General features: G+C 47.8%; 50 protein-coding genes and 1 pseudogene (1 of these 51 running past the window's edge). 19 read left to right on the top strand and 32 right to left on the bottom strand.

Translation table 11 applies throughout. The annotated features are described in order from the left end of the window. A protein-coding gene (locus tag NG796_RS18535; protein ID WP_261208367.1) for a WD40 repeat domain-containing protein crosses the window boundary here: on the bottom strand, positions 1-868 show its 5' portion. 176 nt of this gene lie to the left of the window's left edge; 868 of the gene's 1,044 nt are visible here — the first part of the coding sequence; the start codon lies at positions 866-868; its stop codon lies beyond the left edge, outside the window. Between the two features lie 103 nt (positions 869-971). Here NG796_RS18535 and NG796_RS18530 point away from each other — a divergent pair, with 103 nt between their 5' ends. Further along, the gene (locus NG796_RS18530) at positions 972-1,856 is read left to right on the top strand and encodes a DUF5895 domain-containing protein (RefSeq protein WP_261208366.1); all 885 of its coding nucleotides are present in this window, start codon (positions 972-974) and stop codon (positions 1,854-1,856) included. A 5-nt stretch (positions 1,857-1,861) separates the two neighbouring features. Here the strand turns inward: NG796_RS18530 and NG796_RS18525 are convergent, their stop codons facing one another. The 5 genes from NG796_RS18525 to NG796_RS18505 all read right to left on the bottom strand — a co-directional run bounded on the left by NG796_RS18525 (position 1,862) and on the right by NG796_RS18505 (position 4,775). After that, positions 1,862-1,984 (bottom strand): hypothetical protein, encoded by a 123-nt coding sequence (locus NG796_RS18525; protein ID WP_261208365.1) that lies wholly within the window; start codon positions 1,982-1,984, stop codon positions 1,862-1,864. After that, positions 1,971-2,450 (bottom strand): pentapeptide repeat-containing protein, encoded by a 480-nt coding sequence (locus NG796_RS18520; protein ID WP_261208364.1) that lies wholly within the window; start codon positions 2,448-2,450, stop codon positions 1,971-1,973. Before NG796_RS18520 ends, NG796_RS18525 begins: the two co-directional genes overlap by 14 nt. A gap of 162 nt (positions 2,451-2,612) precedes the next feature. Further along, on the bottom strand, positions 2,613-3,095 hold the full coding sequence (locus NG796_RS18515) for a CYTH domain-containing protein (RefSeq protein ID WP_261208363.1): 483 nt from the start codon (positions 3,093-3,095) through the stop codon (positions 2,613-2,615). Positions 3,096-3,192: 97 nt separating this feature from the next. After that, positions 3,193-4,164: a carbohydrate kinase family protein gene (locus NG796_RS18510; RefSeq protein ID WP_261208362.1), complete on the bottom strand. Its 972-nt coding sequence runs from the start codon at positions 4,162-4,164 to the stop codon at positions 3,193-3,195. A 143-nt stretch (positions 4,165-4,307) separates the two neighbouring features. Then, entirely contained in the window at positions 4,308-4,775 is a 468-nt protein-coding gene (locus tag NG796_RS18505) for a DUF4168 domain-containing protein (RefSeq protein WP_261208361.1), read from the bottom strand. A gap of 311 nt (positions 4,776-5,086) precedes the next feature. On the opposite strand from NG796_RS18505, the gene NG796_RS18500 reads away from it, so the two are divergent. The 3 genes from NG796_RS18500 (at position 5,087) to hisS (ending at position 7,068) form a co-directional block, all read left to right on the top strand. After that, positions 5,087-5,416, top strand: a complete 330-nt coding sequence (locus NG796_RS18500) for a helix-turn-helix domain-containing protein (protein ID WP_261208360.1) — start codon at positions 5,087-5,089, stop codon at positions 5,414-5,416. Between the two features lie 13 nt (positions 5,417-5,429). After that, positions 5,430-5,708 (top strand): acyltransferase, encoded by a 279-nt coding sequence (locus NG796_RS18495; protein ID WP_261208359.1) that lies wholly within the window; start codon positions 5,430-5,432, stop codon positions 5,706-5,708. A gap of 73 nt (positions 5,709-5,781) precedes the next feature. After that, on the top strand, positions 5,782-7,068 hold the full coding sequence (hisS, locus tag NG796_RS18490; protein WP_261208358.1) for a histidine--tRNA ligase: 1,287 nt from the start codon (positions 5,782-5,784) through the stop codon (positions 7,066-7,068). Positions 7,069-7,198: 130 nt separating this feature from the next. Here the strand turns inward: hisS and NG796_RS18485 are convergent, their stop codons facing one another. From NG796_RS18485 to fabI, 4 genes are all read right to left on the bottom strand, one after another. Next, positions 7,199-9,505 (bottom strand): nitric-oxide reductase large subunit, encoded by a 2,307-nt coding sequence (locus NG796_RS18485; RefSeq protein WP_261208357.1) that lies wholly within the window; start codon positions 9,503-9,505, stop codon positions 7,199-7,201. A 314-nt stretch (positions 9,506-9,819) separates the two neighbouring features. Next, a complete protein-coding gene (locus NG796_RS18480) occupies positions 9,820-10,308 on the bottom strand; it encodes a bL12 family ribosomal protein (RefSeq protein ID WP_261208356.1) in 489 nt (162 codons plus the stop codon). 226 nt (positions 10,309-10,534) lie between these two features. Further along, on the bottom strand, positions 10,535-11,116 hold the full coding sequence (hisB, locus tag NG796_RS18475; RefSeq protein WP_411268819.1) for an imidazoleglycerol-phosphate dehydratase HisB: 582 nt from the start codon (positions 11,114-11,116) through the stop codon (positions 10,535-10,537). Between the two features lie 390 nt (positions 11,117-11,506). Continuing rightward, positions 11,507-12,283 (bottom strand): enoyl-ACP reductase FabI, encoded by a 777-nt coding sequence (fabI, locus tag NG796_RS18470; RefSeq protein ID WP_261208354.1) that lies wholly within the window; start codon positions 12,281-12,283, stop codon positions 11,507-11,509. Between the two features lie 484 nt (positions 12,284-12,767). Between fabI and ntcA the strand changes: the two genes are divergently transcribed. The 3 genes from ntcA (at position 12,768) to NG796_RS18455 (ending at position 16,155) form a co-directional block, all read left to right on the top strand. Continuing rightward, positions 12,768-13,439, top strand: coding sequence for a global nitrogen regulator NtcA (ntcA, locus tag NG796_RS18465; RefSeq protein WP_261201896.1), 672 nt, complete (start codon positions 12,768-12,770; stop codon positions 13,437-13,439). Between the two features lie 410 nt (positions 13,440-13,849). Further along, positions 13,850-15,607, top strand: a complete 1,758-nt coding sequence (locus tag NG796_RS18460; RefSeq protein WP_261208353.1) for a DUF3084 domain-containing protein — start codon at positions 13,850-13,852, stop codon at positions 15,605-15,607. A gap of 125 nt (positions 15,608-15,732) precedes the next feature. Next, the gene (locus NG796_RS18455; RefSeq protein ID WP_261208352.1) at positions 15,733-16,155 is read left to right on the top strand and encodes a pre-16S rRNA-processing nuclease YqgF; all 423 of its coding nucleotides are present in this window, start codon (positions 15,733-15,735) and stop codon (positions 16,153-16,155) included. Between the two features lie 536 nt (positions 16,156-16,691). Here the strand turns inward: NG796_RS18455 and NG796_RS18450 are convergent. Both NG796_RS18450 and NG796_RS18445 read right to left on the bottom strand, forming a co-directional pair. After that, complete coding sequence (locus NG796_RS18450; protein ID WP_261208351.1) at positions 16,692-16,937, bottom strand: hypothetical protein; 246 nt, start codon at positions 16,935-16,937, stop codon at positions 16,692-16,694. Positions 16,938-17,319: 382 nt separating this feature from the next. Continuing rightward, a complete protein-coding gene (locus tag NG796_RS18445) occupies positions 17,320-17,637 on the bottom strand; it encodes a P-II family nitrogen regulator (RefSeq protein ID WP_261208349.1) in 318 nt (105 codons plus the stop codon). Positions 17,638-18,364: 727 nt separating this feature from the next. On the opposite strand from NG796_RS18445, the gene NG796_RS18440 reads away from it, so the two are divergent. Both NG796_RS18440 and NG796_RS18435 read left to right on the top strand, forming a co-directional pair. Next, a complete protein-coding gene (locus tag NG796_RS18440) occupies positions 18,365-18,559 on the top strand; it encodes a hypothetical protein (RefSeq protein WP_261208348.1) in 195 nt (64 codons plus the stop codon). A gap of 101 nt (positions 18,560-18,660) precedes the next feature. Then, positions 18,661-19,833, top strand: coding sequence for a sodium-dependent bicarbonate transport family permease (locus NG796_RS18435; protein WP_261208347.1), 1,173 nt, complete (start codon positions 18,661-18,663; stop codon positions 19,831-19,833). A 293-nt stretch (positions 19,834-20,126) separates the two neighbouring features. On the opposite strand, the gene NG796_RS18430 is transcribed toward NG796_RS18435, so the two are convergent. The 4 genes from NG796_RS18430 to psbH all read right to left on the bottom strand — a co-directional run bounded on the left by NG796_RS18430 (position 20,127) and on the right by psbH (position 21,899). Next, complete coding sequence (locus NG796_RS18430; RefSeq protein WP_015150867.1) at positions 20,127-20,390, bottom strand: DUF3146 family protein; 264 nt, start codon at positions 20,388-20,390, stop codon at positions 20,127-20,129. Next, the gene (pth, locus tag NG796_RS18425) at positions 20,387-21,022 is read right to left on the bottom strand and encodes an aminoacyl-tRNA hydrolase (RefSeq protein WP_261208346.1); all 636 of its coding nucleotides are present in this window, start codon (positions 21,020-21,022) and stop codon (positions 20,387-20,389) included. Before pth ends, NG796_RS18430 begins: the two co-directional genes overlap by 4 nt. A 296-nt stretch (positions 21,023-21,318) precedes the next feature. Further along, positions 21,319-21,588 (bottom strand): TatA/E family twin arginine-targeting protein translocase, encoded by a 270-nt coding sequence (locus NG796_RS18420; protein ID WP_254565304.1) that lies wholly within the window; start codon positions 21,586-21,588, stop codon positions 21,319-21,321. 107 nt (positions 21,589-21,695) lie between these two features. Further along, positions 21,696-21,899, bottom strand: coding sequence for a photosystem II reaction center phosphoprotein PsbH (psbH, locus tag NG796_RS18415; RefSeq protein WP_015150870.1), 204 nt, complete (start codon positions 21,897-21,899; stop codon positions 21,696-21,698). Between the two features lie 82 nt (positions 21,900-21,981). Here psbH and psbN point away from each other — a divergent pair, with 82 nt between their 5' ends. Continuing rightward, positions 21,982-22,122 (top strand): photosystem II reaction center protein PsbN, encoded by a 141-nt coding sequence (psbN, locus tag NG796_RS18410; protein ID WP_261208345.1) that lies wholly within the window; start codon positions 21,982-21,984, stop codon positions 22,120-22,122. A gap of 298 nt (positions 22,123-22,420) precedes the next feature. Here the strand turns inward: psbN and NG796_RS18405 are convergent, their stop codons facing one another. From NG796_RS18405 to NG796_RS18380, 6 genes are all read right to left on the bottom strand, one after another. Continuing rightward, complete coding sequence (locus NG796_RS18405) at positions 22,421-25,216, bottom strand: beta strand repeat-containing protein (protein ID WP_261208344.1); 2,796 nt, start codon at positions 25,214-25,216, stop codon at positions 22,421-22,423. A 48-nt stretch (positions 25,217-25,264) separates the two neighbouring features. Further along, positions 25,265-27,997, bottom strand: coding sequence for a CHAT domain-containing protein (locus NG796_RS18400; RefSeq protein WP_261208343.1), 2,733 nt, complete (start codon positions 27,995-27,997; stop codon positions 25,265-25,267). 62 nt (positions 27,998-28,059) lie between these two features. After that, positions 28,060-30,852 (bottom strand): S-layer family protein, encoded by a 2,793-nt coding sequence (locus NG796_RS18395; protein WP_261208342.1) that lies wholly within the window; start codon positions 30,850-30,852, stop codon positions 28,060-28,062. 129 nt (positions 30,853-30,981) lie between these two features. Beyond that, entirely contained in the window at positions 30,982-31,827 is an 846-nt protein-coding gene (locus NG796_RS18390; protein WP_261208341.1) for a DUF928 domain-containing protein, read from the bottom strand. 109 nt (positions 31,828-31,936) lie between these two features. Beyond that, entirely contained in the window at positions 31,937-33,889 is a 1,953-nt protein-coding gene (locus NG796_RS18385) for an adenylate/guanylate cyclase domain-containing protein (RefSeq protein ID WP_261208340.1), read from the bottom strand. A 161-nt stretch (positions 33,890-34,050) separates the two neighbouring features. Further along, positions 34,051-34,866 (bottom strand): glycosyltransferase family 2 protein, encoded by an 816-nt coding sequence (locus tag NG796_RS18380; protein WP_261208338.1) that lies wholly within the window; start codon positions 34,864-34,866, stop codon positions 34,051-34,053. 32 nt (positions 34,867-34,898) lie between these two features. On the opposite strand from NG796_RS18380, the gene NG796_RS18375 reads away from it, so the two are divergent. From NG796_RS18375 to NG796_RS18360, 4 genes are all read left to right on the top strand, one after another. Next, on the top strand, positions 34,899-35,765 hold the full coding sequence (locus NG796_RS18375; RefSeq protein ID WP_261208337.1) for an SDR family NAD(P)-dependent oxidoreductase: 867 nt from the start codon (positions 34,899-34,901) through the stop codon (positions 35,763-35,765). Then, positions 35,762-38,032 carry a tetratricopeptide repeat protein gene (locus tag NG796_RS18370; RefSeq protein ID WP_261208336.1) on the top strand — a complete coding sequence of 757 codons (2,271 nt, stop codon included), beginning with the start codon at positions 35,762-35,764 and terminating at the stop codon, positions 38,030-38,032. The genes NG796_RS18375 and NG796_RS18370 overlap by 4 nt, the downstream gene beginning before the upstream one ends. A 217-nt stretch (positions 38,033-38,249) precedes the next feature. Next, a complete protein-coding gene (locus NG796_RS18365; protein WP_261208335.1) occupies positions 38,250-39,143 on the top strand; it encodes a HEAT repeat domain-containing protein in 894 nt (297 codons plus the stop codon). Positions 39,144-39,583: 440 nt separating this feature from the next. Beyond that, the gene (locus tag NG796_RS18360) at positions 39,584-40,186 is read left to right on the top strand and encodes a hypothetical protein (RefSeq protein WP_261208334.1); all 603 of its coding nucleotides are present in this window, start codon (positions 39,584-39,586) and stop codon (positions 40,184-40,186) included. A gap of 76 nt (positions 40,187-40,262) precedes the next feature. On the opposite strand, the gene argH is transcribed toward NG796_RS18360, so the two are convergent. The 9 genes from argH to NG796_RS26490 form a co-directional block, all read right to left on the bottom strand. Then, positions 40,263-41,651 (bottom strand): argininosuccinate lyase, encoded by a 1,389-nt coding sequence (gene argH, locus NG796_RS18355; RefSeq protein ID WP_261208333.1) that lies wholly within the window; start codon positions 41,649-41,651, stop codon positions 40,263-40,265. A gap of 107 nt (positions 41,652-41,758) precedes the next feature. Further along, positions 41,759-42,013, bottom strand: coding sequence for a hypothetical protein (locus NG796_RS18350; protein WP_261208332.1), 255 nt, complete (start codon positions 42,011-42,013; stop codon positions 41,759-41,761). Positions 42,014-42,431: 418 nt separating this feature from the next. Further along, on the bottom strand, positions 42,432-43,889 hold the full coding sequence (locus NG796_RS18345; protein ID WP_261208331.1) for a PP2C family protein-serine/threonine phosphatase: 1,458 nt from the start codon (positions 43,887-43,889) through the stop codon (positions 42,432-42,434). 659 nt (positions 43,890-44,548) lie between these two features. Further along, positions 44,549-46,204 carry a signal recognition particle-docking protein FtsY gene (ftsY, locus tag NG796_RS18340; protein ID WP_261208330.1) on the bottom strand — a complete coding sequence of 552 codons (1,656 nt, stop codon included), beginning with the start codon at positions 46,202-46,204 and terminating at the stop codon, positions 44,549-44,551. Positions 46,205-46,336: 132 nt separating this feature from the next. Then, complete coding sequence (gene nusB / locus NG796_RS18335) at positions 46,337-46,966, bottom strand: transcription antitermination factor NusB (protein WP_261208329.1); 630 nt, start codon at positions 46,964-46,966, stop codon at positions 46,337-46,339. Between the two features lie 26 nt (positions 46,967-46,992). Then, a complete protein-coding gene (locus tag NG796_RS18330) occupies positions 46,993-47,727 on the bottom strand; it encodes a DUF502 domain-containing protein (protein WP_261208328.1) in 735 nt (244 codons plus the stop codon). Between the two features lie 784 nt (positions 47,728-48,511). Beyond that, positions 48,512-49,384 (bottom strand): glycosyltransferase family 2 protein, encoded by an 873-nt coding sequence (locus NG796_RS18325; RefSeq protein WP_261208387.1) that lies wholly within the window; start codon positions 49,382-49,384, stop codon positions 48,512-48,514. Positions 49,385-49,694: 310 nt separating this feature from the next. Then, on the bottom strand, positions 49,695-50,513 hold the full coding sequence (locus NG796_RS18320; RefSeq protein WP_261208327.1) for an HpsJ family protein: 819 nt from the start codon (positions 50,511-50,513) through the stop codon (positions 49,695-49,697). Positions 50,514-51,022: 509 nt separating this feature from the next. Then, a complete protein-coding gene (locus NG796_RS26490) occupies positions 51,023-52,354 on the bottom strand; it encodes a TIGR04283 family arsenosugar biosynthesis glycosyltransferase (RefSeq protein ID WP_317619325.1) in 1,332 nt (443 codons plus the stop codon). 320 nt (positions 52,355-52,674) lie between these two features. On the opposite strand from NG796_RS26490, the gene pgl reads away from it, so the two are divergent. The 4 genes from pgl to NG796_RS18290 all read left to right on the top strand — a co-directional run bounded on the left by pgl (position 52,675) and on the right by NG796_RS18290 (position 56,529). Continuing rightward, positions 52,675-53,397 (top strand): 6-phosphogluconolactonase, encoded by a 723-nt coding sequence (gene pgl / locus NG796_RS18305; protein WP_261208325.1) that lies wholly within the window; start codon positions 52,675-52,677, stop codon positions 53,395-53,397. A gap of 166 nt (positions 53,398-53,563) precedes the next feature. Then, the gene (locus NG796_RS18300) at positions 53,564-54,367 is read left to right on the top strand and encodes an FHA domain-containing protein (RefSeq protein ID WP_261208324.1); all 804 of its coding nucleotides are present in this window, start codon (positions 53,564-53,566) and stop codon (positions 54,365-54,367) included. Positions 54,368-54,870: 503 nt separating this feature from the next. Then, positions 54,871-55,332, top strand: coding sequence for an FHA domain-containing protein (locus tag NG796_RS18295; protein ID WP_261208323.1), 462 nt, complete (start codon positions 54,871-54,873; stop codon positions 55,330-55,332). A gap of 291 nt (positions 55,333-55,623) precedes the next feature. Beyond that, a complete protein-coding gene (locus NG796_RS18290) occupies positions 55,624-56,529 on the top strand; it encodes a PRC-barrel domain-containing protein (protein WP_261208322.1) in 906 nt (301 codons plus the stop codon). A gap of 134 nt (positions 56,530-56,663) precedes the next feature. Here NG796_RS18290 and NG796_RS18285 read toward each other — a convergent pair whose 3' ends face one another. After that, positions 56,664-56,843: a restriction endonuclease gene (locus tag NG796_RS18285; RefSeq protein ID WP_261208321.1), complete on the bottom strand. Its 180-nt coding sequence runs from the start codon at positions 56,841-56,843 to the stop codon at positions 56,664-56,666. Between the two features lie 17 nt (positions 56,844-56,860). Between NG796_RS18285 and NG796_RS18280 the strand changes: the two are divergent. Beyond that, positions 56,861-57,595 (top strand): annotated as a pseudogene (locus tag NG796_RS18280) (transposase); the annotation flags it as partial. Positions 57,596-57,671 lie beyond the last annotated feature (76 nt).

The raw sequence follows: 57,671 nt of genomic DNA, 5'->3' as shown, positions 1-57,671 counted from the left end.
CGCTGCTGGCACTGCCTAAATAGCGACCATCGGGACTAAAAGCCAACGCGCGAATTCCATCGGTATGCCCGGTTAAAGTATGGATTAATTCCCCAGTTTGGGTATGCCAAAGTTTCACGGTTGAATCAAGACTGCTGCTGGCTAATAGTTCTCCATCGGGGCTGAATTTGACACATTCAATGGGATTAGAATGAGCCTGAATGGTGCGATAACTTTCTCCGATCGCCACATTCCAGAGTTTAATCGTGCGGTCCCAACTGCCACTGACTAAAGCCCTGCCATCGGGACTAAATGCCACTGTAACCGTGGGTTTTTCATGACCCCTCAGCGTTTGCAAAGCTTGACCCGTGTTCGCATCCCAGAGCTTAATTGTGCGGTCCCAACTGCCACTGGCTATGGTTTCACCATCGGGGGAAATGGCGACGGATTCGATGGGTTTGCGATGACCTTCTAGGACCCGGGTGACCTCCCCAGTCCGAAGCGACCAAATTCGTAGGGTTTGGTCGAGGGACCCACTGACGAGGACTTTGCCATCACTGCGGAAAGCGATCGCGTTCACAAAGTCCGTATGACCGAGGAGGGTTTGACCTTCCTCGCCGGTATGGGGATTCCAGAGGACAATTGTGGTATCGAGAGAGGCACTAGCGAGGGTATGTCCATCGGGACTAAATGCCAGGTCAAGAATGGCGGCAGAATGAGCAGTGAGGGTGTGGCTACAGGTCCAGGTAGGAGAGGGGTTGATCATGAACGTTGGCGATCGCGAAAATCTTAAATTTTTCAGAGTATCGAGTTCAAGGGTGTAATCGATGAATGCTAGAACTGCTCCACAGATCCGTGCGATCTGGATTAAGAACCCCAATTCACTCATCCCGTATTCTACTATAACGAGTTGACTCGGAGATAGACCCTTACCTTTTGATGATGACGAGACCCGGTAAACTGAATGAGAAGCCATTAATATGATAAAAACCATGAAGACTTCTGCGACTTTTGATTTCGAGGATGAAAAATTTAAGGCACCCCCATCTAAATTGTTGCCTTGGTGTCAGATGATTAACCCCAGCTTGCATCTGGATGGACTCAAACCTTATGGGTTAGGCATTAAGCTAGATCAAGCCAGAGCATCGGGGTTTACACCGGATGAAAATTGGCAGCCGGTGGAACATGAATTTAGTACGGGAGCGATCGAAACCCTGCTGATGACGACAACACCCAGAATGTTGATTGTTCGACGGGGTCCGCTTTGTGTTAAAGACCGGATGAGTGGGGATATTTTAGGACGATTTTCAGATTTTTCTGAAGAATTTAAAGCCGATCGCCCCAAATATAAAACCTTCACCCGCTATCTGATTTTTTTGGTGGGACAAGACCAAAAATTACTCCATCAAACACCCTTACGCTTGACCTTAAGTGGTTCCGTTGGAGCCGGATTTGGGATTGCTTATCGCTCCTCGAAAATGGGACAGCTTGCTGGATTTACTGCCGAATTGGAACAAGCCTACGCCGATTTTCGTAGACAAGCCTTTGCACCCAAAGGCCCTCTGTTTCACGCTCACGGGATTTTCTGCCCGATGTTTGAGGCAGTGGAAAAAGGCTCGGGTAGCAATACAGCATGGGTGGCGGATACGGTTGATTATGAACATCCTACAGCCAGCAATTTAGCCGATTATATGATTCCCTCCAATTCAGAGGAGTCTAATTTGGTTTGTGAAACCTTTGAGGACTATAAAGACTTTGGTCAGGAAATTGTGAAAGTAGAAGGGCCAAAAGGGGGCCTATCCACCCCCACGAGTCCTGGAGATAATCAAGCTTATGTCTATGAGGATGAGTTTGAGTATCCGGAACCGCCTTATTAAGCTAATTAAGAAGGGTTGGGTCCCGGAAAATCCCCGGGACAGCCGTGAAAATTGCCCGTCTTTAGGGTGAAATTGCGGCGATCGCCAGGGGGGAGGAGTGGAGAAGCGATCGCCCTATTTTGACTCATCAATCGGGGGATTCGCCGCTTGCAGACCGATCGCATATTTAACCTTAGTTCCGGTTAAATATGCACCCCATAACTTCGCCCCATCCAAGTTGGCAAAACTGAGGTCTGCTTCGGTTAAATCAGCCATTTTTAAATCGGCACCTCGTAAGTCAGCACGAGTAAAATTAGCCCCATAAAGATTAGCACCATCCAAGAGAGCTTGTTTCAAATTCGCCCCTTCTAAATTCGCCCCATTGAGAGAAGCTTCCAACAGATGCGCACCTTCTAAATTGGCCCAACTCAAATTCGCTTCAGCTAACGAGGTTTGCCGGAGATTTGCACCCCGCAGATCGCATCCACTTAAGTTAGCACCATTCAAGTTACACTGACTCAGGTCAACTTGTTGTAAGTCAGCTTTGCTGAGGTCAATTTCAGAAAACGTTCGGTCTCCTGCGGCATAGCGATCAATGAGTTCTTTAACGTCCATGTTATGTCCCTGGGAAAGCCCTCTGAATTAACTCTTTAGTGTACAAGGAAGTGTCTCATTTTAAAGCTGTTTTTAATACAGTTTAGGCCGATCGCCCGAACGAGACTGATGGATCGGTGGGTTCCCTTGCCTCCTGGCGATCGCCCTCCTGTCCTCTTCCCTTCACACCGAGTTCCCTTCGGACCACTGAGAATAGGGATAAGTAGATAAATTAACATTAAAGTAGCGCGGGTCATCCGAGACTTCTTGACCAATCCAGTCGGGAAATTCTATCACTTGATGTTCATCAGTCAGTTCAACTTCCGCAACAATTAATCCTTGATTTTCCCCAAAAAATTCGTCTACTTCCCAGACTAATTCTCCCCACTTGATTTTATAGCGGTGTTTTTCAATTAAAGGAGGAGTACAGAGATTTTCTAACATAAATTGAGCATCTTCTAGGGGAATGGGATACTCAAATTCAGGGCGAGAATTACCCTGGGAAGGACCTTTAATGGTAAGATAGGCTTGATTCCCGACCTGGCGCACCCGCACCGTGCGACCCTGACTGTTAGCAATATAACCCTGTCGATAGGGACTCCCCACAGCCAGCGATCGCCATGCTTGATTTTTGACTAAAAATTTCCGTTCAATTTCTATAGACATTTTTAAAGAAAACCCCCTTTAAGTAACCCCTTTTAAATTAGCCCGCAGATGCGGGCTTTGTCCGCAAAGAAACAGCGTGGAGGCTGCCAAATTTGACTTAATGTGTTGCCAGAAAAGCCGTTACTTCTGTGGGCAGAGGTTGAGCGGCGATCGCACCGGGTCGGGTCGTCGTCAGAGCTCCTACTGCCATTGCATATCGGACCACATCTTTGGCGCGGGTTGGATCTTCTAAATATTTGACCCCATGCATACAAACCTGATGAATAAACCCGGCCACAAAAGCATCTCCCGCCCCGGTTGTATCCACCACATCCACCGAAAAACTGGGGATTACCCCTTCATTTTCCCCCAGACAATAAGTCGTATTATTGGCTCCAGCGGTGACTAATACCCCTTCTACATTGCCGAGACGATACTTAATTGCACCCGCATCAATGGTATCAAACAACCATTGGGCTTCATCATCGGAAATTTTTAAGAAATCAACCCGTTTAATTAAGGATTCAATTACTTCTTTAGATTCACTGGGGTCGGGCCAAAACATATCCCGACGATTGATATCAATCGCAATTTTTACATCATATTGTTCTGCCATATCTAAAGCACGAAAAACAGCTTTCCTGGAATCAAGAAAGGCCAATTCTAAACTACCTACGACTAAAAAATCGGCCTGAAAAAACAATTCATGGGGTAATTGATCTGCTTGAAGGCGAGTATCTGCAAATTCCGTAGTGTCAATTTCCCCAAACCCAGCAAAACTGCGATCGCCATCCTCAGAACGGACGACATACACCTTGCGGGTGGGGGCCGTATCATGACGCTGCACCCCGGTACAATCCACCCCCAGATGCTTGAGGAGATTTACCAGTTCGTCCCCGGCGTCATCTTGTCCCACACAGCCAATAAATCCGGCTGGAGTCCCCAATTTCACCAAGGCAGAGGCCACATTTGCCGGTGCACCGCCGGGGTAAGGAGTCCAAGATTCAACCTCGTGGTATGCTTGACCCGGGCGATCGGCCAAACAATCAAATAGAATTTCCCCTAAACACAAAACTTGTGGATGAGCCATCACATTACTCCTAGATTGCAACATACTGTTCAATTTACAGCCTACAAGAAATCGAGCATCTCTCTCAAGTCAGGGATTGATGACCTTACCTTAAAATTAAAGGGAGAGAAGGGAGATTAATTGGATCGATTTGGGAATAATTTTTACTTTTTTTCCTCTTGAATTGCCGCAGCAATGCGCTCGCCAAATTCTGGATCGATATTAGCCAGGGAGAGCATTTGTAAATACTCCTGTTTGGTCAATCCGGCTTGCTCGATCGCTGCAATTGAAGCGCTTTCAATTTCCCGTTCGATCCGTTGTGATTCTAGGGAGGTCGGTGCCAAGAGTAATTCTTGTTGTCGGCCTTCAATGTGACGTAACACTTGTAAATAAGCCCCGACAAACTGAGAGACCTTCGCCGAAGGAATGGTATTGGTATCAAGGGTTGGGCGATTGGGAGCCGCTTCTAATGTGGGGGAAGAGACGTCCAGACCCTCCGAGGCGATCGCATCTCCAATTCCCCAGAAACATACGGCGGTCACTATGCCTAAAATAGCTATCAATTGCCGCAATTTTTTGGACCTGAAGGCATCGAAGTAATGCCGGATAAAATTTTTAACTTTGGGAGTCATAGCTCAGTTGATTTTAGGACAAATTTTAGGGTGATTCATGGATGGAGAATTCCCGGGTCTAACTTTAGGGATGGGGAGGATGGGGAGGATAGGGAAGATAAAGTTTGTAGTAACAACTTCAGTCGTTTCCTCACCATCTCCCCCATCCCCCCCATCCCCCCCATCTCCCCCATCCCCCCTATCTCCCCCATCCCCATCTCCCCCTCACGGATGACTAAAAGACAAATTAGGCGTAAAATCCATGAGATTTGAGACAGATTTCCGATAGAATCAGTACAATATAGGTAGATATACAGAGATAGGAAATGCTTATGACTGGCGGGGACTCTCAGACCCATGTAACCCTTTCGGAGCGAGAGCTACAGGTCATTGAACTGGTAGCATCTGGTTTAACCAATCAGGATATAGCAGAATCGCTAGAAATTAGCAAGAGGACGGTAGATAACCATATCAGCAATATTCTGAACAAAACCAAAACCGCGAACCGCGTGGCATTAGTCAGATGGGCCTTACAGTCGGGTAAGGTTTGCATCGATGATGTTAATTGCTGTACCTTGCCGCAATTCACGGATGAAGAGCCCGAACCTGAACCTGTTCATGACTATATTGAAGACACTCCAGAGATTGAGGACCTAGGGTAAACCATCATTAAACATGGAAGAGTTAAAAACTCAGGGAACCGAAAACAATTCGGTGCAATATGAAATCCCAGGACTGCCATTAACGGTGTATCGAGAATTGGCAGCGCATCTGCGACAGGTTCAAGGGGTAGAGGTTGAACTGATTCCCCAAACTGCCGCCGTGTTTAATTATCTGGATAGCCAAATCGCTGGAGTATCCATCCAGTATGGGCCGGATGCGGAACCGATCGCACCTCAACGGGTGGAACAAATCCTAGGATATTACCGCGATCGCCATCGTCGGAAATCCTAGGATATTTTGGGTCATAAAATCACCCACACGGGCTGATTTTATCTGGGAAATAGCAGCAATCGAAAACGAAGCAATGGGCGCAATTCAAGCATTACGAGGAACCCGAGACATCCTGCCAGCAGAGGTAGGCTATTGGCAAAAAGTAGAAGCCGTTGTCCGAGAAATCCTCGGCAAAGCCAGCTATCGAGAAATTCGGACGCCAGTTTTTGAACTGACGTCCCTCTTTGAACGGGGAATTGGAGAAGCGACGGATGTGGTTGGCAAGGAAATGTACAGCTTCCAGAGTCGGGGAAAAAAACCCTACTCCATGACCCTGCGTCCCGAAGGCACTGCCGGAGTGGTCCGCGCCTATATTGAGCAGAAACTGCACGCGGCTGGCGGAGTACAGCGGTTGTGGTACACCGGACCAATGTTCCGCTATGAACGACCCCAGGCGGGACGACAGCGCCAATTTCATCAAGTCGGGGTGGAGGTTCTGGGTACTGCGGATCCTCGTGCAGATGTGGAGGCGATCGCGATCGCCACGGATATCCTGCAAACCTTGGGATTAAAAAACCTGCACTTGGACCTCAATTCCGTCGGCAATAGCGAAGATAGACAACGCTATCGAGAGGCTTTAATTGCTTATCTCACCCCCTACCAAGGGGAATTAGACCCCGATTCCCAGGACCGACTCACCCGCAATCCCCTGCGAATTTTAGACAGTAAAGACAAACGCACCGGAGAAATTGTCCAAGATGCGCCGAAGCTGGGAGACTATCTCTGTGACGACTCAAAACGGCACTTTGAGCGGGTCCAAAATCTGTTAACCCAGTTAGGAATTCCCTATCAATTGAATCATCGGTTGGTGCGGGGATTAGATTATTATAGTCACACTGCTTTTGAAATCATTTCTGATGATTTAGGTGCCCAAGCAACGGTCTGTGGTGGTGGACGGTATGATAATTTGGTCAGCCAATTGGGGGGACCGGATACCCCGGCTGTGGGTTGGGCGATCGGGTTAGAACGGTTAATTATCCTGCTGCAACAACTAGATACCCTTCCCCAGAGTCCCTTAGATTTTTATGTGGTTTCCCGAGGGGAACAGGCGGAAGAGAATGCCTTAGTCTTAGCCCAAAAATTGCGTCATGCCGGATTTAGCGCCGAAGTTGATTTAAGCGGCAGTGCCTTTGGCAAACAGTTCAAACGAGGCGATCGGTCTGGTGCCGCTGCTTGTTTGATTTTAGGAGATGAAGAAGCCCAGAATCAAACCGTCCAACTCAAATGGTTAGCAACCGGAGAACAAACAGCCATAACCCAAGCGGACCTCTTAGCCAACCCCGACCAATTGCGCCAACAATTACAAACCTCCAATCCCTAATAATTGCCCTAAGTTTGTAGTAACGACTTCAGTCGTTCTCTTGTATCTTCTAAAAACAACAGATTACACAGATTTTAACAGAGATTTTATCTGTGTTAATCTGTGTAATCTGTTGTTCTCCCTCTAAAAATTATTTCTCAATGGGTTGAAATTCTTTAGCGGGATAGGTTTTAACTGGGAACTGGAAGATGGCAAAAATTGCCTTCATGGTAAAGATAAACATCGATACGGTTCCCAAGGCGAACACGATATCCCCGGGTATTCTTAACCAGACAGTCCACCGCATCCAGGGGGAACCGATGACTTCGGCACTTCGGGCGTACCAGGTGCCGTATTCTACGGATTGGGCGAGTTGATAAAATCCGTTGGGAATTAAGCCAAAGATTAGCATCATGACTAATCCGCCATTAATGGCCCAAAATGCGAATTTCACCCAGCGATCGTCCCAAGCATCATCAGGAACAAATTCGCGTAAGGCAAAGAGCATGAGGGCGATCGCCAAGCAGCCATAGACCCCAAATAAGGCGGCGTGAGCATGAATTGGGGTGGTGTTGATTCCTTGAGAATAATACAACACAATCGGCGGATTAATCAAGAATCCAAACACGCCTGCACCGATTAAATTCCAAATACAAGTTGCGATGAAAAATCGCAAGGGCCAGCGATAAAATCCTTCGGCTTCTTTGGACAATTTTAAGGTTTTTAAAATTTCAAAGCCAATTAGGGTTAGCGGGACGACTTCTAAGGCAGAAAAAACGGATCCGATCGCCGCAATAAAGGAAGGAGTTCCGGAAAAGTAAAGGTGATGCAATGTTCCTATCACACCGCTGCCTAAATATAACAGGGTGGTCAAATAGGTTGCACGCAGGGCGGATGACCGCCGTAAAAAGCCTAATTCACTACATAAATAGGCAATCACAACGGTGGCAAATACCTCGAAAAATCCTTCAACCCAGAGATGAATGACCCACCAGCGCCAATACTCGGCAATACTCAAGGGTGTGTGATTGGTGTACATCAATCCCACGGAATAAAACAGGGGAATGGTGATGGCACTATACAGGAAAAAGTGACTCAATCCAGTTGGGCTTTTTTCCTTTTGTAAGGCGGGTTTAAATCCGCGATACAGTAACCACAGCCAGAATATCATTGCGACAATGAGCAGGATTTGCCAGACTCGTCCTAGTTCGATATATTCATAGCCTTGATGTCCCCACAAGAAGCTATTTTTAACGCTAAATAGCCCTTGCACGGCTGACCAAGATCCAATCAGGGAACCGACAACGACGACGGTTAATGCTCCTAATAAGACGCTATTCCCAAGGGCTTGTCCTTTCGGTTCATAGCCACTAAATCGGGGAGCAAAATAGAGTCCGGCGGCTAACCAACAGGTTGCAATCCAGAAAATGGCGAGTTGTAAATGCCAAGTTCGAGTTGCGGCATAAGGGAGGTACTGGTTGAGGGGAATCCCATAAAATCCTTCTCCTTCTACGGCATAATGGGCGGTAAACATTCCCATGAGAATTTGCACGAGAAAGAGCGCCATTGCCACGCCAAAAAATAACGAGGTGACCTTCTGGCTGGGGGTGGGAATTCGCACAGCCGGACGGGCGGGAACGGGTAATACTTCGTCCTCTTCTTCTTTTAAATAGATGAAAAGAAAAATTCCAATTCCCGCAATTAAAACGATGACAGAAACGATGGACCAGATGAGAAATTGGGCCGGGGGTTGGTTCCCTATTAAATCATCATGAGGCCAATTTGCGGTATAGGAAAAAGGTGCATTAGGCCGATTGGCAGATGCTGCCCAAGAGGTCCAGGCAAAGAAGGCAGTGACATCGTGAATTTGACTATCATCTTTGAACCAACCGGAGGGAATGGAGTGAATGGCTGACCCTTTGGCTAAGAGTTCATGATAGTCTTTAAACACCTCTTGGAGTCCTTTACTTTGAGCCTCAGTTAAGAGCAATTCTTGGGTTTCGGGACTATACCGATTGGTTTTAAATTGTTCACTGACTCGCGCTTGCAGACTGGCGCGATCGGGGGCGGGTAATGCTTCTAAATCCTTTTGAGAAAAGCTGGGATTGTTGTTGTATAATATGCCAGCGGTGGCTAATCCCCAACGATGTAAGACATCGGCGGTCCAGTCCGGGGCGAGGTAGCTGCCATGTCCCCAAATACTGCCAATATCCTGCCCTCCACGAGAGAGGTAGATTTCCTGTCCCGATTGGATGTTAGCTTGGGTGACGAGGATTTCTTGATTCGGCGATCGCACGATGTCGGGAACGGGTGGGGCATTTTTGGAAATGACTGCACCCGCCCACAGTAATACACTAAAGGCAATGATACAAATCAGGGCTAACCAGGCGGGTAAGGTGAGTTGTCGCTTACCGGGACTGATTGCACCTTTGGCATCTAATAGGGTTGAATCTGCCATTGCAATATTTTCCCCAATTTATCGATGGATTATTTTCAACTAGCTCGATAGTAGCGAATTTAACGGAAAATTGACGAGTTTATAAAACTTTATATTTTGATTGAGCTATTTGCAGGCTGAAAATTGATTATTTATACCCATTTGGTGTTGACAAGTGGGATAAAACTGTTAATAAATGTAAGAATTTATGGGGATCGTGATAAAATTAATTAAAATTAGACCCAAGAGGTCTAATTACTCGGAAATGATTCGCCACAAAGAAGGGGCGGTAAACTCTGGTTTTTTGTCTTCCCCATGAACCCGGGAACCGACACCTACTGAAGGGTAACTCTTGCGCCGCTTTGTTCCAGTTGCAGTTTTGCCGATTCGGCTTCTGCGGCGGGAAGTTGATGGAGGACGATTTGCGGGGCTGATTCAATCAAATTTTTGGCTTCTTTGAGTCCTAATCCGGTAAGGGTTCTCACGGTTTTCAGGGTAGCAATTTTAGACTCAGGGGGGACAAATTGTAAAATTACATTACAGAATTCTGGGGATACGGAGAGGAGAGCACTGTCTTCCAGTTCGGGGATATCGATATCTAAATGATAGAGGATTAAATCAAGTTTTCGTTCGATTTGGGCGAGGCGGCGATCGCTCTTGGTTGGGGTGGGATTGTGCCAGAGTTGCTGTTCAATTTGTTTGAGGCGGTTTTCATGAGTCTTGAGGGTAGGGGGAAGTTCAGATTTTTTCACCGTGGACAGGATTGCTATCCAAGTGAATAAAATGCTAGAGATAATAAAAATAAAAATGATGAGAGTTTCCATTGTTTTTGATGGGTGATGAAATGGATTAAAAACGAACACTATATAAAATTTGGGGTATAAAACCCCATTGCTAGTGGCAACAGGGGATAGAGCGGTTGGCGATCGCCTAAACTCCTAACGATCCCCCTAAATCCCCCTTAGAAAGGGGGACTTTGACTGGAAAACTGGACCGCAATCGATTGAAAATGCGATAACGACTTGATGTCGTTATCGCAAACATTGGAAGTTAAAGAACGCCTTTAGAACTGGGGATGGTGGTGGCGCGACGGGGGTCGATTTCCGTTGCCATGCGTAGACTGCGGGCGAAGGCTTTGAAGGTGGCTTCGATGATGTGATGAGAATTAATGCCGTCGAGTTGGCGGATGTGTAAGGTCATTTGGGCGTGATTGACGATCGCCACGAAGAATTCCCTCACTAATTGGGTGTCATACGTTCCCACTCGTTGGGTAGGAATGTCTAAGCCATAGCTTAAGTGAGGGCGACCGGAAAAGTCCAGGGCGACTTGAATTAAGGCTTCATCGAGGGGGGCGACAAAGTGACCGAAACGGACGATACCTTTGCGATCGCCCAGGGCTTTACCCACGGCTTGACCCAATGTAATCCCCACATCTTCATTGGTATGATGGTCATCAATTTCTATATCTCCAGTGGCTTTTACCTCCAGGTCAATTAAGCCGTGAGAAGCAATTTGATGTAACATATGGTCGAGAAAGGGTACACCTGTAGCAGCGGTACAGTGTCCTTGACCATCAAGATTAATCGTCACATGGACATCAGTTTCCCCAGTAGTGCGTCGGACGGTGGACATCCGGGGGAGTTGACCTAAATGGTTTTGAGAATCAGTTTTTGTAGGAGTCTCGGCGGAAGAAGTCGGGGTAATACTTGTAGGCATAATTGGCTTTGATGGCGATCGCAAAAATAGTCTTAATCTTAATCTTATCTTGTCGGTGGGGAAACCTTGAACAATAGACTTCTTGCAAAATTCTTTAAAGCCCCCCTTAAAAAGGGGGGTTGGGGGGATCAATCCGGATTTTTGCAAGAGGTCTAATTAAGAGATCAAAGGCTTGAATTAGGGAGAAGAGAAGAAGAGATCCCCCCAACCCCCCTTACGAAGGGGGGCTTTTGGAACCGCCTTTTTACGGGGGGTTTTGGGAATGGAAGCGCGAGTTTGAAACCTAAATTCTCAATTCTTCAGGGATTACATTCCCATAATGCAGTAGCCGGAATCGACATAGATAATTTGACCGGTGATGCCGCTGGATAAGTCACTACAGAGGAATGCGGCAGTATTGCCCACTTCCGTTTGGGTGACAGTCCGGCGGAGGGGGGCCATTTCTTCCACATGGTGGATCATGTCCAGGATGCCACCGACGGCAGAAGAGGCGAGGGTCCGGATGGGACCGGCAGAGATGCCATTGACGCGGACATTTTGGGGTCCCATTTCAGCGGCGAGGTAACGGACATTCATTTCTAAGGCAGCTTTGGCAATTCCCATGACGTTGTAGTTAGGGATAACACGGACGCCACCGAGGTAGGTGAGGGTGACGATGCTGCCGCCTTCGGTCATTAGGGGTTTGGCGGCAGCCGCGAGGGAAACCAAGGAGTAGGAACTAATATCCAAGGCGCGGGTAAAGCCTTCGCGGGAGGTGTTGCTGAAGTCTCCGGAGAGTTCCTCTTTACCCGCAAAGGCGAGGCAGTGGATCAGGATGTCAATTTTATCCCAGGTTTCGCGAATGGTGTCGAAGGTGGCTTGAATTTGGGCGTCATCCTGGACGTTGCAGGGGACAAACAAACTGGGATTAAGGGGTTCAACTAATTCCTTGACTTTTTTTTCTTGACGGCCCTTTTCATCCGGGAGATAGGTAATGCCGAGATTGGCCCCAGCTTTGTGGAGTTGTTGGGCGATACCCCAAGCGATGGAACGGTTGTTAGCAATTCCGGTGACTAAGGCGTTTTTTCCTGTTAAATCTAGCATGGAGGGTTTATTCTAGTAAAAATTACTCAGGAACAAGGGTTTGGCCCCAGGGTGAGGCTGGCGGGATCACAGGGCTGTCCCCGAAAGAGCAGTCGCCCCTGATGGCGGTTGACGGGCTACGGTTGCCGCCATCAGACCCGAGGTTGGACGCGATCGCGTCTACCGCGTTGGGTCTGTTCCCCAATTTGATTGAATCACAACGGGGGACTCTGGAACGGGGCTATTGGCCGATCGCCCTTCTGGGTGGCGTGGGTTTGGAGGTGACCCCTCGACGGAAATTGGCGATGGAAATATTTTTATCCAGGGATCAGCCAACTGGTCGCAATTCTGTATCCCCAAGCACAAAAAAACCGCGAATCGTCCGTTTAAGTAATGTAAAGTACAAAAGTCAGAGAACTCTAACAAGAGCCGGTCGGTAATGACAATAAACCGTTAGCAAGTTATCAAAAAAGAAGATACGACATGACAATTAGAAGGAACGGATATGGTAATGACCCAAGATAGACCACTAGCCGCAGTATTCCGTCAGATGGGAAGTGGATCGTTTCCCCCAGTGGTGGAAAATTACGAACGAGGAAAGACCATCTTTTTCCCTGGGGATCCCGCTGAACGAGTTTATTTTTTACTCAAAGGTGCCGTTAAGCTATCCCGCGTCTATGAAGCGGGAGAGGAAATTACCGTGGCCCTGCTGCGGGAAAATAGTGTCTTTGGGGTACTCTCCCTGATTACGGGACATCGTTCGGACCGCTTTTATCATGCCGTAGCCTTTACCCCTGTCGAATTGCTTTCGGTCCCGATCGACCAGGTGGAAAAGGCGCTGAAGGAAGATCCCGAACTGTCTATGTTGATGTTGCGGGGCTTATCTTCGCGGATTTTACAGACAGAAATGATGATTGAAACTTTGGCACATCGGGATATGGGATCGCGGTTGGTGAGTTTTCTACTTATTCTATGTCGGGATTTTGGAGTACCGACTTCCGAGGGGATTACGATTGATTTAAAGTTGTCCCATCAGGCGATCGCCGAAGCAATTGGCTCAACTCGGGTCACCGTCACCCGGTTGTTGGGGGATCTGCGTTGTGAACAAATGATCTCCATTCATAAAAAGAAAATCACCGTTCATAATCCCGTAGCATTGAGTCAGCAATTTACTTGATCGGCTCAATAAAACAACGGTCAACCTTAACAGAATAGGGCAGAGAAAATCAGGGGATCGGGGATCGGGGTGAGAATTAGTCAGTCTTCCGTTGATTTTCTGCCCTGGGGGGACTGTTCGAGGGTACAGTCTCGTGGAAGTATGTTTTTGCCAAAACCCAAGTCATGAAGGGACTGGGACGGACAGAACGGGCGATCGCTGTAGAATCTGGACACGAGGCTCAGGGAATGCGGTGTGAGAGGTAGAGTCCATGCAGGGATTCCGTGAAAAACGGGGAGAATACTGCTATCAGGATCGGCAATTGGATCTGTTATAGTGCAAAAGAGCGGAGCTTTGCTGGACGTCTTCCCAAAGTGTTTTAGCTGCGAAAGTTTTTGTCTTGGCTAGATCTGGACGGAGTTAAATAAGTGATGACGAGCGCATACGTCCTGATACTGGCTGTCTTAGTTTTGGGGGGTTTGCTCGCCACCCTGGGCGATCGCCTCGGTACTAAAGTCGGTAAGGCCCGGTTAAGTCTATTTGGTCTGCGCCCCCGACAAACCGCTACGGTGGTCACCATTGTAACCGGGTTGATGATTGCAGCCTCAACCTTGAGTATCCTATTTGCCACGAGTAAATCCTTGCGAGTGGGGGTGTTTCAACTGGATGAAAAACTCAAAGAATTGCGAGAAGCTCAGAAAGAACTCGTAGCCGTGATTACCCAGAAACAGCAGGTGGAAGCCGAACTCAACCAAGCCCGAGAACAGCAGGTGGTGGCGCAACAACAATTAAATGAGATCGATCGCTCATTGCAAGGGGCACTCCAAAAACAAGCTCTAACACAGGCTCAACTGAATCAGACTCAGGGGGAACTGAATCAAACTCAGACTCAACTTAGCGGCATTCAAACTGATTTTCAGAAAGCCCAAACTGAACTGAGTTTGATTGAAGGGAAATTCGAGCGCGCTCAAAGTCAGTTGGCGGAAGTTTCCCAACAGGCGCAGAAGCTGCGGGATGATATTGCTACCCTGCAACTGGAACGGCGGGAGTTGATTGAACAGGGGGAGCAAGTTAGAGCAACGATTGTCCAGCGGGATCGAGAATTGGCCCTCAAACAGGCAGAAATTGAGCAGCAACGGCAGGAAGCGGCACAACAGAGGCAGTTACTCACGGAGCAGAAAAGCCAACTGGATGAGCAAATTCGTCTCCTGACGCAACAGCAACAGCAAATTAGCGTTCAGGAAGGGGATATTGCCGAGCAACAGGCGCAAATGGCTCAACAAGCGGCAGAAATTACCGCTCAAAAGCAGGCGATCGCCTTGGCGGAAGAGGAGTTAGGGAAACAAGAGCAGGAAATCGCTAGGCAGGAAATGGAGATTGCCCTTCAGGAACAGGCGATCGCCGTTCAGGAGGAGGAAATTGCCGAGCGCGATCGCCAGATTTCTGAGCAGGAAATGGCGATTACAGAACAGCGCACGTTATTGAAACAGTTAGGCACGCAACAAGCGTTTCTCCAAGGGGAAGTCCAAAGTCTGGAACGGGATTTTCAACTGTTGCGGGAAGGAACGGTTGCCATTCGTCGGAATCAGGTGTTAGCTACCGGGGTCCTGCGGGTCCTGCGCCCAGAAACTGCTCCCGAAGCAACCAAACAACTGTTAACGGAAGCCAATCTGGCGGCGATCGCCTTGATTCGTCCAGGAACTGCCCAACGAAATGAATGGGCGATCGCGATTACAGAGACGGAACTAGAGCAACTCATCGGCCAAATTGATGATGGTCAAGATTATGTGGTCAGAATTCTCTCCGCTGCCAATTATTTGTTAGGTGAACGGCAGGTAAATGTTTTTGCCGATGCGGTTCCCAATGAGGTAGTTTTTGGCGAAGGGGAACTGGTGGCAACCACTGCAGTCCGGCCTTCGGAAATGAGTGAAGATGAGATTAAAGAACAATTGAATTTATTGTTAGCCGCTGCTAATTTTAGAGCAAGGCGATCGGGAATTTTAACGGATTCTATCCAGGTGGGAGATGGTCGTCTGGCATCGGTAATGGAATTTATCAAGCAGCTTCCCAATAATAATGAACCGGGCATTATTCAAGCGGTTTCCGCTGGTCAAACCTATACCTCGGGTCCACTGACTTTAGAATTTACGGTAGTTCATCAAGGAAAAGTAGTGTTTCGCACAGATTAAAGAAATTGGGTTCGGGTTTGCCCGGTTGGTTAAGGGTTAATCTGAATAAAGGGTAGGGAAGAATTGCTGAAGTAATTGCCAGGTTAGTTTCCCGTTTTCGGGAGAGTTGAAAAGGAAAAAATGTAATGGGTAACGCTCAAACAGACACAGTAATTTTGGGATTTGATCCGGGCCGGTTGAAGTGTGGAATTGCCGTGATGAATAGCCGGGGCAAACTGTTGGTCCATGAAGTGGTTCCGGCGGAAGAGGCGATCGCGGTGATTGAATCCTTATATCAAGAATTTGGGGTGGATCTGCTCGTGATTGGCGATCGCACCACGTCGAAAAAGTGGCAAGAACATATTACCGAATCCCTGTCTATCCCGTTACCCCTTGTGCAAGTGGATGAACGCTACAGCACCTTACAAGCCCGCGATCGCTATTGGGAAATGTATCCGCCTCGGGGATTGACTAGGCTGATTCCCCAGGGAATGCGCCAACCCCCCAGGGCGATCGATGATATCGTCGCCATTCTCTTAATTGAGCGATATTTGGCCCAAAATAGCTAGGTTTCCAAACTGCACAGTGAAAAGTTCTGTATAACCCCTCGTGGATCGCTCTAGGGGCATCAAAAAAATGGACCGGCATAAAACCAGTCCATAAATCATACTGTTCAAAATTCTAAGCTTAACCCGTGTTACTATTATGCACCCCTCCCTTGCGAATTGAGGAAATTCTCCCAATTTGGACAGTTGAAGGACTCTCATTAATTATCTCACACAACTTTTCACTATCCAGACCACTAACCAACCTAGGCGAACTCGAAGATCTGCTGCTATTCAACACTCAGGTTGCCAATATTTCGCCGCTGCAAGAAGGTTTGAACCAACGCACACTGGCTCGACCTATACAACAAGCCTGTGGCTGAGGTGAACGCCCTGATGAATTTGTCAAAGTTATCCGGGCTGGATCTGCTAGGGACTGGTCTGCTCCATCCGACCTGTCTAGTTGAACCGGCCAGCGTCTGCTTGTTTTCACCAGAGGACGGTATGGGGCCGCCCCAATCGGAAGAGTGGCGTGGGCATTGCTCTTCTAGCTATGTGAGCTAATCAATCAACATTTCGGGGGGAGTTGTTGGTGGCACATAAGTCGGGGATGGACTGTAACGGGCGAGGTTAAACCACCCCACTGCTAGTAGGAGACCCAACCCACAGCCCAACAAAAAAATCCAGGCGTGAGACGAGTCGAACACGCAAAGCAGGCGGCGATCGCCGTTATATACCTGTACTAGCCAGCCTTCGCTAGTGTTGTTAAATTGGGTCCGCAGTTTAGTTGAGTCAAAATTGTTCATGATATCCGCTCCATGCTGATCGAATGTGTGTGCCGGTCGAGGAGAAGTGCCCGCCGCTACGGAAACACCTGTTGTAAAATTCACCTGTGAATGGAGAGTGTCTCAAGGAGAGAGAGTGGGTCGCTCAAACCTGACATAGATGCCGCACAGAAGATAAACATCTATGCTTTCGCCTTGAACGATAGCCTTAAGTTAAGATTACAGGAATTACGCAATCTGTAAGATCAACCCCTAAATGTAGAGGCAATTCGCTTGCTATCTTCTACATTTAAGGTGTATTCTCACAATCTGCGTAAGTCCTGTCTCAGATGTCATTACAATACCGAGATTCCCAGTGCTTGAACAACTTCTTGCCAAAATGAGAATTGCTGGGGGTTTTGAGTCAGAACGTGTGCGCGTGCAATACCTCCATCACGTCACAGATATAGGCGATGCCTGAATAATCGTCGAAAAACTGCGCTGCCACCTCATCCGAAATCTTCACGGCCATATCCCGATTGGGGGTGAGTACCTCGAACTTTACATTCGAGAAGGCGTCGCTAACGGTGGGTTGTCCCGACGATCGCACGCCGCGACTGCCTTTACCGCCAGCGGGCACCACCGTATAACCGGTAGCACCGGCTTCCTCGATGATCTTGGCGACCTTTTTCAGCAGCACCTTTTCCGTGACGATAACGAGCTTGCTAGCTTTCTGGGCCATTATGGGTTACCTCTTGACGCTTTGTGTTACGACAATTCAAGGCAAAACTCTATGGTTTTGCCTTGAACCATATTTTTAAGTTTATGCCAAAGATCGGCGAATCCACTACCTTCTATTGAGAAAGATTGACTCAGATTAGCGGAAGCATTTTATAAAAAACACTTATCCTTTTGGCGCTATGACAACCAGGTGACCTGGGTAAAGGCAGAGAAGGGCCTTAAATCTTGAAACTCCAAGGGTTCTAGGATTAATGTTTCTTGCTGGCTGCTCAAGGACTCAGCAGCCGCACAGTCTTTTGCCCCGGTGAGCAACAGCAGCTAATCAACAGTGTGAGCCGCTTCTGGTGGCAACTCTGCCCGCTCTTTACACCATTCGTTCAAGGTCTTTAGAGGGGAGTGCAGTCATAGAGGGTCCTTTTTACTAACAGCAATGTATAGAGAAAATTCTATGATTGCTATTTACATTAACCACAAATATAGGGATTTCCTGAAACCAAAAGAAAACCTTATGATTTGAATTGGAAATTACTTTGCAGATCCATGTAAGACGATCGCAAATTTATGGAAATTTAAGGATAGACTTAAGCACATAGAGATTCGGGTCTTAATAGATCTTCATCTATAGGCGGTGCTGCGGGACCGCGACACCTTTGGGCCCCGTTCAGAGAGCGGCCACCTCTGAACAGCCTATCGACAACAGGTATTCGCGTAACACCTGTGCGGTAGAGATGAAGCGATTCATCCCTACTTTCTTCAACTTAAAACTTACTTATCACAATCATCACTCCTCGTTAGAGGAAGCGGAAGGAGGTATTCATGGAAAAATTTTCTATCCCATGACTCGTCTGCGATCGCCGCAGCGAAACCTTATCTTCCAGCACAAGACGCACCGAGATACAGATGCATTCTTAGTGGCGGAGTGACTCGCTGCTCACGCGGATGCGTATAGCCAACTACCCAGGATTCGAGGCCACATTTGCCTACCGTCTTAACCCCTAATATCTAATTTAAGGAGAATTACAACATGGATTTTTTGTCTTATTTCTTGATGGACTTCGTGGGGCAGTTGCAGTCCCCGACACTCGCCTTTTTGATCGGTGGTATGATCATCGCCGCCCTCGGTAGCAAACTGGAAATTCCAGATGCGATCTATAAGTTCATTATCTTCATGCTGCTGATAAAAGTCGGCCTAAGCGGCGGCATTGCAATCCGCAATGGCAATCTGGTGGAGATGCTGTTGCCCGCGCTGTTCGCCGTGGTAGTGGGCATCCTGATCGTGTTCATCGGGCGCTACACGTTGGCTAAGTTGCCGAACGTTAAAACCGTGGATGCCATTGCGACTGCGGGCTTGTTCGGTGCGGTGAGTGGTTCTACTATGGCCGCTGCCCTGACGGTACTAGCAGAGCAAAACATCGAATACGAACCCTGGGCCGCCGCACTGTATCCCTTCATGGACATCCCAGCGCTCGTAACTGCGATCGTCGTGGCGAGCATTTATACCAGCAGCAAGAAGCGGGATGCCGCAGGCGATGAACTCAGCAAGCAGGAGTATCTCAGCAAGCAGGAGTATCTCAGCAAACAGTCGGTTGCCGCAGGTGACTATGGCAGCAAGCCGCAGTATCCCACCACCAGGCAGGAGTATCGCAGCCAGCAGCGCATTACCGCAAGTGGGTATCCCAGCAAGCAGCCCGAGCGGGTCAAAATATGGCCCATCGTGAAGGAAAGCCTTGAGGGTTCTGCCCTATCGGCACTGCTGCTTGGCCTCGCTCTAGGCATCCTAACCCGACCGGAAAGTGTCTATGAAAGCTTCTACGACCCCCTCTTTCGCGGCCTGCTTTCGATACTGATGCTGATCATGGGGATGGAGGCTTGGTCAAGGGTTGCCGAGCTGCGCAAAGTGGCTCAGTGGTACGTCGTCTATGCCGTGGTGGCACCGCTGCTACATGGGCTTATCGCCTTCGGTCTCGGCATGATTGCCCACTATGCCACGGGATTCAGCCTGGGTGGTGTCGTGATCCTGGCGGTCATCGCCGCCTCCAGTTCAGATATTTCAGGGCCGCCCACTTTACGAGCCGGTATCCCGTCGGCCAATCCCTCCGCCTACATAGGCGCATCCACAGCCATCGGCACGCCGATCGCGATTGGCGTGGGAATACCGTTCTACATTGCGATCGCCCATGCGCTGATGGGCGGCTGATTCCAGACGGGTCGTGGTCTGCCGGTGCTCCCCTGCTCTGGCGACCAACCCAGCGGCTATGTGCAGCTTTTAACCTTATATAGCGCGATATAGCGCGTCTAAATCATTTGGGGGTGAGGTGTTAATTTCCTGCAAGACTCGCTATATATATGGAATTTATGGCTCAAGACTGAGCCTTTATAATAATGGTAGATGCTATGTCGGTCATAGTTTTAAAATATTCCATACTCTCCTAATTTTACCTCCGGAATGGAGGTTATAAATTAACCCTAAAATGAGTAGCCCTTTGGAGATTAAAGCTGGGCTCTAATCGTGAAGGAATAGTCTCCACCGGGTTCGAGTTGATAATCGCATTTTTCTAAAAATCGTCCCAAGGGTTCTTGAATTAAAGCGCGTCCCTGGGACGGTTCGATCGCCAATTTACCCACACGAAAACACCACCGGAAACTCCAACTAAAATCTCCGGCACTGACTTCCCCTTCTAGGGTCCCCCGTTGCCAAGACTGATTCAGCACTCGAACGTGGGCAGTGGTTCTAGGGACTCGCTTCCTACTCACGGTTTTGTTCCGACCACACTGCGACTATTGTAAAGACTCATAGCTTTTTCGCAGCCTTCCTTTAGACTGAGTTCGATCGCATCCCGAACCAGATACATTACCTCAGATACCACGGGTTTCTCATCGGGAGTGAACTTCCCCAACACATGAGAAATCGTATCGGTTTCTGCTTTCCCGTCACCGGGTTTACCAATGCCAACCCGTAACCGGGGGAAGTCCTGGGTGCTTAAATGGGCGATCGTAGATTTGATGCCATTGTGACCCCCAGCCGAACCAGAAAGGCGCATCCGCAACCGTCCCACCGGCAAATCCATATCATCATAAATCGTCAGGACCGATTGGGGAGGCAGTTTATACCAATCGGTAACCGCGCGAATGGCTTGCCCAGATCGATTCATATAGGTTAGGGGCTTGAGTAGGTAAATTTTATTCCCTTTTGGCCCTCGACCCTCGCCAAATAGACCCTGAAAGCGCCGGTTTTCTGCCAGAGAAATTTGCCAGGACCGGGCGAGCATATCGACGGCAGCGAACCCGATATTATGGCGGGTTTCGTGGTATTTAGCTTCTGGATTGCCCAACCCGACGATCAGTTGAGGAATCACCAGAGGAACGGATGTCTCGCTTGCTGTCATGGCAGTGTTGAAGTCAGGGATTAAGGTTTCGCGTTTAGATTGTAGGGGGTTTTGCAGGTTTCTTCATGCCACCTCACCTAAACTGGCATAGCATTTAGACAAAGAACCGATCAAGGCATGAAATGAGGAATCCCGCCAAGGGAGGGGCTTGGGCTGAATTCGCCCCCTTCCTTCGTGGGATAATTTTAGAATTAGCAATGGAGCATGACAAGGGACAAGTATTTGCCCACTCTTAGCCCGCGCCCGCTGGCTTTGTCCCTATAGCCCCACCGTTGACGGGTGAGGGTATTTGCCGACTAGCCTTGTTCAGAGGACGGGATAGCTTCTTCGGGGGAGACGGAACTGGCGACTTTCTGAGACTCAGCGGGTTTAGCGGGTTGGGATGCCTCAATTTGTTGAGCCTCGCGCTTGATTTCGCTTTCAAATTCTCGACTGGCATCCTGGAATCCGCGAATCGCTTTTCCCAGACTGCGACCGATTTCCGGTAACTTTTTAGGTCCAAAAATGAGAAGGGCGATCGTCAGAATCACCATGATTTCGGGCAAACCCATGCCAAAGATATTCACGCAGACCTCCAACAGAGCACTGGTTATTAGTATAGAAAAAAAAATCCCGGTCAAACCGGGAAAGCAGGGATACCGAGGATCCCTGCTCTAGGGGCGATCGCCGTAAGTTACCGCCCGAGGGTGGTCCAATCCACATCGACTCCATTGAGGAGCAACGAAGAGTTATAGATTTGCAGGATAATCACTAAGAACAAGAAAAATAGCAGCATGAAAACGCCCATCAGCGGCGTAGTACCCCAACCCGGGGAGACTTTACCATATTCTGCATTTAACGGTCTGAGTAGATTTCCCAATTTTGTTTGCTGTGCCATGCGTCACCTCGTCATTCTGGACGGCGAAAATTAATGTTTTGTAATATTCTATAGGAATCGGTCTCATAATTTTACGCAAAATATGGAAAATCTCGAACCGGCAACAGTTCTTAGCATCGGGATTGGGGCGATCCTCGTGGCGATCGCTGTTTTTTCTATCTACACCTCCTTTGGCCCCCCTTCTAAGGAATTGGCTGATCCCTTCGACGATCACGACGATTAACCTCCGGATCCAGCGTCCCCTGGCGCTGGACCCCCATCAATTCACCCTCTCCGTTTTTTCATCGATGAGTCAAACCAGCGAGTTCGGCTACGAGAGAGCAACCGCAGTCAAATCAAGAGAGGCGATCGCTTCCTCAGATTTCCACCCCTCAAAATCAACTGATATAAGCCCGTCTAAATCATTCTGACCATAAAGTTAATCCGTTAGAGCATCTTGTTCCTACTCCCTTAACCCGTTTTCCCTTCATTTAGACCGGCTAAACAGAAAAAGTAAAAGCCCTATCTTCCATGATTATTCTTCACATCTGAATCGGTGAAGGGAGAACACAGGGCTGTTTTGCTAAACCCATTGAATTTCTGACTGTATCCCCAGAGGTTCTCGCCACGAGTTCCATTTGTCCTTGAGAATTCATCATCCATCCTTCTGCTTCTACCAATTGTTCCGTAGACACCGAGGGAATTCCGCTATCTTTCTCCGGTAATCCCTCTAACCTTTGGGGTCCTAAATCCATCAAAAGAGCTTCATCACTCATTGCTTCCATCGGATTAGGAGGAAGACCACCCCTTCCTGTTATAATAAATTCACTTTGTTGTTGTCCTGAACGACAGCTAGAATCAATTTGTTGGGACTGATCTGCTAAATTAACCGCTAACTCAACCAATCCAGAAGTCGGGTCAACTTCCGGGGTATTAATTCTAACTGTTCCAATGAGTGAAGAATCAGCACCCGTCGCCGTAATATCACTCGTCAAATCACTAGATTCAACTCTAAATTCGGTTCCAAAAATTCCCTCAGCTTGAATCGTGACAATACCTCCTTGGGATTGCTCAGAATTAGCGCTGATGTCACTATTTTCAAAAGCCCCCAGAATAGCCGTATCCAAGAAAATATTCCCCCCTGTGGCGCTCCCTGTGGCGTTCGTTGTAATCTCGCTGTTATGGCGCAAAACAGTTGAATTTGCCACGAGTGTAATATTACCTTGGCTACCGGATTCAGTTTCACCGAGCAAACTCGCTTGGTTATCCAGCAAAATCTCACTAGCCCTCACCGTCAAAATCCCTGGAGAAAAAGCACCTTTAGCGCTAACTCGGATTTGAGATCCATCAAAAAGAGAGACTTGTTCCGCAGTAATCGTCACATCTCCCGCATCTCCATTGCCAATGGTTTCCGAGGAAATACTAGCACCATTTAAAAGTAACAATTCTCCTGTTTCTACCGTCAGACTTCCAGCATTACCCGTGACATCAGAATTAACAAATGTCTCCAATTTACTCCGGTTACCCAACCGATCCGACCCCCTCAAAGTTACGGATTCACTAGCGCGAACTGTCAGAGTACCGGCATTACCTCGGGCATCGGTAGAAGAAGTAATGACTCCACCATCGGATACGGTTAACCGACTGGTATTAATCGTGATTGCACCGGAATTAGCCAAAATTTCCTGATTTGGCGTAACTGTACCCTGAGTGTCAATGGTATTTTGAACTTCCATCTCAGAGGAAACCACCGATTCATTCAACTCGGTTGAGGGTTCGGTTTCTACATCAAGAGAACCTGAACCCGTCTGGATAAAGGCCCCATATCCCTCCCCATCTACCCCACTCATACTCACCGACTCTGTAGCCCGAATGTTCAAAATTCCTGCATAACCTTTGCCAAAGGTTGTAGCTGAGATAATGGCTCCATCTAATAGGGTTAATTGACCCGTTTCTATCGTTACAATTCCCGCATTTCCAGTGGCATTGGAACGAACTTCAGCAAATAATCCACCGAACCCTCCCGAGGGGTCTAATCCACTCAATTTAATCGAGTCAGTTGCCCGAATCGCTAAATTCCCTCCGTTACCTTGACCCCGAGTAGAAGAAGAAATTAAGGCTCCATTAAAGGTAAAAAATTGGGCCGCCTCTACTATTAAATTACCCCCTTTTCCCGTAGCGCCTGGAAAGACTTCTGCGATCGCCACACTGGGAAGCTCAAATAAATTAGCACCGCTGAATTCTACTTGTTCAGAAGCCAATAATCGAATATCTTGCCCAGGTTGAATTCCCAAGGTTAAGGAAATCAAAGCTGACCCTTCCTGCACAAAAAGCGATCGCCCTTGCAATGCGATCGGACCACCCCCTTCACCACTGGTATCTAACGAGGCCCCAGTTAACTTAATATCTCTAAAATTCCCCACATTTGAATATCCAAACCCCCAGAAAGGGCTTGTAACCGTCAACATAACTCGACTATTAGCCCCCACACTTCCCAGTTCAATCTGTCCCCCAACGGCCGTTAAATTTCCTCCAATTAGCTCAATTTCACCCGCAATTAATGCTAAGGTTTTATTGGAAACTTGTAAGCCGGTTGGTCTATTTTCTGTCACGAGAGACCCCCGAACTGGCTCAGTTAAGGTCAGATTATTTCCCGGTCCCTGTACAATGATTTTCCCAGGATTTGGACCCATTTGTAAACCCACAGGTAGGCTCACAGTTAGTAACGGTACAGTCTCGGTGGGTAAGGTACTGAAAGAGGTTCCATCAGCAAAATTAAGGCGATCGGCGGTAGAAGCGAGAAAAGAACCCCCCATATTTAATTGAGCATTGGGTCCAAATACAATCCCATTTGGATTCAGGAAAAATAAATTTGCAACCCCCTTCACCTGAATCAACCCATCTATATTAGAAATAGAAGAACCTGTAATCCGACTAAAGATATTTTCAACCTCTAGCGCATTGTCAAAATTGACTTGAGTATTAGTCGGCAGGGAAAATTCTTGGAAGCTATGAAATAAATTACTTTCAACTTGAGTTCCCCCCTTAATAATATTCGTCATTCCCTGGTGGATCACGGTGGTATTAATAGGTAAGGTAGCATCGGGGATAATTTGGGCTTGTACGGGAGAAGCAATCCCCCAAAAAATTCCTACCCCTAATTTTAATAAATATCCAATAATAAAATTACTAAATTGAGGATAACTCTTTCTAGGTTTGTTTATACTCTTTCGGTTAAAGTCGGGATGAATAGGCATTAAATTTTCTCCATAATGTTTCCCCAAATTACGCCCTCCCAGGAGAAAAGAATTGGCCGATCGCTTCGATGATTGCGACAATTAAACCCCGGATTCAGGGTCCCCTGGCGCTGTGTCCTCATCCATTCTTTAACGCCAATTGCCCACCAAAATATAGGGGGACCAAAAATAGGGAGTGCGATACCGTCCTTCCCGTAACAAACTCACCTGAGCGCGTCTGAGAGCTTCGGCTTTCGTAAGCCCCTCTCCCTGGGCTAATTCCTGATAAAATTGTACCATTAACGCCGCCGTTGATTCATCGCTGACTTGCCATAACGTGGCGATCGTACTCCTAGCCCCCGCTCGAATCGCCACCCCTGCTAATCCTAGCGCAGCCCGACTATCTCCTGATGCCGTTTCACAAGCACTAAAAACCAACAATTCAATCGGACGAGATAACTCTTGTTCCTTCTGGCGCAGTAAGCTATCTAAATCTTTCACATTAATCCGACCATCCCAGGTTAAAATAAACGTTCGTTCTGCTTGGGAACTAAATTGACCGTGGGTGGCAATATGAACCACCGAAACCGGCGATGAATTGATAATTTCTTGTAAATTAAGTTGGGTAAACTCTTGATTAAATAATACTTTTGCCGTAAAATTCTCCTGAATTGCCTGTAATTCTTGCTCCACATTTTCTAAGGCAGAAAAGCCTTGTCTTGCTTCCGATAACCCAGCGGTTAAGAGTTGGATTTCCTCCTGAGCTAAAGGTTGAGGGGGCAAAAGTTGCAGTCCAGGGGTGAGTGCCAGACTATAATTTTCAATTAGATATTCGGTTCCATCATGAAGGGCGGCCATTGGTACATTTCGCAACTGCCCATCCAAAACAAAAACTAGGGTTTGGATCTGACTTTGTTTTAGATCCGCTTCCGCAGGGCGAATTAACCAATCATAAATTTGTTGAGAATTTTGCAAAACTTGCCGATTGTTTCCTGCCCTTCGTCCGATATTTTGTTGAATTTCATTGAGACTATTTTCTATTTCTGATTGGGGTATAAATGTGGTATAGAGGCGTAAGGGTGCGTCGGGAAATGCGACAATCACCGCTAATCTCTCCGGTAAAATAATCGGATAAATCACTGCTGCGGTGGTATCGATTTCGTCAATTTGAATCGGTTTGGCATCTAAACAGGCTTCTTGGAAAAAGTTATCCAATTCAGCCAGTTGCAGGGATTCGATCGCCTGCCTTGCTTGCCGTAAATTCTCTTGAGTCGGCGCTTCATTCGGGTCAGTTAATAAATCCACCAATTCCCGATAAACAGGTTCGACACTTTCCCGAAACGAAAACTGCACATCGGGATTATCTGGATTAATTGACGCTAAATCTTGGCGGAGAGACTGGAGGGTATCGATCGCCAGGGTATAAGCTGCCACTGCCTCCGGTTTCTTCCCTTGTTCCTTCATCAATCGCCCGACTTGCCACTGCCACCGATAGGCAATATCCGAGGCATCAATCCCTTGTGCGATCATTAACGCTTGCTGAGTCAATTTTTGGGCTTCCTGAGATTGGGCGGCGAGTTCGTATAAATGCCCCAAACTGCCCAAGGCGTAAGATTCTGCCCGGGGGTCCTGGAGGGTTTTAGCTTGTTGGACAGCCGTCGCTAATCCCGTGGCAATTTCTCTCAAGTGGCGATCGCTTAAAGTAGAGTCCGGGGATGATTCAGTGAGAAACAACTTGATTAAACTGTGAGATAAGTGAATGCGATCGTACACCGTACCGCGACTGGGGGGTAATTCATCCAGTTGAACTTGAATGTCCGGCAGTAATGCTTCCGCCTCGGAGACTTGTGCTAAATCGATGAGTAAGGCAAGCTGGTTAAGCTGCGATCGCAATCGAATCCTCGGAGATGTTGTAGACAGTTCACCCACTTGGCGATAGGCAGCGAGGGCGTTTTGCCATTCGGCTTCAGCGGTTTGTGAGTCATTGAGAACTAAGGCTTTTTGAGCCATTGCCCTTGCTGTATTCCCTAAACTAAACTGGGCGGAGGCGATCGCCGAGGGTTGGCGCATACTTTGGGCGATCGTCAAACTTTGCTGTAACAGTTCCCGGGATTGTTCTAACTCTCCAACCGCCCGTAAAGCGTTGCCTAAACTGCGTAAACCCGTTGCTTTGAGGAGGGAGTTAGGTTCACCTTGTAACGCCCGCTCTACCTCCCCTAACGTTTGGCGCGATCGGCGGTAAAGCCCCAACGCCTGCATCGCTTGCGCCACATTAATCTGACTCCCGATCGCCCCTTCGCGATCCTCCAGTTGTTCATAAAGAGCCGTCGCCTCCTGCCAGGTTGTGAGAGCCTGGTCCGATTGTCCCAAAGCGTAATACAGATGACCTTGAGTATTCAACGCCTGAGCCAAAATTGGCAAGCGCTGAGAATCTAACCGCTTCCCTTGTGAGAGTTGCAGGAGAGACAGACAAGAAGAGACAGCCTCCGTTGCCGGTTGCCATTGACCGAGTTGCTGATAAGCCAGAGATAAATAATTCAGGGCTAGGGCTTCATGAAATGGCTCTCCAGCGCCCTTAAATGCCGTTGCCACTGCTTGCCAAACCCTCACCGCTTGGGAAAACTGTTCCGCTTGGAAAAATGTGAGACCTTGTTCCAGCAGTGACAGAGCATCCGGTACCGATTGAGCCACTGCTATGGAATGGGAAGGGAAGGGGAACAAAGAGAGAGGATTGAACGGCAGTGGAGTTGTGGCGATCGCAGCCGTAATCCCCACCCCCAAACCGAAGTGCAGCAACCGTTTGACCACTGCCGACTGCTTTAAAAATTGATAAAACCGAGACAAATGCGCGATCGGCTTCAGCACCCTATCTTGTCCTTTCATTTCACCCCTCCAAATTAACCCATTCAGTCCTAAACCCTTGCGATTCTTAAGCTCAAACCGGCTTAATTGACAAGACAAGCAGAAGGCGGAACCGTCCGATTTTGTAACGCCACCTCCGACCCTTGCGCCACCAGTTCCATTTTCCCTTGAGCATTCACCACCCATCCTTGAGCTTCCACCAGTGGAGGCGTAGGAGAGGATAAAACAGGATTTAAAGCATCAGCAACCGAGGAAGTTTGAGGATTCGCACCACTCAACACCCCAGCAATTCCGGGCCTTAAATCCAACCAAGTTGCCTCATCACTAACCGCTTCAATCGGATTAGGCGGTAACCCCCCCCTTCCCGTGACAATAAACTCACTTTGCTGCTGACCCGGACGACAGCTAGAATCAATCTGTTGAGCCACATCCGTTAAAGTAGTGGGTAACTCGACTAATCCCGAAGTCGGGTCAATTTCGGGAGTATTGATACTCACAGTGCCACTCAGAGAAGAATCCGCCCCGGTTGCAGTAATATCACTGTTAGAAGTTGGATTCTCACGAAATTCAGTCCCAAAGATAGCTTGAGCATCAATCGTTACCGTACCCCCCTGAGCTTGTTCAGAATTGGCATTAATATTGCTATTTTCCAAAGCAGCTAGAACACCCGTGGTGATGTTAATATTACCGCCAGTTGCCGGACCTGTGGCATTCGTGGTGATATTGCTATTGCGCCGCATGAGCAAGGAATTGGCCGAAATTTCGATGTTACCTTGACTGCCGGATTGGGTATCAGCAGTAATCGAGGATTGAGTGTCTAGGAAGAGGAGATCGGTATTCACCCGCAACACCCCCGGCGAGAAATCCCCAACTCCACTCACGCTGATTCTCACCCCATCTCGCAGAGTAACTTCATCCGCAAACACTGATACGTTTCCAGCGTTACCATTGCCTAATGTCTCAGAGGAGATGTATGCTCCATCGTTGAGGGTTAACTGAGCCGTTTCAAGGGTAACGTTCCCTGCATCTCCTGTAGCTCCTGATCCAACGTCAGTCCGGAAACTGCTACCTAATCCCCCGCCATCTAGCCCACTCAAGGTCACCGATTCAGTAGCACGAATACTCAAATTCCCTGCATTCCCTTGTCCTACGGTTGCAGAGGAGATGTATGCTCCATCGTTGAGGGTTAACTGAGCCGTTTCAAGAGTGAGGTTCCCTGCATCTCCTATAGCTCCTGATCCAACGTCAGTCCGTAAATTGCTGCCCCATCGATTGCCATCTAGCCCACTCAAAGTCACCGATTCAGTAGCACGAATACTCACATCTCCTGCATTCCCTTGACCAAAACTTGCAGAGGCGATGTAGGCTCCATCGTTGAGGGTTAACTGAGCCGTTTCAAGGGTCAGGTTTCCTGCATTTCCTGTGGCGTCTTCTCCAACTTGAGTCTGTAAAATACTACTCCCTCCATTACCATCTAGCCCACTCAAAGTCACCGATTTAGAAGCGCGAATACTCACATTCCCTGCATTCCCTTGACCAAAGACTAAGGATCCGATGACGGCTCCATCGTTAAGGGTTAACTGAGCTGTTTCAAGAGTCAGGTTCCCTGCATCTCCGGTGGCTGGATATAAGACTATAATCCCTACACCGCTACTCTGTCGATAGCCGCCGCTCAAGGTCACCCATTCAGTAGCCCGCACGGTTATATCTGCTGCATTTCCTTGTCCAACAGTAACAGAAAAAATGCCAGATCCATCGAGGAGGTTTAACTGAGCGGTTTCTATAGTGAGGTTCCCAGCATGATTACTGCCGCTTACATTGACGCCAGTTCCGACGCTACTGGGCAGATCCAACAGGCTAAAACCGCTTAACTTGATGGTCTCAGTGGTACGGATTGTCAGATCTTGACCTACTTGGTTTCCTTCGATGAAGGAAATGATGACTGACCCTTCGGTTAGGGAGAGGTTTCGGGATTGGATATGGATTCGACCGGCTCCTTCTCCCGAGGCATCTAAGGAGGCAGAAGCGTTAAGGTAAATGTCTCGGAAATCTGTAACCTCTGAATATCCAAGGTCCCAGCCGTTGTTTGTCGGGTTGAGGCTGACTGTGCTGTTATCTCCCACGCTGCCGAGTTCAATTCGTCCACCTTTTGAGGTGAGGTTACCTCCGTTGACCTCGATATTGGCACTGACTAGGGCCAAGGTTTGCTCTTGTACTCCTAACCCAATGGGTCGATTTTCTCTGAAAATTAATTTAGATTCTGAGTCTTGAAAAATGTTATTCCCAGGGCCTTGGACGACTATTTTACCCGGGTTGACTCCCATTTGCAAGCCAATGGAAACGCTGACGGTGAGTAGGGGTGGGGTTTCACTGGGTAAGGTACTGAAGGCGGTCCCGTCGGCAAAGTTAATCCGATTGGCGGTGGAGGCTAGAAATGAGCCACCGATGTTTAATTGGGCGTTGGATCCGAAAACGATACCATTGGGATTGAGTAAAAATAAATTGGCAAACCCATTGGCACGGATTAAGCCATCAATATTAGAAATAGAGTTGCCGGTAACCCGACTGAAAATATTTTGAATATCCAGACTATTGTTAAAAAATGCTTCGTTGCCGGTGGGGATAGAAAATTCTTGGAAACTGTGAAATAGGTTCCCTCCCGCTTGGGTTCCTCCGTTAATCTGGTTGATATTTCCCTGGGGGGTAACGGTGGAATTTACGGGTAGGGTGGCATCGGGGATGATTTGGGCTTGAATTGCAGGAATTCCGTTCAAGCAACTGAACAGCAAACTGCTAGAAAACAAGACAAAAGTTTGGCTGAATCGCTGTAACGTTAGACCCGGTTTTAAGGCTGAAATAGGGGGATGCGCGTTCATAAACCCTGATTGATCAATGGGATAGTGGTTTAGTGTAGTTTGACCAAAAGAGACCCGAAACCGGGTTTCAGTCGTTCATTGGGGTGAATTTCCCGAGACTGTTTCCAGAAACCCGGTTTCTTGTAACTTCTAGGGGTTGCTTCCAATTTCTGTTGATGTATTTTCCAGCCCGATCGCAATAATCGGGACTTCGTTAGGCAAGGTAGCAATCTCTAGTAGATTGGCTGATTCTAAGAGGTTTTGCCAGGTTTGGGCTAAGATGGGATCCGTCGGTTGTTCCTGACGGAGTTGAGCTAAGATGGCGATCGCTTCATGCCAAATCCCATTTTCTGCATACAATTGAGACCGGGTGAGGGGGTCGGCTGCCTCTAAAGTTGTCATCAGGTTGGGATTGAGTTGGACTCGCTGAGTCCATCCGTGGGTTTCTGTATTTTTACTAAAATCTTGGGGATTACAAATCAGGGAAAAATACCAAGAGTAATTGATTCCTGATTCTAGTTTAATTTCATCGGAGGGCAGGGTCAACCTGGCGATCGCTTCTTCCCCAGAAATTGCAAATGTAGTGCGGTAAATATCATTGTCTTCTTCATCTTTTAAGACAAATTCCGCTTGGCGAGCTACCGTTTGCGGAATATACACCATAAATTCTGGTGTTTCCGATACAGTCGTTCCAAAATTTTGAGGTTCTGATTTTAGATTCGGCATCAGTACCATCAGGAATGGGTCAGTCCTATTTTCATCATGGTCCGCTTCGCATCGTCCCCCACGAGTTCCACCCCCTACCGTAGGAGGTGTTCCTAAATCTTTTGGCGGTACATATTGGGCAACCTCTATCTCTAAACTGCGCCCGGTTGCTCTCGAATTAGGAACATCGGGTGTTTGGAGTGAGCTAGGCGTTACACTGAATGTTGCTAAAGTAGCGATTAAGCCGGGAAAAATTGCTGGGATAAGTGAGAACTTTGTCTGATGCATCATACAGCCCTTTCGTTGGTACATGACAACCCTTTCAACCAAGCCTGAATAATAGGCACTTTATAACTGACAAATCTATTAGATGCCTATCTTTTTAACAAAACTTTACAATTCATGAATCAGATGCGTTGATTTGCTCTCCGCAAACTTGATAAATATTAACAGGTTGTTGGCGACCCTTTAGCAAAACTCGGTCAACCCGTTTAGTGGAAAACCGTTTAGGAAGTAAGTGATAAGTTTCTTCAGAAATTAAAATTCGGCATATCCCACCATCAATTGATTTATCATAACTTTCCAATCGGGCAGCAATATTAACTGTATCGCCAATGATAGTATAATCCTGACGGTGATGGCTGCCTAAACTGCCCACAACCAGGGGACCCGTGGCAATTCCTACCCGCATGGATACTGTGGGTTTTCCACCTTGTTCCCACTGCTGATTTAAGGATTTCAGTGCGGCGGCCATTCCTAACGCACAAGTGACGGCTTTTTGGGCATCTAGGGCAATTTCTTCTGGTGTTGTCGCCGGGATAGGAATGCCAAAAACTGCCATGACTGCATCGCCAATAAATTTATTGATCGCCCCGTCGGAGTCGAGTACCACTTTTGCCATTGCACTCATATATTCATTCAACCAAGACATCAAGAGTTTAGGTGGCATTCCTTCGGCAATACTGCTAAATCCTTTTAAGTCGGTAAACAGAACAGTAGCAATCACTTCTTGTCCTTCTAGTTGTCCTTCTTTGAGAATTTTTTGGCGATCGCGCCAAATGGCTTCCGCAATTTTTGGGGTGACGTGCCGTTCAAATAATCGCATTATAGTTTGTCTTTCTTCTCGTTCAATTTTTGCGATATAAGCGGTGATGGCAAGCGATGATCCTGTTAAAGATAAAATGGGAGGAACGAGGGGAACCCACCATCCTCTTAAAAAGGCTAAATAGGCACTCCCAGTTAATAGTAGGGCAAAAATGATAATATTAATTCCGCTCCATGAAAAAGCATAGTAAACATTGAGACTACAGGCATATCGTTTCAACCCTGCTAAAAATCCTCCCATCCAAGCCCCTAATAAAATTAATCCAATTTCTAAGGATTTGGGCCAAACTTTAATCAGGGGTCGATTATCTAAGGCAGCACTAATGATTTGACTGGTTAAGTTGGCATGAATTTTTACCCCAGAGGTCCGGTTAGATGCATCGGTTATGGCACTATGATCATAAGGGGTATGAAAATTATCGGGAACACTGGCTGCTATTGTCCCAATTAAAACAACGCGATCGCGCGCAAAGTTATCAGGAATTTTATTTTCTAACACATCTCTTAAGGATACAATTTCAAACGTATTATTCACATCTTTGTGATTCATTAAAATTTGATACCCTCGGTCGTTACTGCGGACGTAGCTGCCATCATTAGAGCGTAATCGCACGAATACTGCATTTCCGAGTTGGAGATATTCCGGATTAACCTCTTCTGCATTTTGGGGAAGAATGCCTTCGGACTTAAGATACAAAAATGCTAAACTCAGTCCCAAACTCGGCAAGACTTCACCTTCGGGAGTTTCTAAAAAAAGCAAACCCCGTCGAATTGTTCCATCTGAATCTAATATTAAATTATTAAATCCAATTTGGCCGCGTTCTTTCAAAATTTTGGGAGGTGAAACCGCCCAATTATTATCGCCTCGACTGACCATTTGAACCCCTATTAAGTTTGGAGTGTTCTCGAATACTTCTGTAAGTCTTTTATGCCCAGGTTCTACAGGTAAATCCCGATAAATATCTAAACCGATCGCCCTCGGTTGTTGGGCTTTTAATCGGATAATTAAATCAGCGAGAACGCCATCAGGAATCGGCCATTGCCCGATAGTTTGAATATCGGTTTCAGAGATTCCCACAATCACAATTCGGGAATCCTTGGGTTCTTGGGGACGACTGCGAATAAACCAATCGAATGCACCCCATTCCATCCCTTGTAATGCGCCGGTTAAGCGCAGGAGGAGAACTAAACCGGCAATGGTGGTGGCTCCGAAAAAGACAGCCCCCCATTCTTCACGCAATTGCGGCATCCATCGTTTCCCCATAGTTGAACCTTAATTGATTAAAATAGTAGCTACGGATTAACTTTAGCAGGTTATTAGAGATGACGATTTTTTAACCCCATATGATACCCATTTTCACGGAGAAACCCTATTTTATCCGTTAATTTTTTTGTCATTTCTGGGTTGATTTAGACTTGATACAGAACTTGATGTTTGCTTCTCAGATAGCGGATTAATTTTTCTTGGTTTTCTGGAATCAGGCAGCGAGTGACCATTGAGTTAGCACGGACGCGGTAATCAAATAAGACTTCTGGAATATGATAAAACTCCCACCCTTTTTCTAGGGCACTTAGCCACAAATCCCAGTCTTCAAAGCCTAATTTATCGGGAATATTGGGGTCATATCCGCCGCAGTCTTGCCAGAGGGTTTTTCTAAAGATGGCGCAGGCATCGATATAGTTGCCCTGTAATAAGCGGGTTGGGTCAAAGTTGGGGACTTGCCAAATTCCGGTGCGATCACCAAATAATTCTTTATCCCCATAAACGACTCCAACGCGAGGAAATCGATCCAAAATGTCAATGCCTTTAGCAATATAGGCGGGTCTAATTTTATTATCAGCATCTAGGGGTAAAATATACTCACTTTGGCTTGCTTCTATACCCTTATTCCGGGCTATTGCTAACCCTTGATTTAGCTGATGAATGATTTGATATCCCTGGTTTTGTAAATAATCCAGCACTTCTAAGGTTAAAAGTTCGGTTGAACCATCATTGACGATAATGAGTTCAAGGTGAGAATTAAAACAGTCCTCGACACTGGCGATCGCATCCAGGAGATATTCCCCTTGATTGTAACAAGGAATAATCACCGAGAGCACAATTTCCCTTAAACCCATTGCTCTGATTAACCCCCAAATTTTTACCCCGTTTCCTTCCGTTTCTGTTGCTTCAAATCTGGATGTTTCCACTTGTTGCCACAGTTTACCTAATTTCGCTATAATCAATCCGTCAATTCATATAATAAGCTGAGTTTAAAGTGGATGCCAAGTTGTCGGATAATCCTAAACCCTTAAGGGGTAAAGTAGCAGTAGTAACGGGGGCAAGTCGTGGCGCAGGGCGAGGAATTGCCTTGGTTTTAGGAGAAGCGGGGGCGACTGTCTATGTGACGGGACGGAGTGTGCGAGGGGAGGCAACGACGGATCATCTGCCAGGGACAATTGACGAGACGGCAGAAGCGGTGACGGCGCGAGGTGGGGTGGGTATCCCGGTGCGTTGTGATGTGACGCAAGATGAGCAGGTAGAGGCGTTAGTTAGGCGGATACAAAGTGACGGGCGCTTAGATATTTTGGTGAATAATGCCTGGGGAGGTTATGAAGGTTATGATGGTAAAACTTGGGCGGATGGGACGGAGTTTTTTGCGCCGTTTTGGGAGCAATCTTTGCAGCGTTGGGAGGGAATGTTTACGGCAGGAGTGCGATCGCATTTGGTGGCAAGTCGTTGTGCGGTCCCGTTGATGTTACCTCAGCAGCAAGGATTAATTGTAAATACGATCGCCTGGGACCGGGATAAGTATTTAGGTAACCTGTTTTACGATATGGCAAAACACGCGATCGCCCGGATGACGTTGGCGATGGCACGAGATTTGGAACCGTATAAAATTGCAGCAGTGGCAGTAGCACCGGGGTTTATGCGCACAGAACGCGTGTTAGATGCGCCGGATGTTGATTTAGCACAAACTGAGTCTACCGAGTATATTGGACGGGCGATCGCCGCCTTGGCGACGGACCCGAATGCGCTAGAACTCTCAGGAACTGTATTGACGGTGGGGGATTTGGCGGTGGAATATGGGTTTACGGATATCGATGGCAGGCAAATTGCCGCCTTTCGTCTGGAGGATATGTGAGTTCTGAACTGGATATCCTTTTAGCGGATGGTTTCAGGTTATATGAGTCGGGTTCTTTGACCCTGGCGGAACAAAAGTTTTGCCAAGTGTTAGGGATTGATGTGACTCAACCCCAAGCATTGCGAGGGTTGGGAATGCTGTATTCTCAGCAAGGACGATATGAAGATGCTCTGGATTACTTAGAACAGTCTCTGGAGTGTGATGAAAATCAGGCGATTTGTCATTATACTCGGGGGTTAGTTTTGACAAAGTTGGGTTATCTCGCAGAAGCTGTGACTGCCTATCAACAGGCGTTGCTCATTGAACCGGGTTATCTCAATGCCTATTCAGAATTAGGAAATGTGAGTATAGAAATAGGAGATTTGAACCAAGCGGAAACTGCCTATCGGCAAAGAATTGCGCTCAGTCCAGATTGGCGAAGTTATGTGAGTTTAGGACATTTATTCGTCGCCCAGCAGCGGATTGAAGAGGCAATATCTGTTTTTGAAACTGCCTTAAAACTCCAACCGCGTCATCCCGATATTCTTTACGCCCTAGGGATTGCTTTTGCCGCGAAAAATCATCCAGATTCTAGCCTTTATTTTGGGTTTTCTGCCTACCGGAAACAAGAGTATGAAACCGCGATTGTCCATTATGAGCAGTTTCAAAAAAATCAGGAAGGGGAGATTGATTTTTACCTTGCCCTTGCCGATTGCTATCAACAGTTGAATCGCTGGGAAGAAGCGATTACGACTTATCGTCAAGGGATTGTTCTGCATCCGGAAGCAGTCGAACTTTATTTATCTTTTATTTTAGCTTTACAGAATTGTGGTCAAGTTGAAGAGGCGCGCCAAGTAGCGGATGAGGGGTTAGAAGTTTTACCCGATCGCCTATCCCTAAAATTAGAAAAAATTCGGCTTTTTCCCATTTTGTATCAAAACTCAGAGCAGGTGGAGTTTTATCGAAACCGATTTATTACCGAGTTAGATAATTTGATTCAAAACTGCCCTTTAAATACAGAGTTTTATCAAAAACAGGGATTAAATGCTACCGCAGTTAATACAAATTTTTATCTCCAATATCAAGGTAAAAATGATTTAATATTGCAGCAAAAATATGGACAATTCGTGCATCAGGTGATGGCCGCAAATTATCCCCAGTGGGTCAAACCGTTCCCTATGCCAATCCTGAAGTCTGGGGAACGAATTAGAATCGGCTATATTTCTGCTTGTTTGCAATGGCATACGGTGGGAATGGTGTTTTCTGGGTGGTTGGAACATGGGAACCGCGAGGAGTTTGAGGTTTATTGTTATGATGTCGGACGACAACGCGATCGCCTGACGGACTGGTTTCGAGTTAATAGCGACTACTTTTATTCTATTCCGGATGATATTCCCGCAGTTTGTCAGCAAATCCAACAGGATAATTTGCATATTTTGGTCTTTTTGGATCTTGGAATGTATGCACCCCTGACTCAACTGGGGAGTTTACGATTGGCCCCGGTTCAAGCTGTCGCTTGGGGACATCCGATTACCTCCGGTTTACCCACGCAGGATTATTTTATTTCCAGTGATTTGATGGAACCGGAGAATGCTCAGACTCATTATTCAGAACAACTGATTCGGTTACCTAATTTAGGAATTTATTTCCCCAAACCTCTGATTCCAGAATTGAATAAAAATCGCAAAGATTATGACATTTCCGGTGATGCGGTGATGTATTTATCCTGCCAATCTTTGTTTAAATATTTACCGCAATATGATATAATATTTCCCAGAATTTGTGAACAAGTGACAACCGCTAAGCTAGTGTTTATGGGTCACAAAAGCACCCAGATTACCGCGCAATTTTGCCAGCGACTAGAGGTGGCTTTTGGTCAGTTTGGGTTAGATTATCACGAATTTTGTATAATCTTGCCCAGACAGAGCAAGCGGGACTACTGGAACCTCCTATCAATGGCCGATATCGGGTTAGATACATTTGAGTTTACGGGATTTTTAACGACCTTAGAAGCAGTAGCAGTAAATTTGCCTATCGTAACTCATCTCGGCCCCTTTATGCGGGGGCGTCAGTCAGCAGGAATCTTGACAAGAGTGGGGGCCACCGAAACGATCGCCCGAACTTTGGAGGATTATATTAAAATAGCCGTTAACTTAGGATTAAATCGGGAGTGGAGAGAGGCGATCGCCACTCAAATAAACGAGGGCCATCAATGGTTATATGAGGATACCACCGGAGTCAAAGCATTAGAACACTTTTATCGGACGATGGTACAGGAAAAACGATAAAGAGGTAAAAAGGGACAAAAATTCTCCCCCATCTCCCCTATCTCCCCCATCCTCCCTATCTCCCCCATCCTCCCTATCTCCCCCATCCTCCCTATCTCCCCCATCCTCCCTATCTCCCCCATCTCCCCCATCTCCGAAACAGAACCCCTCTCCCTCCCGTCCCATAGTCAATTAATTTGGTGCATCCCAAATTATTTCATCACTTGAGAGAAACCAAATGTTCGCACCGAAACTCGCATTATTGACCCTTTCAGCGATCGTACTGTCGATCGCCCAAGTTCATGCCCATAACACAGTAGATCTGGAAATTGGATCTTACCTAGAACAATTCAAAACCGAAAAAGGAGCCAATCGCCGGGAAGTTGTCAAAGGATTGCGGCAGATTGGGACTCCCGCAGTTCCCGTACTGATGACAGCATTGCAGGATACCGATGTAGGAGTCCGAGGAGGTGCTGCATTTGCCTTGGGTTCGATGGGTTCTGCTGCGGAATCTGCCATTCCCAACCTGATTGCTACCTTAAATGACTCACAAGAGTCTGTGCGTCTGGATGCTGCCGTGGCACTTAGACGAATTGGCACTCCCGCAGTGGAGGAACTCGCCACTGCCTTGCAACACCCGGAGATAGAAGTGCGTCGGGGTGCTGCCTTTGCCTTAGCGGGAATTGGTGCCACCGCAGAACCGGCGATCGCCCCCTTAATCAACGCTTTACAGGATCCAGATGAGCGACTTGCGTGGAATGCAGCAGTTGCCTTGCGCGCCATCGGGTCCCCAGCAGTCCCCGCCCTTAACCAGGCCCTGACTAATGAGAATCCCCAAGTCCGAAGTTCCGCTGCCTTTGCCTTGGGAAACCCCTCTTCCCCTACTACTGAAACGCTTTCCCCTGTGGCACAAGGGGAGGAAGAAGTCCCGGAAATTTGCCGAATGTTGCCAAATCCCTTGTCCCCAGATTTTAATATCTGTGAAGCCATGCCGGTTCGGGAACATCCCCAGGAAGTGGGTCCGAATTGGAATCAAGTCAATCCCTATCCCTGTGACTTTTCTCCGAATCCCTGCGAAAGCGTTCCGAGTCAAAGTGACTCCCGTGACACCCCAACTCGCCGGTTAATGTAATTCCATGAGGAGTTCCCCGGTTTGTAATCACGACTGAAGTTGTTCTCTGATTGTGTAGTAACCACTTCAGTCATTCTGTGAGTTTGTAGTCATACGGAATCCGTATCATTACAGCGGGAGATAGATAGGACCAGAAACCGGGTTTCTTCCCCTAATTGGGTACAAATGACCAGAGATTCGGTCAAGAAACCCGGTTTCTAACCTGTTGTGTACTACTACCGAATCCGGTTGGTAAAAGTCCATTTTCTCTTAAGCCCGCGCTTCTCGGGCTTTGTCCCTGTAGCCCCAGGCTTGACGCTGCGGGTTTTTATAGACCTTGGAAAACCCAATTCCGTATGAAGTCCGGAGGTTACACTAGGGAAATTGCACTTTCTGCTTTTTGCTTTATGCTTGCCCTAGAAATTCGCTATACTCGAAGAGAGTTGAGAGCGAAGGGCCTGATGGGAAATAATCGAAATCAACCTCAACCTGATGATGCCGTTTTGGGGGGACAACACCCGGCCCCAATAGGTGCGATGGTTTTGGGGGGGTTAGATGGAGTGAAAATGCGTTTAGCTTCTCCGGTGGTAGAATATCGAATTACTGCCCTGTCGGAAGCGCTACGGTATGGAATTGATGGGTTAGATTTAGTGATTGATTCGTTGCGCGATCGCTCTTGTAAGGTGCGTCATGCCGCTTATTTAATTCTGGAAAACCGCACCGAAACTCGGGTGCAACACGCTTTACGGTTCTACAATTCTCATCATAGTTTGGTCAATCGGGTTGTAGAAACTGAACCTCCCGCTAATCTTGAACATATTGATACCATGATGCAAAATTTGGACCAAGTGGAGGGCAGTAAAATGGGTAAGCTGGTTGACCAATCCCTGAGTTCAGTACAGACTCCGGAAGGACAAGATCGCATCAAACATTACTTATTTAACGGCACTGCCAAACAGAAAGATTATGCCGCTCGTTATTTTAAGGAAAAGGGCCGAAAAGATGTTGTAATCGAAGCCTATCAACAGCATTATTTGAAGTCTGAAAAATCTTTATCGTCTTAATTTTTATTTTATCTCCTATAGACTGGCTCAATCTGAAAAGCCCTCACTCAAATTAAAGTGAGGGCTTTTCAGGGTTTTAGACTTGTTTAAACCGAATCTTAGCCTCAGTTAGAGCTTGTCTCACTTGTTCAAATCCGGTACCACCGTAGCTATTGCGGGCGGAAACGACTTGTTTGGGTGCGATCGCCGCGTAAATATCCGTCTCAAAGGCGGGATGCAATGCTTTCCACTCCTCTAGGGTTAAATCTTTTAACAATTTCCCCGCCGATAGAGAGGTTTTAACGACTTTTCCGACCAAATTATAGGCTTCTCGAAAAGGGACGCCTTTGGCAGCTAAATAGTCAGCCACATCGGTGGCATTAGAGAAATCTTCGGCAACGGCTTCAGCAAGGCGTTCTTCCCGGAATGTGATGCCTTCACTCATTAAAATGGTCATCGCTTCTAGGCAAGCTTTGACGGTTTTTACGGCATCAAAGAGACATTCTTTATCTTCTTGCAGGTCTTTATTGTAGGCTAAAGGTAAGCCTTTCATCAACACTAACATTCCTTGCAAATGCCCAAAAACACGGCCTGTTTTTCCGCGAACTAATTCAGGAACATCCGGGTTTTTCTTCTGCGGCATAATGCTGGAACCTGTGGCACAGCTATCCGTTAGGGTGATAAAGCTAAATTCTTGCGATGCCCAGAGGATGACTTCTTCAGATAAGCGACTCAGATGGACGAGAATCAGGCTAGAAGCACAGAGAAACTCGATCGCAAAATCGCGATCGCTCACCGCATCTAAACTGTTATTATAGGGGCGGCTAAACCCGAGTTCTTCTGCGGAGAAGTGGCGATCAATGGGAAACGTTGTCCCCGCTAAAGCACCGGCCCCTAACGGGCAAATATCCACACGCTGATAAACCTCTCCTAACCGTTCCCAATCGCGTTGGACCATTTCAAAATAGGCCAAGAGGTGATGGGCTAAACTAATCGGTTGCGCCCGTTGCAGGTGGGTATAACCGGGGATTAAGGTTTCCACATGGCGATCGGCCAACTCCAGCAAAACACTTTGAAACTCACGAATTTGTTGCTGAATTTGCTGAATTTGGTCCCGGAGATAAAGTCGGGTATCCGTCCCAACTTGATCATTTCGCGATCGCGCCGTATGGAGTTTTTTCCCCACATCTCCAACCAGTTCCGTCAAGCGACGTTCAACCGCAAAATGGACATCTTCCGCATCGATTCCAGGTTTAAATAACCCTTGGCGATATTCTTGACGAATTTGTTCAAGTCCCTTAATCAACTTGTCCGCTTCATCCAGAGAAATAATGCCGGTTTTGCCTAGCATTTTTGCATGGGCCATTGATCCGGTCAAGTCATACTCAATCAGTTGAATATCAAACCCGATACTCGCATTGAAGCGGGCGATCGCCGGATGCAATGCACCTTCAAATCGTTGACTCCAGGTTTTTTCTTCTGTCATGGTCAATTAACCGCCTTCTTAACTCGCTCACAAACACATTGTTGCTCTTTTCCGGCCTGATATTGTTTCTCGTTTGAGAACCGACCCAGGATCAATGACCCGTGACTTTAACCGCCTCGGAATCCCCGAAATAGATAACCCAGAACCATACCAATGATTAAGGCCCAAATTTGTCCAGTTGCAACAAAGTTATCCCAAGCATTTTTAATTCGACCCATAATATCCGGGTCGCTAACTTGTTGCGCCAAAACGATCGCCTGCCGGAAAGATTCCCCAATCAACGGGGAGAGGACTTCTCCGCTGTGGGGAGAGATAGCCAATGGAGCAATTAATTCGTGAAAGCTAGAAAAACAGATTGTCATGAGTTTTTGACACCCGCGAGAGGGGATGAAGAGTGTTATTTGCAGTATTCCGGATGAAGTTTACCCTGTAAACGACCCGATCGCAATTCTTCAATAGATGTATTGCAAAATTCTTTAAAAGCCCCGCTTTATAAAGGGGGTTCAGGGGATCAATCCTTTTTTTGCAAGAGGTTTAATAGATGTATTGCAAAAAAAAGGATTGATCCCCCCTCCCGTGCCCCTTAGATCCCCCTCCCGTGCCCCTTAGATCCGCCTCCCGTGGCCCTTAGATCCCCCTCCCGTCCCCCTTAAGAAGGGGGAAGCCAGAGGAATCAATGTTTATTTATCGGGGGAAGCCAGAGGAATGAATATTTAATTCCTGGGGGGCTTTTTAGAATGTAGTAATTTTTCTAATCATGGGGATTCGTCCCTCCCCACTTCAAACCCCGCCTAGATTGTCCTCCATAGACCCATTTTTTGAGCTATCCTCGTCCCCCTTGACTTGCAGGACAATCAGAGTCATATCATCCGTATTTTCGGTATTGGGGCCGATAAAATGGCCGACACGCTCGAAGAGGTGTTCTAGGATGGCTTGGGGTTTTTGATAATGTTGACAAGCCCATTCCAAGGCTGCGGTCAGGTTTTCCTCATCAAAGCGATCGCCCACTTGGTTACTGGCATCGGTAAACCCGTCCGTGTAATAAATCAGCGTATCTCCAGGCTCTAGCTTAATCTGTGCTTCTTGATACTGGGTATCCGGGTCTAATCCAATCAACATCCCCAAGGTATCTAACCGCTGAATCGTCCTTGTCGATGCCTGCCACAATAACGGTGGATTATGTGCTGCATTGCTATAGGACAAAATCCGAGTTTCAGGGTCATATTCGGAATAAAACAGGGTAACAAACCGATGAGAATTCTCCAAATCCGCATACATGACCCGGTTCAAATGCTGAAGAATTCGCGAGGGGGAATGACCGTTAAGAACCTCTGCGCGTAACATTCCTCGGGTCATGGTCATAATCAACCCGGCAGGAACCCCTTTCCCCATCACATCGCCAATGACGATGCTCCAGCGTCCGTTCGGTTTTCCGCCCTGATTTTTAGATTGGGCAAAATCGTGGGTTGTGGGAATAAAATCGTAGTAGTCTCCCCCCACCCGACTAGCAGTTTCACAACAGGCAGCCAATTCAATGCCGTTAATCGTCGGACATTGGCGCGGCAGGAGTCGCAGTTGGATTTCTGCTCCAATTTCTAACTCTCGGTCCAGTCGTTCTTTTTTCCGTAATTCTACGGTCAGCTCGTCATTTTCGATCGCCACCGCCGTTTGATCCGCCACTAACCGAACTAACTTCTGGCGCGTCGGAGTCCAAGTATAGTCCGGGTCTCGACTGAACACATACAAGCGACCGCGTTCCGTATTTTTAACTAAAATAGCCGTGCCAAATAACTGCACGTCTGACCCCAGGTAAGGGCTAACTTGATAATCTAACGCTGAGGGCGGCAGGCTGGCGGCGGCCAGGTTAGAATCATCCATGATTTGACGAGTCAGGTTTTCTAATGCCTGCCGAATATCATGACATTCGTGACCATCTTGGCAGTGAAGTTGCTGTAACCTCACTTGACCATTGGGTTTAAACAGGATCAGTGCTCCCCCATCAGCATCGGTGACCCGACTTGCCACCAGAGGAATCAACTCTAAGAACTGATTTAAATTGTTAAAGCTACGGAGGGCAAATCCCAAGGATGACAGCAAATCTTGGACTTTCTTTTGTTCCCGATGCAAACGAGCCACCAGTTCTTTGAGGGCAAAGACGGGGGTGACGTCTGCGGATGCGCTGCCGTTGTCGGGTACATCTGGCTGAAAGGGCTGTCGAGGGAGAGGCAAAGAAGTCATTGAGTCAAGCTCGCTCCAGCGGGAGTGATTATATCTTTTGTTTTGGGGTAGAAATTACCCCACACCACAGAATCTGGTGTTAAAGAATAGCTGCCAATTGGGTTTGGCGATCGCCCTTATGGATTGTTTAAGGGCTCAGGATGTTAAAGCGCTTCTAAATTAACCCTTATGCACCGGATTTGAACTCGGTTGCAAGATAATATTCGCGGCAAAAGGTCGAAATTCGAGGGGTTGGCATCTGGGGCAGTCTCCCCAGTATCTTGAGTGGGTTGGAAAAAACTCACACGATCGATCTCCGATGCGGATCGCGGGGATGGACTGATTTTCTCTCAAGCAGGCGGCTTCAGTGAGATGATTCCTCAGCCCTAAGCTGACTGCACGAAGCATCAATCCAGATTTCTACAAATCTCGCCTTAAAGTGGATTCATGATAGCGCTATTTATATGCGCTGCCAATCCACTGATGGGGGGGTTTTCCCAACTCGATTCCTTCAAATTAGCGATCGCTAATTTGTGCAACTGGTTATCACCCATTCCTCAAAACCAGACTCTACCCGGCGGGCGAATGACCTGCCGGGACAGACTGCGTTCAAACCCTCAGTCCGATGACTTCAGCCCGTTGAGTCTGAAGGTTTAATGTCTCTATTCTCGCTCTGGATACTAGCCACCAATCAACGCTTCGACAAATTCGTAGCTGGAAAAGGGGCGCAGGTCTTCGATTCCTTCCCCGGCTCCGATAAAGCGGATGGGTAATCCCATCTGCTGCACGATCGCCAAGGCTATGCCACCTTTAGCAGTTCCATCCAATTTTGTCAAGATGACTCCACTCAAATTAATCGCTTCCGAAAACACTTGAGCTTGACGGAGGCCGTTTTGTCCCAGAGTTGCATCCAAAACCAGCAGTGATTCTACCACTGCATCGGGTGCTTTTCTATCCACGATTCTACGGATTTTTGCCAATTCGTCCATCAGATTCTTTTTATTCTGGAGACGTCCGGCAGTATCCACCAATAGCAGTTCTGTGCCCCGGGCTTGGGCGGCTGAAATCCCATCAAAGACCACCGCTGCGGGGTCGGAATTTTTCACCGGGTTAGCAATCACTTCCACATCGGCGCGGCTTCCCCACACCTTGACTTGCTCGACGGCAGCGGCGCGGAAGGTATCGGCTGCGGCAATCAGGGTTTTATAACCCGATTGTTTGGAGAGGTGGGCAATTTTACCGATGGTGGTGGTTTTACCCGCCCCATTGACCCCAGCAATCACCCAAATATTCAGGGTTTCTTTCTCCGGGACAAAGTTGGCATTGTATTTTTCCTGAAAGGGGCGATCGAGCATTTCCCGGAGGATTTTTTTCAGGTAGGCGATCGCCTCTGCTGGGGGAAGTGCCTCTTCTTTTAACTTCTGCTGGAGGGCCTCAATAATCAATTCCGTCGCCTCCACCCCGACATCTGCCTGCAACAGGGCCGTTTCAATTTCCATCACCGCTGCTTTATTCAGCGGCCCCTGTCCCACGATCGCCCGCAGTTGGTTAATTAAACTCCGGCGGGTTCTATCCAACCCCTGGCGTAACTTCTGCAACCAGGTAATTTCTTCAATGGAAACCTCATCGGCACGGCGTCCTTGTGCCGCCAGCACTTCCGCTGACCACAAAAAGCCCTCATCAAACGCCAGTCCGGGAATTTCTGTCCCTTCAATCTCCCCTTGTCCCGGGGTCGAGGTCCGTCTGAAGTCCTCCTCTATCGGGGCCTCCACAGCCGTTTCCTCTAACCGCTGCATTCTCGCCTGTCGTTCCGCCTCTGCTCGTGCCAGGAATGATACCGGAGCCGGTGCTGGAGCCTCTGCTTCTGAGATTTCCGTTGCTTCTGAGGTTTCGATAGCAAGAGCCGTTGCTGGTTCTATAACCTCCTCTGGAACTGCCTCGGGTTCCGTTTCTCCCTCAGCTTCCGTGTCTCCCTCAGCTTCCGGCTCTTCCAGTTCTCCCTCAGCTTCCGGCTCTTCCAGTTCTCCCTCAGCCTCCAGTTCTCCCAGTTCTCCCTCAGCCTCCAGTTCTCCCAGTTCTCCCTCAGCCTCCAGTTCTCCCGGTTCTCCCTCAGCTTCCAATTCTTCCTCAGCAACAGGTTCTTCCAAAGAAGAAACCTGTTGCTTTTGAATATTTTGATAAGCAGCTTTAGCCCAGTTCAGGTAATCTTCGGCAACTTCTGGGGTCGTTTCCTCAGCATCAGATTCCGGCTGCTTTGCAGTCGGGTTTATTGCCTGTTCTTGTTCTTGTTTTTGTTCTTTTTCGTTGAACTGACGGCGGAACCAATTAAACACCATAGCACTTACCAGCAAGAGAGCTTTGCCGACTATTTTAGAGGGTCGGGGAGAGATTTTTGAAGCCCAAGGGTTCGGGTTTTACTCCCGAGTCCAGAATAGGCACAGTCCGGTTTTGAAGCACCGGGGAATAGATTATTCTTGGGACACCGTTTCATGAAACTGTTCGGTGACCCGACGCAAGACGCCATTGACAAAGCGATAGCCATCTTCACCGCTATAGCGTTTGGCTAATTCAACTGCTTCATTGATGGCGATGCGTTCCTGGAGTCCGAGATAGCGCATTTCAGCTACCGCAATTCGCAGGATATCGCGATCGATACGAGCAATCCGATTGAGTTGCCAATTGACGATCGCCTGTTGGAGGATAGCGTCAATTTCTTCGCGATGGGCGTTAACGAGCGTTAGGGTTTCTAGGGTGTACGCCTTAACTTCTTTTTGGTTGGTCAGTTGCAGAAACTCTGGCAATTCCATTGCCATTGCCACGCGGTTAATGGCGGTTTGGGTGAGTTCTACGGCTTCGTAAACCATTGTGCGAGAACTTTGCACCGTGGTAGCTTGAATTTCGCTCCCTAACAGGCGATCGTTGCTGCGTTTGAGTTCGGCAGCAGCGGTTTCTAGGATATCGTGGACTTCATTGGTGAGGGCGCGAACCGCAGCGAGGACTAGATCGGAGAGTTGTTGAGCGCTAAGTTTTTCCAGGTTGGAACTGAGCTGACTCATACTCAGCAGGGCGAGTTCACGAGCGACTCTTTGAGCTTTCATAAGGCGAGGAGTTAACTTGGGTGGGTTTAGATATATTCTTTTTCTTCTTCAGAAACGAGGGTCTGCCGTTTGACCTCTGTTCGGAGTTCCTGTAGCTTGCGATCGCTCGATGGAGGCAGGGGCAAGGGTCCAGTCATAGGCGGGCTAACAATCCCACCCGAGACGATGATTTTAAAGGCATCTTCCACGGACATGGACAAATTGACAACTTCTTCTTCAGAAACGACAGCATACCACCCACTGGTTGGGTTCGGTGTGGTGGGAATAAAAACACTGACCATTCCCCCGGATAGTTGGGATTGGATTTCCGTAGCGACACCCCCAGTCACGAAGGCGATCGCCCAAATTCCTTTGCGCGGATACTCGACTAAAATCACCCGTCGAAATTTCCCATTAGAATCTTTGAGGACAGTTTCTAAAATTTGCTTAAGGGTTTTATAAACCGAGCCCGCTAGGGGAATCGCTTGCAGCACGCGTTCCCCTAAGTCCAGCAACCATCGTCCGGCGATGTTGCGTGCCATCAACCCAATCAGCAAAATACTCAGGAGGGGAACCGCCAACCCGACGCCTAAGTTAATCAGGTTGACTAAAATCGGGTGAAGGTTATCGAAGGGATTAAGCTGCTTGGGAATACTGGTCAAGAAATCGATCACCCATCGAGCGATCGTAATCGTCAGCCAGATCGTGGTTGCTAGGGGAATGATCACCAGCAGTCCCGCAATCAGGTCATTTTTTAAGTCTTGTTTAAGGCGTTGGATCACAGCTCACCCACTCTCCTTGTGTTCGGAAACATTACGCGATCGCTACTTGTAACGGCTTGATTATCAACAAACGGTATCATTTTCGGTCTCCAAAAAACCGTCTGAGTCCAGCCACCTATCCTTATCCTTTCCCGAAAATCCCCAAAATCCCCTGGCAGAGTCAGCAACGGCGAGGGATGGCACAGAGAATGAGTCGCCACAAAACCCGGATTTTTTCGGTTAGCACTCTTACAGGCTGTTTCGCCCCTGAGTCAGTTTCAGGGAGCCAAGGCTGAATCGGTCTCGGTTTCTCTACAGAAACGGAAAAAGCATGGAGTATCTTCTGATACTATACCCTGCGCCCTGAGCAAAGAAAGTGTCAAGTTCAACTCAGGCGCTTCTGTCGTAAATTGTAAAGAATTATTGCCAAATGTCCTGGACCTGGATTAGACCTCTTGCAAAAATCCGGATTGATCCCCCTAACCCCCCTGATTATCCCCCTCCTGTCCCCCTTAGATCCCCCTCCCGTCCCCCTTCTTAAGGGGGAAGCTAGAGGAATAAATGTTTATTTATCGGGGGAAGCCAGCGGAATAAATGTTTAGTTACTGGGGGCTTTCAAAGAATTTTGCAAGAAGTCTATTGAAAAAATTGTGTGGCTGACTGGAAACGGAGTCCGGTACTTGTCAGTCCAGAAAACCCAACGACAAACCCCCAGATAGCGGATTGATTCTCAAATCAACTCGGCCTCTAGGGGTTGATCGGTCGATCGCGCTACGGACTGAATGCGGTGCGGATCCCCAAAGAATTAAGAGGGACTAGATGTAGAGGGATTGCTACTGGGTTGCGGGTCTAACTGAGGGGCGGGCATATTTTGGAGTTCCCACACTTTGAGCAAGATTAGATATTCATAGAATGCCTGTAAGGTACACCAAGCAAATCCGGCGCGTCCATCGAGGATGCCCCCGAGCATAAAGTACATATAAATAAAGCGCAACAGAGGACGAAAGGGCAGACGCAAGGAGAGATCTTTGAGTGCTCTGCGTTTTTCCACTTCCGATCGCCCAAAGAATAGGTTATTCCAGGAGACTTCTCCTTTTTGCAGTTGACGTAGGGTTTCTTGCGCTTCATCGGTGGAGTAGCGGTTGTGTTTGTCTAACCACCGACTCAATCCTTTGCTACTGGTGTAGTGGGGATAGGTTTCTTTGAGAAATCCGGTGGGACCATCACAGACTTCCCGTTCCGTATGTCCGTAATCCGTGAACCATACCTTATCCTTGCGGAATAGGCGCAGTTGATAGCGGGGGTATTGGGTGCTGTACCGAATCCATTGGTTCATAAACATGACGCGCTCGGCGACATAGTAACCGATGATCTCGTCGGGGTTGGCGATCGCATCAAGACATTCCTGAAAGAGTTCGGGAGTCATGCGTTCATCCGCTTCCAGGATATAAACCCATTCATGCTGGGTGGGCAGTTCTTGCAGCATCCAAGTCCGTTGTTTGCCGTGACTTTCAAAGGGATGCTGGACCACCTGTACCGGATACTGACGGGCAATCTCCACGGTGCGATCGCTTGACATCGAGTCCACCACGATAATCTCATCACTCAGCATGGCGGACTCGATGCAAGCAGCAATATCAATTTGTTCGTTATGGGTCAGGATATAAATCGAGAACATGGGGGGCAATTGCCAATAATCGGCTGAATTGTGAATAGTTGTGGCGATCGGCACTCAAAACTTGTTTGCGACGCCGGTATCGACCCATTAGTTAAACCACACCACCCTAAATGGCATCCGGGTTGCACTGGGTGAGCGCCCTGACGCACCCATTTCGCCCTCATCGTAACTCAACTGAGATGATGGAAACGAGGGCAACCTCGCCAAATTATTAAAGACTTAGACTTGACTAGAATTGAGCGCAAGCTGACTTCCCGACTTGACTGGATATCCCTGAGTGATGCGTGAATGCGATCGCCCATTTCTTATTCTAACGACCCATCGATTTACGTCGTCCTCCCCCGACACCCCCCATACTTTTTAAACCTGTCCAGCCAATAATGCTATAAGCCACGGACAACAACAAACTGCTAATCCCGGTTTGCACGGCTAATTTAGTAAAGCGAGTTTTGGTCTGACTTTCCAGTTCTTGCTGACGAGACCGAATCTGGGTTAGTTGTTGAGTCCGAAGATTCTCCGTGCTGAATTGTTGGTTGAGGAACTGATCCAAGGCTTGGGGATTCTGCTGGAATTGGCTCAGTAATTCCTTCTCTTGTTCCGGCACGTCCGGACTTTGTAGCGCTTCATTCAGTCGGTCTGGATTCGAGAGTAATTCCCGGATTTGTCCCCCAATTGCACTCCGGCGTTGCTGAATTTCTGTCTCTACATTTTCGTTTTCAAGTTGACTGACGATTTGCCCTTCAGTTTGGCTGGCCTGTTCTCGAATCTGCTGCAATGCTTCAGAACGTTGCAAGCGCACGTTATTCAAATGCAGGGGAAATACCGCTAAAAATACTACCCCCAGAATTGTAGACAATACAAAGGCCCAAAATCTCAAATCTTGAAATGGGTTGCGTTTAGGAGCACCTCCCCCCTCAGCCCGATCCATCCAAGACCCGGTGACTAAAAAAGCTATCCCTACTAAGGGAATGATTCCCCGTTCTACAATTTGAGTTGCATAAGCAATTTGCCATTCTCTTGATCCGGGCTGAAAGGGAAAGGCTAAGAGTACATAATCTACCAGTGATGATACAATTAAAATCACCCCGATTACTTTTAACGACATTGAAGCTACGGATTCTTGATTCATGATTCTCCTATAAATTTTCCGCTATATTTCCCCAAATCGGGGAAGTTTTTCTCTTCCATTTCACTCGTTTGACGAGGTGTTTTTACCCCAAGGAAATTGATTGAATTCCGGGGTGGAAGAGAAGGGGCCTCGGGTTCAGGGTTTCCCGGAAACCAGTCGAATCCCTAGAGCGATTCAGTCTTAACCCTTAAACTGCTTATTAATCGCTCAATCCTGATTGCCCAAGGATACTATTAATAGGCCAGGTTTTGCGATTCATCAAATGAGTTTCATTGGATGGCACACCGTTAAAGGGTGATTAATTGAATCCTCCGATTTAAGTTTAAACTTAAATCCCAGAAATTTTAACTACAATTGGGTAAACTTTACCCAAAATTTATTGTAGTTTTTGGCAGGGTGTAAAAGTCACCCTAAGACATTGAGGTTCGATAGAACCATGTCGGGATAGGAAGATGGAATGATTGGGGGAGTTAACCCCGGACAAACCACTGACTCAACCTGATCCTCCCCTATTTTACTGCGGTGGTGCGATACCAATGCGCTAAACGGGTCGGTGAAATCCCCAAATAGTATCCCAGAATCATCAGTTGATTGATCCCAGTGGTTCGGAAAATGCCCAATTTCTGCCATCGTCTAGCACTGGTGAAGGCGGGGGTCGGGGCGATCGCTAGGGGTCCGCGTCTTCTCAAGCGGCTCACAAACTCAAAATCCTCCATGATCCCCATCTGGGCAAATCCCCCCAGTTCCCAAAAGGTGGCAGCACGAACAAAAATTCCCTGATCCCCATAAGGCATCTGCCCCAGGCGCGATCGCCACTTCACTCCCCATTCAATCACTCGCAGGAAGGGTTCTGGCCCCTCAATCTTCAATTCAAAGGCTCCCCCCACCACCTCCGGTTCCTCCAAAATGCGCCGGAGTTCCGTCTCAAATCCCGGCCCCAAACGAGTATCCCCATGTAAAAACAGTAGAATTTCCCCCGTTGCCTGAGCAGCCCCCAGATTCATTTGTCTTGCTCTACCTGGTTCGCTACGGACAACGGTTACCCCATATGATTCGGCAATCTCTCGGGTGCAATCGCTCGAACCGCCATCCACGACAATAATTTCAACCTCCGAGATACCACAAACTGCCGCTAAGGTAGACCCAATCCGTGCCTCTTCATTCAAAACCGGCAGGATAATTGAGAGGCTCCCTTGTTTGGGTGTCAGGGAAAACCGGGACTCTAATCCCGCTAAATCTTCCGGGCGATCAATATCCCTAAATTTCGGTAACTGCGCTACAGTCAGAGACTTAGAACTTGCTACAGCCAGGGTTTGAGCCAAAACTTCCCCAGTTCCCCAAGCTATCCCATCAAAGAGTTCCGGAACGAACCGAGACAGTCCAATCAGGTAATATCCCCCATCCATTGCGGGTCCTAACACCAAGTCATGAGAATTCAGGGATTCAAAAGCTTGCAGGAGGATCCCGGCATCCAAATCCGGGCAATCGGTGCCGATGATTACCACCCGCGAGCATCCCGCCGCAAATGCCTCCTGAGCCGCAAGTTTGAGGCGATCGCCCAAATCTCCCTCAGATTGGGGTCTATATTCCCACTCTTCCCCCAACCACCCTTGCATCTGTTCGAGCGTTCCCCCAGTAAATTGCACTTCTACTGCGATCGGTTTTAGTATCTTTTGCTGCAAGCCCTCTCGAACAGTAGCAAGGGTATGTTCCCCCAATTGCCGATGCAACAGCGCCGCCCCAGTTGGACCCAATGCCGGAATCAGCCTGGTTTTAGTCATTCCAGGATAGGGAAGGCGGGTAAAAATAATCAGGCGATCGGGATTGGGGTGAGAAAGCATGGAGATGGGGGAGATGGGGAAGGTAGGGGGGATGGGGGAGGTAGGGTAGATGGGGGAGATGGGGAAGGTAGGGGGGATGGGGGAGGTAGGGTAGATGGGGGAGGTAGGGTAGATGGGGAAGGTAGGGTAGATGGGGAAGGTAGGGGCGGAAAGGACTTCAGTCGTTATTACAAACTTCCATCTCCCCCATCCTCCCCATCCTCCCCATCTCTCTTACCTTCCCCATCTACCCTACCTCCCCCATCTCTCCTACCTTCCCCATCCCCTCTTGACCAGATTGCCTAAAATAGGGTGGAAAACCCTCATTTTAATCCAACGGGATGAATCATCACGTCGAAGTCTTAGCCGATAAAACTGCCCTAGTTGAACGATCGCTGGAACTGGTGCGGGCCAAAATTGATGAAGCGATTCAACGAGGCGATCGCTGTACCATCGCTTTGGCGGGTGGCAGCACCCCCAAACCCTTGTATGAATCCCTCGCGACTCTGAACCTTCCCTGGGACAAAATTCATATTTTTTGGGGGGACGAACGCTATGTCTCCCCAACGGATCCCGAGAGCAATCAGCTCATGGCACGTCAAGCATGGCTCGATCGCGTTAGCTTTCCCCAGGCTAACATTCACCCGATTCCCACCCAAGGAAACGATCCCGTGATGGATGCCCAGCGCCATGAGGCCCATTTGCAACAATTCTTTACCATTTCTCCGGGAGAGTTCCCCAATTTTGATATCATTTTGCTGGGAATCGGCGATGACGCTCATACGGCCTCCCTATTTCCCCATACCGAAGCCTTACAAGTGCGCGATCGCCTCGTCACCGTAGGCAATAAAGACGGACAGCCCCGCATCACCTTTACCGTTCCCCTAATTAACCACGCCCACAATGTCTTTTTTTTGGTGGCTGGTGCCTCTAAACAACAGGCCCTCGGAGAAATTTTCGCCGCCGAAGCTGACCCTCTGACCTACCCGGCGCGGCTGATTCAGCCTTTAGGCGAGTTATGGTGGCTATTAGATGAACCGGCAGGACGGGAGTTAGCCGTCTAAACGGTCTATTCCATAAGGCACGGCGGCCTAATCAGGTCAGAGGTCCGATGGACTTTTGTGATTAACCGCTCATTGCTCTTCTCTCCTGAAGCGATTGAACCGCCGCAATAGCAGCAGTTTCAACCCGTCTTTTCTCCGATCGTATCGAAGCGAGAACTTAACGAAGATGATAGTTTGCCCGAATTGCAACCACCAAAATCCTGATGGAGCCATTCAATGTGAGGCTTGTTTGACTCCTTTACCGGCCACGATGAACTGTCCTTCCTGTGGCGCAACGGTCCAAACTGATGCCGCCTTCTGTGGTCAGTGTGGCTATAATCTCCAGGTCAATACTGCGGAGGCAAGCTCCTCTGTAGAATTCCCAGAAGCTGTGCCGACGGTGGTTTCTGCTGCCTCGGGTTCCTCTACGGGGCCGCTCCCTGACCTGGACCCCCCGGAACCTCTGGTCTCTCCAGACCCCCTAGCCGGATTTTCGACCTCGGAAGCGGAAGCAGCGAGTCCTCCGGCTGTCGCACCGACTCCGTTACCGTCTCCGGACCCTATGCCGTTACCGACTCCGGTTGCTACTCCCGACCCCACTCCAGCACCGAGTCCGGTTGCCACTCCAGTTGTCACCAGTTCGGCAACCCAACTTCAGGCGATGCCACAGGCACGGCTGTTTCATGTTCAAACGAATACCCCGGTGGAATTACCTGCCACCCTTTCGGTTGTTCATATTGGCAAACCCAATGATATGGTTCCCCCCGATGTGGATGTGTCGGGATTTCCCCATTCTGAGGTAGTCTCTCGTATTCATGCGGATATCCGTGTAGAGGGAACTAATTTCTTTCTGGAGGATGTGGGGAGTTCTAATGGGACCTACGTCAATAATCTGCCGTTACCGAAAGGAAATCGGCAGCTTTTGCGTGCGGGCGATCGCATTGCTTTGGGTAAGGGGGATATGGTCACCTTTATTTTCCAACTGTCGTAGGATCTAGGGAATCGGTACTGGATTAGCTCCTAATTAACTCCGGGGGACAACAAACCGGGTATTTACCTTTTCTGAGTTGCTATTGTGCATTTAATCCGCGTGTTGTCGGTGCTTCACTGGTAACTCACAGGCTGGGTTACAAATCATTTAAGATTGCTATCCAGACTAGCGATTATGTGACCAAACCGGGTTTCTAACCTTTGCTGTACCCCTGGACTAGGAATTGACCACCTTTTTCCCCAGTTGACAGACTCACCGCCAACTTGTTCTAAGTTTGGCGGGGGTTTTGTTAGCCGGACCTATCAACCCTGGATTTCTATTCCAGTTTAGACTAAACCCTGGGTCTTCTTGACCAAGAAGATCATGAGAATTGAAACAAGGCAGGGTGACAGGGCTATCTTTAAATCGGTCCTTTTTTTAACCTGGAAAATTTAAGTACCCTGTTGCTGCTGTACCTTAAACCTTTGTTATCAAAGGTAGATCTACTGAATAGGGATGCTCCTGTGATTACATTAACTTTATTGCATCCGATTAAGTCCACACCGATTCAGAGTTGGAAATTTGAAAACGAATCTGTCATTCGGATTGGGCGTGCGACGGATAACAATGTTGTCCTCTATAGTGCCGTGGTCTCTCGACATCATGTAGAGTTGCGACGGGCTGGCCTCCAGTGGAAAATTATTAATCTCGGCACGAATGGGACTTATTTGAAGGGGTCTCCCATTACTCAAGTGACCGCAGAAGATGGGGTAATTTTTTCTTTGGCGCGTTCGGGTCCGCAAATTCAAATTCATCTGTCAAAATATCAGTCCAAAATCTCATCGGACTTTCAAAAATTGGAGTCTGAAATGCGTCTGCCCGACCCTGATACGGATACGGTGACAGCTGAGGATGTCACCCTACCCATTCCCCTTCCCCAAACTTCTTTGGAACCCGAAGTGGCAAAAAAGGGTTATCCATCCTGAGCAAGCGGCTGATTCCTCGACGATTTTGTTAGTATCGGTTCATAAAGTATCAGACAGACTAGAGGGAACTAGCCATTAAAGGGAGCGATCGCATCGGGCTATGTTACTCCCTCAGCGCCCGATTACCCCCCCAGGTAACTCTCATCACTCCTGTACCTTGCTCCCTCTAGTAGACTATGGGAAACGAATGGTTTGTCGGCAAGGCATCATAGCTTTTAGCCGGTGGCACTCAGGGGTCTCATGTCCATCATCCGTACAAGGGATGAGTTTATAATCCATAGGAGTTTTAACATGGCAATCGAACAACAGGTGATTCAGTATTCTCAGTTGATTAATCGTCGCGTCATCGATCGCAGCACGGCTGAAGAAGTAGGCCGAATTGATGAACTTTGGCTCAATGCAAAATCCCATCATGTTGTGGGTTTTTCCTCCAAATCAGGCGGCGTTCTGGGATTGGGAGTTAAAAAACATTCTTTTACTTGGGAGCAAATTTATAGTATTGGGGCCGATAGTATTTTAGTCAACATTAATGCTGAGGCAGAAGAACCAGAAAAATCCCCGGAAATTAGTCATCCGATTATGGGTCATGAAGTTTTGACTGATAGCGGAAACACAGCGGGGGAATTGCGCGATTATATCATTGCTACTCAGACCGGGGCTGTTGTTGGTTATCTTTATAAATCGAGCGGTTGGCGCGGTGCAGTAGAAGGGACTTATTTGCTCTCTCCGGACGATATTTCTAGTATCGGCAGTAAGCGAATTCTGGTGATTGATACAGCCATCCAAGACCCTCAACCCTATACCGATGGCATGAATCAAAAACTACATAAAGTCGGCGAATTGCTGAAAGATGATTATACTAAAACAATGGGTGATTTGCGCGGATTAATGAAGGGAGCGCAAAATATCTCAGAACAAGCGAAAAGTAAAGTGCAAGAAGTGGCAGGACAAGCGCGAGAAGGTACAATGTCTTTTGCTGAACAAGCGCGAGAAGGCACGATGTCTTTTGCCGAACAAGCGCGAGAAAAAGCCACTGAAGTTGCAAGTCAAACCCGCGATCGCGTTGCCGAAATGAGAGGAGAATCGCCTTCGACTCCGATCTTGGTGGAATCTGAAGTGGTCCTGGAACCTGAAGGTGTCATTGAATATGAGGTCATTTCCGAAGCACCACCTCAAGCGGAAAAATCTGAAAATTAGTCCAATTAGATTTTTTTCAGGGCTATAGCCGTGATTCCATTCGCCGGTAAAATAGGGAAAATTAGCTCGTTACCTCCCTATTTTACTGGGGGATATTCGGTGTAGGGATTGTAGGGAGATAGGAGGGCGATCGGCTACTCTTCTATAAAATAATCCGAATCTACCTTTTTAATTTCATAACTGACAATGGGGCTAACACCGACGTTATGTTCTATCATTAATTGTGCAAGTTCATCCCCATCTATTAAAATAACTTTTTGAGCAATTTGCCCTACATACTCTTTAGCATTAGGGGTAAAGCTCGATAAAGTCATGAATACCCCTTTATTAGCCCGATGAGGGCCAGCTGGATGAAGAAAATCGGTGGATTGTTCTGTCCAAGCTAATTCCTTGGTCCGAATTTGAGTCAGAATATGCCCAAAATTTTTCTGAAGAAATGGGGGCACCAGCCAAATCTTTTAGGATGGCACTGGCCGCTTTAATCATCAAAGAAAAATTGGGTGTCAGCGACCGAGAAACAGTTGAACGAATCCAAGAAAATCCTTATTTGCAGTACTTTATTGGACGAAATAGTTATCAGAATGAAGCGCCCTTTGACCCGTCAATGATGGTTCATTTTCGGCAAAGAATTAGTCCGGCTCTGCTTCAAAAAATTAATCGCCGAATTGTCCAAAAAAGTCTAGGATTCAATCCGGAGGACCCCAGCACAAAAAAGTTAGAAGAAGCCGAAAAACCCAAAGGAAATAGAGGACGGCTATTAATGGATGCAACGGTTGCCCCTGCGGATATCAAATACCCCACGGATATGGACCTGTTAAATCAAGCAAGAAAAACTACCGAAAGCATCATAGACCTCTTATATAAATCCTTGAAGGATAACCTAGACAAAAAACCAAGAACTTACAGAAAAAAAGCTTGAAAAGATTATTTAAAATTTTCTAAAAATAGGAAGACCTCGGGAAAATAAAGGAGAGAAACTGTTGAAAAACAACTGCAATATATCAAACGAAACTTGGCGCATATTGACAATTTAATCGCTCAGGGGGCCAGCCTAGAACTGTTAAACACTGGAGTTTAGACTAAGCCAGTGACACGAAAGCAATAAAGAGGGGAGCCCGACTTGCATCTAGGCTCCCCTTGGC

The sequence above is a fragment of the Laspinema sp. D2d genome (assembly GCF_025370755.1).
Classification (GTDB): Bacteria; Cyanobacteriota; Cyanobacteriia; order Cyanobacteriales; family Laspinemataceae; genus Laspinema.
This window is presented reverse-complemented; position numbering and strand designations above follow the sequence as displayed.

Coding starts and splice junctions, on each gene's coding strand:
- NG796_RS18530 (WP_261208366.1), top strand. CDS start 972: ATGAAGACTTCTGCGACTTTTGATTTCGAGGATGAAAAATTTAAGGCA.
- pgl (WP_261208325.1), top strand. CDS start 52,675: ATGAATCATCACGTCGAAGTCTTAGCCGATAAAACTGCCCTAGTTGAA.
- NG796_RS18525 (WP_261208365.1), bottom strand. CDS start 1,984: ATGAGTCAAAATAGGGCGATCGCTTCTCCACTCCTCCCCCCTGGCGAT.
- NG796_RS18460 (WP_261208353.1), top strand. CDS start 13,850: ATGACGAGCGCATACGTCCTGATACTGGCTGTCTTAGTTTTGGGGGGT.
- psbH (WP_015150870.1), bottom strand. CDS start 21,899: ATGGCACAGCAAACAAAATTGGGAAATCTACTCAGACCGTTAAATGCA.
- hisB (WP_411268819.1), bottom strand. CDS start 11,116: ATGTCCACCGTCCGACGCACTACTGGGGAAACTGATGTCCATGTGACG.
- NG796_RS18400 (WP_261208343.1), bottom strand. CDS start 27,997: ATGAAAGGACAAGATAGGGTGCTGAAGCCGATCGCGCATTTGTCTCGG.
- NG796_RS18350 (WP_261208332.1), bottom strand. CDS start 42,013: ATGACAATCTGTTTTTCTAGCTTTCACGAATTAATTGCTCCATTGGCT.
- ntcA (WP_261201896.1), top strand. CDS start 12,768: ATGGTAATGACCCAAGATAGACCACTAGCCGCAGTATTCCGTCAGATG.
- NG796_RS18395 (WP_261208342.1), bottom strand. CDS start 30,852: ATGAACGCGCATCCCCCTATTTCAGCCTTAAAACCGGGTCTAACGTTA.
- NG796_RS18365 (WP_261208335.1), top strand. CDS start 38,250: ATGTTCGCACCGAAACTCGCATTATTGACCCTTTCAGCGATCGTACTG.
- NG796_RS18435 (WP_261208347.1), top strand. CDS start 18,661: ATGGATTTTTTGTCTTATTTCTTGATGGACTTCGTGGGGCAGTTGCAG.
- NG796_RS18515 (WP_261208363.1), bottom strand. CDS start 3,095: ATGTCTATAGAAATTGAACGGAAATTTTTAGTCAAAAATCAAGCATGG.
- psbN (WP_261208345.1), top strand. CDS start 21,982: ATGGAAAATCTCGAACCGGCAACAGTTCTTAGCATCGGGATTGGGGCG.
- argH (WP_261208333.1), bottom strand. CDS start 41,651: ATGACAGAAGAAAAAACCTGGAGTCAACGATTTGAAGGTGCATTGCAT.
- NG796_RS18320 (WP_261208327.1), bottom strand. CDS start 50,513: ATGAATCAAGAATCCGTAGCTTCAATGTCGTTAAAAGTAATCGGGGTG.
- NG796_RS18285 (WP_261208321.1), bottom strand. CDS start 56,843: ATGACTTTATCGAGCTTTACCCCTAATGCTAAAGAGTATGTAGGGCAA.
- NG796_RS18500 (WP_261208360.1), top strand. CDS start 5,087: ATGACTGGCGGGGACTCTCAGACCCATGTAACCCTTTCGGAGCGAGAG.
- NG796_RS18440 (WP_261208348.1), top strand. CDS start 18,365: ATGAAGCGATTCATCCCTACTTTCTTCAACTTAAAACTTACTTATCAC.
- NG796_RS18455 (WP_261208352.1), top strand. CDS start 15,733: ATGGGTAACGCTCAAACAGACACAGTAATTTTGGGATTTGATCCGGGC.
- NG796_RS18480 (WP_261208356.1), bottom strand. CDS start 10,308: ATGGAAACTCTCATCATTTTTATTTTTATTATCTCTAGCATTTTATTC.
- NG796_RS18485 (WP_261208357.1), bottom strand. CDS start 9,505: ATGGCAGATTCAACCCTATTAGATGCCAAAGGTGCAATCAGTCCCGGT.
- fabI (WP_261208354.1), bottom strand. CDS start 12,283: ATGCTAGATTTAACAGGAAAAAACGCCTTAGTCACCGGAATTGCTAAC.
- NG796_RS18385 (WP_261208340.1), bottom strand. CDS start 33,889: ATGCCGCAATTGCGTGAAGAATGGGGGGCTGTCTTTTTCGGAGCCACC.
- NG796_RS18390 (WP_261208341.1), bottom strand. CDS start 31,827: ATGATGCATCAGACAAAGTTCTCACTTATCCCAGCAATTTTTCCCGGC.
- pth (WP_261208346.1), bottom strand. CDS start 21,022: ATGACAGCAAGCGAGACATCCGTTCCTCTGGTGATTCCTCAACTGATC.
- NG796_RS18345 (WP_261208331.1), bottom strand. CDS start 43,889: ATGACTTCTTTGCCTCTCCCTCGACAGCCCTTTCAGCCAGATGTACCC.
- hisS (WP_261208358.1), top strand. CDS start 5,782: ATGGGCGCAATTCAAGCATTACGAGGAACCCGAGACATCCTGCCAGCA.
- NG796_RS18290 (WP_261208322.1), top strand. CDS start 55,624: ATGGCAATCGAACAACAGGTGATTCAGTATTCTCAGTTGATTAATCGT.
- NG796_RS18520 (WP_261208364.1), bottom strand. CDS start 2,450: ATGGACGTTAAAGAACTCATTGATCGCTATGCCGCAGGAGACCGAACG.
- NG796_RS18450 (WP_261208351.1), bottom strand. CDS start 16,937: ATGAACAATTTTGACTCAACTAAACTGCGGACCCAATTTAACAACACT.
- NG796_RS18300 (WP_261208324.1), top strand. CDS start 53,564: ATGATAGTTTGCCCGAATTGCAACCACCAAAATCCTGATGGAGCCATT.
- ftsY (WP_261208330.1), bottom strand. CDS start 46,204: ATGGTGTTTAATTGGTTCCGCCGTCAGTTCAACGAAAAAGAACAAAAA.
- NG796_RS18495 (WP_261208359.1), top strand. CDS start 5,430: ATGGAAGAGTTAAAAACTCAGGGAACCGAAAACAATTCGGTGCAATAT.
- NG796_RS18445 (WP_261208349.1), bottom strand. CDS start 17,637: ATGGCCCAGAAAGCTAGCAAGCTCGTTATCGTCACGGAAAAGGTGCTG.
- nusB (WP_261208329.1), bottom strand. CDS start 46,966: ATGAAAGCTCAAAGAGTCGCTCGTGAACTCGCCCTGCTGAGTATGAGT.
- NG796_RS18360 (WP_261208334.1), top strand. CDS start 39,584: ATGGGAAATAATCGAAATCAACCTCAACCTGATGATGCCGTTTTGGGG.
- NG796_RS18325 (WP_261208387.1), bottom strand. CDS start 49,384: ATGTTCTCGATTTATATCCTGACCCATAACGAACAAATTGATATTGCT.
- NG796_RS18510 (WP_261208362.1), bottom strand. CDS start 4,164: ATGGCTCATCCACAAGTTTTGTGTTTAGGGGAAATTCTATTTGATTGT.
- NG796_RS18505 (WP_261208361.1), bottom strand. CDS start 4,775: ATGACTCCCAAAGTTAAAAATTTTATCCGGCATTACTTCGATGCCTTC.
- NG796_RS26490 (WP_317619325.1), bottom strand. CDS start 52,354: ATGCTTTCTCACCCCAATCCCGATCGCCTGATTATTTTTACCCGCCTT.